At 60.1% G+C, this 57671-nt stretch carries 32 protein-coding genes and 2 pseudogenes (2 of these 34 only partly in view); 10 read left to right on the plus strand and 24 right to left on the minus strand.

Going from position 1 to position 57671, the window contains the following annotated elements:
- The 5 genes from dapA to BLIJ_RS10580 all read right to left on the minus strand — a co-directional run.
- Positions 1-825: the 5' portion of a 4-hydroxy-tetrahydrodipicolinate synthase gene (gene dapA, locus BLIJ_RS10560; RefSeq protein ID WP_012578306.1), read on the minus strand. It extends 81 nt beyond the left edge of the window; the window shows 825 of its 906 coding nt (coding positions 1-825); its start codon is at positions 823-825; the stop codon falls past the left edge of the window.
- Positions 826-979: 154 nt separating this feature from the next.
- Positions 980-1735: a 4-hydroxy-tetrahydrodipicolinate reductase gene (dapB, locus tag BLIJ_RS10565; protein WP_012578307.1), complete on the minus strand. Its 756-nt coding sequence runs from the start codon at positions 1733-1735 to the stop codon at positions 980-982.
- A gap of 304 nt (positions 1736-2039) precedes the next feature.
- Positions 2040-3359: an MFS transporter gene (locus tag BLIJ_RS10570; protein ID WP_012578308.1), complete on the minus strand. Its 1320-nt coding sequence runs from the start codon at positions 3357-3359 to the stop codon at positions 2040-2042.
- A 211-nt stretch (positions 3360-3570) separates the two neighbouring features.
- Entirely contained in the window at positions 3571-7602 is a 4032-nt protein-coding gene (locus tag BLIJ_RS10575; RefSeq protein ID WP_012578309.1) for an ATP-dependent DNA helicase, read from the minus strand.
- Positions 7599-11894 carry a PD-(D/E)XK nuclease family protein gene (locus BLIJ_RS10580; protein ID WP_012578310.1) on the minus strand — a complete coding sequence of 1432 codons (4296 nt, stop codon included), beginning with the start codon at positions 11892-11894 and terminating at the stop codon, positions 7599-7601. Before BLIJ_RS10580 ends, BLIJ_RS10575 begins: the two co-directional genes overlap by 4 nt.
- A gap of 131 nt (positions 11895-12025) precedes the next feature.
- Here BLIJ_RS10580 and BLIJ_RS10585 point away from each other — a divergent pair, with 131 nt between their 5' ends.
- The 8 genes and pseudogenes from BLIJ_RS10585 to BLIJ_RS10620 all read left to right on the plus strand — a co-directional run bounded on the left by BLIJ_RS10585 (position 12026) and on the right by BLIJ_RS10620 (position 26234).
- Positions 12026-13447, plus strand: coding sequence for a serine/threonine-protein kinase (locus tag BLIJ_RS10585; RefSeq protein ID WP_012578311.1), 1422 nt, complete (start codon positions 12026-12028; stop codon positions 13445-13447).
- 165 nt (positions 13448-13612) lie between these two features.
- Positions 13613-19601: pseudogene (locus BLIJ_RS10590) on the plus strand (Ig-like domain-containing protein).
- A 10-nt stretch (positions 19602-19611) separates the two neighbouring features.
- The gene (locus tag BLIJ_RS10595) at positions 19612-20922 is read left to right on the plus strand and encodes an AAA family ATPase (RefSeq protein WP_012578312.1); all 1311 of its coding nucleotides are present in this window, start codon (positions 19612-19614) and stop codon (positions 20920-20922) included.
- 24 nt (positions 20923-20946) lie between these two features.
- Positions 20947-22170: a DUF58 domain-containing protein gene (locus BLIJ_RS10600; RefSeq protein ID WP_012578313.1), complete on the plus strand. Its 1224-nt coding sequence runs from the start codon at positions 20947-20949 to the stop codon at positions 22168-22170.
- A complete protein-coding gene (locus BLIJ_RS10605) occupies positions 22167-24680 on the plus strand; it encodes a transglutaminase TgpA family protein (protein ID WP_012578314.1) in 2514 nt (837 codons plus the stop codon). The genes BLIJ_RS10600 and BLIJ_RS10605 overlap by 4 nt, the downstream gene beginning before the upstream one ends.
- A gap of 64 nt (positions 24681-24744) precedes the next feature.
- A pseudogene (locus BLIJ_RS15100) lies at positions 24745-24942 on the plus strand (PP2C family protein-serine/threonine phosphatase); the annotation flags it as partial.
- 26 nt (positions 24943-24968) lie between these two features.
- Positions 24969-25580 carry a variant leucine-rich repeat-containing protein gene (locus BLIJ_RS10615; protein WP_012578315.1) on the plus strand — a complete coding sequence of 204 codons (612 nt, stop codon included), beginning with the start codon at positions 24969-24971 and terminating at the stop codon, positions 25578-25580.
- A gap of 15 nt (positions 25581-25595) precedes the next feature.
- Entirely contained in the window at positions 25596-26234 is a 639-nt protein-coding gene (locus BLIJ_RS10620) for an FHA domain-containing protein (RefSeq protein ID WP_014485110.1), read from the plus strand.
- Between the two features lie 158 nt (positions 26235-26392).
- Here BLIJ_RS10620 and BLIJ_RS10625 read toward each other — a convergent pair whose 3' ends face one another.
- The 4 genes from BLIJ_RS10625 to BLIJ_RS10640 form a co-directional block, all read right to left on the minus strand.
- Positions 26393-30430 (minus strand): DNA-directed RNA polymerase subunit beta', encoded by a 4038-nt coding sequence (locus tag BLIJ_RS10625; protein ID WP_012578317.1) that lies wholly within the window; start codon positions 30428-30430, stop codon positions 26393-26395.
- A 167-nt stretch (positions 30431-30597) separates the two neighbouring features.
- Entirely contained in the window at positions 30598-34161 is a 3564-nt protein-coding gene (rpoB, locus tag BLIJ_RS10630; RefSeq protein ID WP_012578318.1) for a DNA-directed RNA polymerase subunit beta, read from the minus strand.
- Positions 34162-34397: 236 nt separating this feature from the next.
- On the minus strand, positions 34398-35120 hold the full coding sequence (locus BLIJ_RS10635) for a hypothetical protein (protein WP_014485111.1): 723 nt from the start codon (positions 35118-35120) through the stop codon (positions 34398-34400).
- A gap of 64 nt (positions 35121-35184) precedes the next feature.
- Positions 35185-36141 carry an HhH-GPD family protein gene (locus tag BLIJ_RS10640; protein ID WP_012578320.1) on the minus strand — a complete coding sequence of 319 codons (957 nt, stop codon included), beginning with the start codon at positions 36139-36141 and terminating at the stop codon, positions 35185-35187.
- Positions 36142-36161: 20 nt separating this feature from the next.
- Here BLIJ_RS10640 and BLIJ_RS10645 point away from each other — a divergent pair, with 20 nt between their 5' ends.
- Positions 36162-36824, plus strand: coding sequence for a tRNA (cytidine(34)-2'-O)-methyltransferase (locus tag BLIJ_RS10645; RefSeq protein ID WP_014485112.1), 663 nt, complete (start codon positions 36162-36164; stop codon positions 36822-36824).
- 650 nt (positions 36825-37474) lie between these two features.
- Here the strand turns inward: BLIJ_RS10645 and BLIJ_RS10655 are convergent.
- The 11 genes from BLIJ_RS10655 to BLIJ_RS10705 all read right to left on the minus strand — a co-directional run bounded on the left by BLIJ_RS10655 (position 37475) and on the right by BLIJ_RS10705 (position 50855).
- On the minus strand, positions 37475-38839 hold the full coding sequence (locus BLIJ_RS10655; protein WP_012578323.1) for a PFL family protein: 1365 nt from the start codon (positions 38837-38839) through the stop codon (positions 37475-37477).
- A 135-nt stretch (positions 38840-38974) separates the two neighbouring features.
- On the minus strand, positions 38975-39247 hold the full coding sequence (locus BLIJ_RS10660) for an ACT domain-containing protein (RefSeq protein WP_012578324.1): 273 nt from the start codon (positions 39245-39247) through the stop codon (positions 38975-38977).
- A 168-nt stretch (positions 39248-39415) separates the two neighbouring features.
- Entirely contained in the window at positions 39416-41326 is a 1911-nt protein-coding gene (locus BLIJ_RS10665; RefSeq protein WP_012578325.1) for a glycoside hydrolase family 32 protein, read from the minus strand.
- Between the two features lie 98 nt (positions 41327-41424).
- The gene (locus BLIJ_RS10670) at positions 41425-42516 is read right to left on the minus strand and encodes a LacI family DNA-binding transcriptional regulator (protein WP_012578326.1); all 1092 of its coding nucleotides are present in this window, start codon (positions 42514-42516) and stop codon (positions 41425-41427) included.
- Between the two features lie 27 nt (positions 42517-42543).
- Positions 42544-43221 carry a YesL family protein gene (locus BLIJ_RS10675; protein ID WP_012578327.1) on the minus strand — a complete coding sequence of 226 codons (678 nt, stop codon included), beginning with the start codon at positions 43219-43221 and terminating at the stop codon, positions 42544-42546.
- Positions 43222-43282: 61 nt separating this feature from the next.
- Positions 43283-44218, minus strand: coding sequence for a carbohydrate ABC transporter permease (locus BLIJ_RS10680; RefSeq protein ID WP_012578328.1), 936 nt, complete (start codon positions 44216-44218; stop codon positions 43283-43285).
- Between the two features lie 12 nt (positions 44219-44230).
- Positions 44231-45202 (minus strand): ABC transporter permease, encoded by a 972-nt coding sequence (locus tag BLIJ_RS10685; protein WP_012578329.1) that lies wholly within the window; start codon positions 45200-45202, stop codon positions 44231-44233.
- Positions 45203-45308: 106 nt separating this feature from the next.
- Positions 45309-46916, minus strand: a complete 1608-nt coding sequence (locus BLIJ_RS10690) for a type 2 periplasmic-binding domain-containing protein (protein WP_012578330.1) — start codon at positions 46914-46916, stop codon at positions 45309-45311.
- 613 nt (positions 46917-47529) lie between these two features.
- Positions 47530-48780 (minus strand): galactokinase, encoded by a 1251-nt coding sequence (gene galK, locus BLIJ_RS10695; RefSeq protein ID WP_012578331.1) that lies wholly within the window; start codon positions 48778-48780, stop codon positions 47530-47532.
- Between the two features lie 16 nt (positions 48781-48796).
- Positions 48797-50047: a galactose-1-phosphate uridylyltransferase gene (galT, locus tag BLIJ_RS10700; RefSeq protein ID WP_012578332.1), complete on the minus strand. Its 1251-nt coding sequence runs from the start codon at positions 50045-50047 to the stop codon at positions 48797-48799.
- 4 nt (positions 50048-50051) lie between these two features.
- Positions 50052-50855: a DeoR/GlpR family DNA-binding transcription regulator gene (locus tag BLIJ_RS10705; RefSeq protein WP_012578333.1), complete on the minus strand. Its 804-nt coding sequence runs from the start codon at positions 50853-50855 to the stop codon at positions 50052-50054.
- 354 nt (positions 50856-51209) lie between these two features.
- Here BLIJ_RS10705 and BLIJ_RS10710 point away from each other — a divergent pair, with 354 nt between their 5' ends.
- On the plus strand, positions 51210-52361 hold the full coding sequence (locus tag BLIJ_RS10710) for a quinone-dependent dihydroorotate dehydrogenase (protein ID WP_012578334.1): 1152 nt from the start codon (positions 51210-51212) through the stop codon (positions 52359-52361).
- 167 nt (positions 52362-52528) lie between these two features.
- Here BLIJ_RS10710 and BLIJ_RS10715 read toward each other — a convergent pair whose 3' ends face one another.
- From BLIJ_RS10715 to BLIJ_RS10730, 4 genes are all read right to left on the minus strand, one after another.
- A complete protein-coding gene (locus BLIJ_RS10715) occupies positions 52529-53911 on the minus strand; it encodes an NADH:flavin oxidoreductase/NADH oxidase (protein WP_014485114.1) in 1383 nt (460 codons plus the stop codon).
- A gap of 221 nt (positions 53912-54132) precedes the next feature.
- Complete coding sequence (locus BLIJ_RS10720; RefSeq protein ID WP_012578336.1) at positions 54133-56421, minus strand: transglycosylase domain-containing protein; 2289 nt, start codon at positions 56419-56421, stop codon at positions 54133-54135.
- Positions 56422-56524: 103 nt separating this feature from the next.
- Positions 56525-57244, minus strand: coding sequence for a Crp/Fnr family transcriptional regulator (locus BLIJ_RS10725; RefSeq protein WP_012578337.1), 720 nt, complete (start codon positions 57242-57244; stop codon positions 56525-56527).
- Positions 57245-57318: 74 nt separating this feature from the next.
- Positions 57319-57671, minus strand: the final stretch of a protein-coding gene (locus tag BLIJ_RS10730) for a lipoate--protein ligase family protein (protein ID WP_012578338.1). The gene runs 733 nt beyond the window's last position; 353 of the gene's 1086 nt are visible here — the last part of the coding sequence; its start codon lies off the right edge, out of view; its stop codon occupies positions 57319-57321.

A 57671-nucleotide genomic window follows, 5' to 3' on the forward strand; every position in this document is an offset into this window, starting at 1 on the left:
GGTGGTGGAGGGGATAACACCCTTGACCTTGAGCGCAGCCTTGGCCATGACGGCCTGATAACCGTCGCCATTCAACGCGTGGACAAGGGGGGCGAGCTGGTTGGCGAGGCGACGGGCGGTGGTGATATCGCCGCGATCGAATGCCTGGACAAGCTGCTGCATGGGGTTGGAGGCGACGTGGGCAATCACCGAAATGATGCCGACGGCACCGATGGAGAGGAACGGCAGGAACAGGCCGTCATCGCCGGAATACCAGGCGAGGCCGGTGCGCTGCTGCTTCTCCACTGCGGCTGCAAGATCGCCGGTGGCGTCCTTGACAGCCTTGACGTGTTCAAGTCCGGCCAGTCGGTCGTAGGTTTCGACCTTGACCTTCAAGCCGGTACGGCCGGGAACATCGTAGACGATGATCGGCTTTTCGGCGGATTCGTCGACGGCCTTGTAGTGGCCGACGATACCGTCCTGCGAGGGGCGGGAATAGTAAGGCATGACGACGAGCACCGCGTCGGCGCCCGCTTCCTGAGTCTGTTCGACCATACGCACGGTGTGTGCGGTGTCGTTGGAGCCGGCGCCGGAAATCACCGGAACGTCGACGACCTCCTTGACGGCCCTGACCAGCTCGACCTTCTCATCCATATGGGTGACGGGCGATTCACCGGTGGTGCCATTGACCACCAGACCATCCGCGCCATCGGCGACGAGGTATTTGGCGAGCTTCTGCGCGGCGGCGAAATCGACGCTGCCGTCGGATTTCATCGGGGTGACCATAGCCGGCAGAATGCGGCCGAAAGGTGCTGGCTCAAGAAGGTGCATGTCATGCTCGCTCATAGTGTTCACCGTACTTCCCATTGTGGACTCTTAATATATTACGTACCTTGATTGTTGCTGCATGCGTGGCATTATGACCGGAACCGGCGGCAATGCCGTGATGCGCGTCCCGGCGCGCTTCCCTGCCCGAATTGCGGGGTCGACTGCGGGTCGATTACAGGTCGAGGAAGTGGTCGAGGCCGATGGTCAGGCCGGCCGGAGCGTCGCCGGCGAGCTTGCGCACGGCAAGCAGGACGCCGGGCATGAAGCTGGTGCGATCGAAGCTGTCGGCCCGAATGGTCAGCTGCTCGCCGGCGTTGCCGAAGAGCACTTCCTCGTGGGCGTTGAGGCCGCGCAGACGCACGGCGTGCACGTGGATGCCGTCGACCACCTGGCCGCGTGAGCCGCCATCGGTCTCGGTGGCGTCCGGCACGGGGGCGAGTCCTGCGGCCTTGCGTGCTTCGGCGATGCCGTGGGCGGTGTGGATGGCGGTGCCGGAGGGGGCGTCCACCTTGGTGGGGTGGTGCAGTTCGATGACTTCGGCGGATTCGAAGTATCTCGCGGCCTTGGTGGCAAAGTAGTCGGCCAGCACGGCGGAGATCGCGAAATTAGGTGCGATGAAGACCTTCTGGGTTTCGGGCTTCGGGCCGTTGGCGATGGCGGATTTGACCTGGGTGAGTTTCTCGTCGGTCCAGCCGGTGGTGCCGACCACCACGTCCACGCCTTGGCCGATCAGGGTCAGCACGTTGTTCAGGCTGACGGACGGCACGGTGAATTCGACGACCACATCGGTGTTGTCGGTGGTGACCTGGGTCAGGTCGTCGTCGGCATCCAATGCGAGCGCCAGCTGCGTATCCTCGGCCTTGTTCACCGCTTCGACCACGTGCGAGCCCATGCGGCCCTTTGCTCCGACCACCGAAACCTTGATCATGTCTTCTTCCCTGTCTACCCGTACCTGCCCGGCAATGTACCCGGGACGTTTTCCAATCGGCAATCAGCCTATCACCGCCAAGCCCTCACGCCAATATCCCGTCCACAGAATCAAGCTCCCTCTGACGAGCCGAACCGTGAAGAAAACGCCGGAGGCGTTTTTAGGTGAGGGCGAACGACAGTGAGCAATAATTCAGTTGGCTGAAAGCCATCATTTAATTGCGTTCGAGCTGGCCGTGAAGCGGACTGAGGGAGAGACCCCGGCGAAGCCGCCAACCATCCATCGGGCGTAGCCCGATCCCGTTTCACCCACGCCGCTTGGCCAAGGCCCATCCGGCCAACGCCAATGGCACGGACGCCAGCGTGAAGATGAATGGCAGCATCATGCCCACATGAGGGTTGGAGGCGTCAAGCACAATACCGGCCACGGACGAGCCAATCGAGGTGCCGACCGTGCCTGCGGTGGTTACCCAGCTCAGTCCTTCGGTCAGGGATTCCGCCGGCACCAGATCCTTGACGATGAGGTTGCCGGTGGCGAACGTCGGCGAGACGGTCAGGCCGGAGAGAATTTCGAAGACGCCCAGCAGGATGAGATTGTCCATTGACAGCCGGAAGAACACGTAGCCGACGGTCAACAGCGACAGGAACATCACCATATGCGCCCAATGGGAGCCTTTGAGTTGGCGAGAGCCGAACACCAGCGCGCCGATGCACGAGCCGACCGCGAACATCGCCAATTGCAGACCGAGGAAGGGCTCAAGTCCCATGGATTTCATGGTGGCGGTGATGGACACGTCGAAGGACGTGAAGCTCATATTGAACACGATGAACACGGCGAGCAACGGCAGTACGCCGGTATAGAGCAATACGCTTTTGGGCTTGGCACCGCTGCGTTTGAGCTGGCGCAGGGTCAGCTGGTCGGCATCTTCGCTTGCAGCGGGGCTGCCGTCATCGTGAGCGGCCACGGTGACCTGTTCCACGATGACCGGCGGCTGGGTGGATTTCAGCGAGAAGAATATGGTGCCGCCGATGCCGCATGCCACGGTGGGCACGAACAGTTGGGATACCGGATGCACGGAGGTGGCCAGCCAAGCCGCCAGAATCGGCCCTAGAATAAAGACGATCTCGTCAATGGCGGCTTCCATGGCGTAGGCCGTGTTGAGCAGCTGTTCGCCATCTTCCACACCGCGCAACGCATAGGACCAGCGGGTTCGGACCAATGCACCGAATGAGAACTGCGTCAGACCCATGATGATGGCCAGGGCGAACAGCAGCGGAATCGGCACGCGCACCAACGCCGCGAAGGCGAAGGCGAGCATGGCCACGATCTGCACGGCGAGCGCAAGCCGGCCCACGCGGGCTTGGCCGAAACGGTCGAAGGCGCGGGCGTAGAACGGGGTGACGCAGCTCATGGCCAGCACGTAGGCGGCGCTCATGGTGCCGGCGATGGTCCAATTGTCGTAGAGATGGTTGAGCGCCAGAACGATGCCGAGACTCATCATGGAGATCGGCAATCGTGCCACCGCGCCGGACAGGCAGAACGCCTTGGCTCCGGGCAGCATGAACAGGCGCTGGTAGGGCGAGTGGGCAGCGGACGACTTCGAAACCGCGCGAGTCGTGGACACAATAACTCCTTACTGGTGCGTTGTCCGGCACGTGCGCCCGCCCACACGTGCCATCCGAGGGTAGCGGTTCCCGAGCAACGTCACGCGGTGCGTTTCAACCGCGGACCGGTACATGGCCAGTCGTCTTCATCATCGGAGATGCCTTGCGATGCATAAGGTCTCTCCGCCGGTGAAGGCCGTCCGATGGTGCACAGGTCATGAGCCTTTGGGCTCAGTCGTTGTCAGATTGTTCGGGAATGCCGGAGCTCAACTCGGTAAGGATTTCCTGTTTGGTTTTCGCACGGGCGTGAAGCTCGCGCAAGCCCTCGTCGGGCTCACTGACATAGTAGAGAGTGGCGTCGATACTGTCCAATTCCACACCTTCGACCGCTGCCAGCAGCAGTCGGTACATGTCGAGCTGGGCGAGTTTGCGGGTGATGTCGTCTGGCTTGGTGGGCCGACGACCGGTTTTCCAGTCGACCACGGTAAAGCGTACGGTGGTGCTGGACGGGTCAAGTCCACCGATGAATACCGCATCGAGTTTGCCATTGACCAGGCCCACGCCCGGCACGTCCACGACGATGGCACGCTCCGTCCACGCCGGGATGCGCTTGGCCCACGATGATTCGGCCAGTCTGCGCTGCCACGCCACCAGCTTGGACTCGGTGGCATTGTCGCTACTTATGGATGCGGCGGATACGGCGGATGCGGCGGATGCGGATTGTTGAGCCGTGGACTGTGGGACAGCGGGCTGCCGTGTGGATGGCTTGCGACATTGCCGCTCCCGTTCGGCCAAATCGGCCAACATGGCTTCCCGGGAAACGAATACCGCATCCTGACCTGTATGCGGCATACTTGATTCGGCTTCATATGCCAGTACCGCTTCATCCGGTTTACCGGCATTGATGAATTGCTCGGCCCACGCATGGAACTGCGTGCCGGCTTCGGCCGCCGGAGACGATATTCGTGGAATCGGACGGATAATGCTACGCCAGTAGAGGCGCTCCTCCCGTTCGCTCATGCCACCTACGCGGGCTTGCAGGCTTGTCACGTTCTGGCGTCCGGCGGCCAGAATGCGTTGCGCCTTGGCTTTGACTGCCTCATCAAGCGACTGGCCGCTGGCGGCATCGGCCATCAAATCGGCGTCGTCCACCAGCAATTGCGCCCGTTGCAGCAGTGGGCCGGCGTCTTGGCGCTGCTCAAGTGACGAGGAATCTGCGGCGATGACATCGATGCCACGTGACAACTGTTCATGCACCGCGTCGCTGAGGGTAGCCGGCCACGGCAATTCGACAGCGGCATCCGTCTGCGTAATCGGCGTTTGCCACGCCTCCCCCACCACGGCGTCACCGTATGCCGCGGCATGCTCTCCGATAAAGAACCCTTCGGGAGGGGCAATCGCTTCGCCTTGCGCCGAGATCAGCATGGGCTTCCCGGCATTGGCGGCTTGCAGCCGTCCCACACAGTCCTGAGCCGATATCGCATGTTCACGGGCTTGGAGCGCGTCATGCACTTCAAGCCAGAAATTGGATGGCTGAGCGGCGCGAGAGCCTTTGGGCACCACTGACGGGTCCCGCCCGGATTCGCCCGTATAGGCGCAATAGGTCATCAGGGCATCTTCCCGCGCACGGGTAAGCGCCACATACATCAATCGACGTTCGTCGGCATGCAGCCGGCGCCCATATTCCTCCGCCTGCGTCAAATACCAGCCGGATGCATCCACTTCTTCCACGCCATCGCCGAATTCGCGCATGGAGCCGAACACTTCATCATCGATAAGCTCCACATCATCCAAAGCCGCCAACGATGCGATGGGGTCGGCTTCCACATCGGCATCATGGGGGAATCGCGGCAAAATGCCGGCATCGGCGCGTATAGGCACGGGCACGGCGGTGGGGTTGGTGAGCCAGGAGTCGGCGGTCTCATGATATTCGGGTGCGGTCCAGTGACCTTGCTCGGTGCCTCCCGTATGGTGTTCGTCCAGCACGATCTTGAGATGGTCGCCCTGATTGCTGGGGAATCCGCCGGCGGTAAGCCCCACTACCGCAACGGCATCCCATTCCAACCCTTTGGACTGGTGTACGGTCATCAGTTCCACATCCACCGGAGCGTCGGGGAGACTGGCGGCTTCATCCTCCACCGAAGCCAGATGATCCACCCATGTGATGAACCCATGCAATGAGGGAGTTTGCTCAGCGGCAATCTCTTGCGTGTACGTATCCACCAAATCCACAATCGCATCCATAGGCATATGCGCCAAAGCGGGATTGGCGCGGTGCTGCGGATTATGCAGCACACCGGCCAATACGGTGTCGATGTCAAGATCCAACGCTTCTATGCCGGCGCGAATCACGTCGCCCAGTGGCCGCCCGACGGCATCATGCACCTGACTGAGCATCACCGCGGCCCGGGTTATGGCGTTGCGCCCGTGTGCGCTCAACCGTTCAAGCAGTTTTACCAGGTCGCCGCGTAGCAATACGTCTGGCAGGAATACCGCATTGGCCACCTGATCGCGGTACTCACGCACCACAGCCGCCCATTCATTCGCTGATGTATCCGGTTGGGCAAGGCCGGCCTGCACCAATGATTGGAAGCGTTGTTCCATGTTCTGTTCTTCAGCAAAACGGGCCAACATGGTCAAATCCGCTGCGGACATGGTGAATCGTGGCGTGGCCAGCAAACGCATCAGCGATCCCGTATCGGTGTGGTCGGCGGCCACGTGCAGCAACGCCATCAGATCGCGGATTTCCGGACGTTCCAACAGCGCGGAATAGCCGACCACGAATGTGGTCAATCCGGCCTGTTCCAATGCCGCCTGATATTCGGGCATATGTGATTTGGACCGAAACAGCACGGCGACCGGCGCTTTCTGTTCGCCCGGCATCTGTTCCTGTTGTTCGGCTGCGGAACGGTGCCGTGCGATGGCCGTCTTGCAGAAACGCACTACGGCGTCGATCTCCTGCCCGGCCGTGGCGAAGCCCAGTACTCCCAATGTTCCTTCGGGGGCATCAGGCATGGGGTCGAGCGATGAGACATCGACCTCACGCATCAATGAGCTGGAGGGACGCGACGGATTGGAGCGCAACGGCAGCGTGAGATTATTGGCGGCTTCGAGCACTATACGGCTGTTGCGCCTGGTGACGGACAACGGGAATGGCTTGTATCCGGCAGACAGGTGGAAATCTTGCTGGAACATACGGAATGCACCAGGGCTGGCACCACGCCATGCGTAAATCGACTGGAACGGATCACCCACCGCGTTGACGGCGGACCTCCGTGACGCATCCACATGGAACAGTGCTGCCAGCAGAGCGGCCTGCGTGGTGGAGGTGTCCTGATATTCGTCGAGCAGCACATGGCTGTACCTGCGGCGCGTGCGCTCTCCGATGGAGGGGAAGCGCTCGATAAGCTGATACGCGGCAATGGTGAAGTCGGAGAATTCGGCCATATTGCGTTCCCGCTTGGCTTGGGCATAGGCCTCCACCAGCTGGAGCAGAATATCGCGTTTGCGCGTGGTCTCCAGCAGCGCACCGCAATGATAGGTGCAACGGGCGTGCAGATGTTCGGCACGGTCATCGAGCTTGGCTTGCCAGCTGGCGTCGGTATCTTTCTTCAGTCGTCTGATCTTGGGGATTTTCGGCTCGTCCTCGGGCATGGGTTCGTCTGCGACGGCTTGTTGCAATCGATTGATGAATGCCGAATCCCATTGCCGTACTCGATTGATCGCATCATCGAAGCTGGTGCAGCCGGCACCGATCATGGCACTGCCAATGGCATCCGACAACGCCAGAACACGGTTCGCCAAACTGGAGAAGGCGCCAAAATCCTCACTGAACGCCAGATCCATGTGACTGTCGATGACTTCGGTGGCCAGTTGAAGCGCTCCGGCTGCGCTCAATGGTTGCGTGTTCTGATCGAATCCGACAAGCAATCCATATTGGCGCACGATGGTCTGGAAGAAGGCGTCATACGTGAAAATGGCCGGCTTGAGGAATGCCCGATCAGACACCGTGGCGGTCGTAGAGCCCGCCATATCACCGGCCACTGCGGCGGAGACGCGTTCCAGCAGTTCGCCTGCGGCCTTGCGTGTGAAGGTCAGGCCAAGGATGCGTTCAGGTGCCACACCTCGATTGATAAGCGCGATGATGCGTTGGGTCATCGTAAAGGTTTTGCCGGAACCGGCACCGGCAACCACCAGTACGTCAGCATTGACTGGCGCATCGATGATGGCGGCCTGTTCCGCACTGGGAGTGAACGTGCTCATGCTTGCCTCGTTTCGAAAATCGTGTCGATCTGGCCTGCACAGGCAGGGCAGACGTTCTTCATACGGCAGAATCCGATATGGGTGTCTTGCGGATGGGCCTCGATGATGGCCGACCTGCTGGCCGCCGCGGCATAGAATACGCGGGCGATCATGGTCAGCGACCATAACGTCTGCGTACCGGCGAGCGCGGCGAATTGCGCCCACGCTTCGGCACTCACACCTTCGGGAGGAGTAGCCGGATCTATGGCGGGTATGTCGAAGAAACGGTTGGGGTCTTTATACCAGTATCGTGGCGTGAACGGTTCGGCATTCAACGAACCATCAGTGAACAGCGGCGGCTGGAAGGCACCTTCCGGAGCATAGCTTCTGGCTGGTGCCGTATTCTGCCCGACATGGAACAGCGCGCTTTGGCTGATATGCGGCATTGCGGCAAGTGCCTTGGCACCGCGCGGCCCGTCTTCGGGGAATACGAGGCCAAGCTGATAGCATACGAGCTGCAAATCATTGAAAATCTGTTTGACCGTGGGCGTTCTGCCTGTTTTGTAGTCAATGAGGCGAATGCATTCGCCGCCGTCTGCGAGTACGCGGGTTTCCATACGGTCGATGCGCCCGGACAGTCTCACGGTCAGATGCTCGTCCATGCCTTCCGGCCATCCTCCGACCAGTGCTCCCATCAGACGGACCAGCGTGTTCCGATCAATCGGGTGCATGCCGGGCACGGCATTGTATGCGTCGAGTATGTCACGCACATCGAATCGTGCGGCAAACTCCCGTTCGCATTCGGCACCGGCCAATGCGCCAATGCTGAAGTTGCTGGAGTTCTTGCCAAGATACGTTTCCGGATCGGCGTCGCTGCGCACAAAGTAATCGGCGATGTTGCGCAGGGCATCCGCCGCGGACTCGTCCTTACGGGTGGCCTCATAGCGGTTCCGGGTGTCGGCTATGGCATTCGGATCAGGACGTTTGCTCTGATAGATGGCATTAAGCCGTGCCGTGACAGCCTCGATGCGGCGTTCCGTGCCGGCCGTGGAGTCCAAGCCCAGTGTGGCCAACGCCTGGGCATTGTGGGAAAGATGGTCCAGCCCTTCCTCGCTGCCTTGCTGCGCAACCGCATGGATGAGGGTTCCGAAACTGGTGGCCACGGAGCTGGGGCGAGGACCGGCGAACCGGTTCTCCAGCATCCAGCACACCGGGCACGCCCATAGGCTGTCGACCGCCGATGGAGACAGGGTGACCATGGGTGCGGCCTGCGCATCCGTCTTGCCCTTCCCTGTTTGGATACCGTCAGACTGTACACCGCCAGATGACGCGCTGTCGGATGAGGCACTGTCGGATGAGGCATCGCCAGATGACGCACCGCCAGATGATGTGCCATCCGATTGGGCCGGCGATTCCACGAACGCCCAGCTCTGCGGATTTGCGGCGCGCACACCATGCTCTGACAGGAGTGTCAACGCAACCGCGGCGTCCTTTGCGGCAGCCTGCTGCGGTTGGGCAGTGGCCAGAACCGCGCGGGCGGCGCTGACCAACCCACGTGGGTCGGCGTCCAATCCGGCCAGATCATATTCGGCGAATCCCGCATGTGCCCCTACTGTGGTGAAAGGCGCCTGTTGCCGGTTGCGCGGATAGTATTCCGGCAGATACCCGAAAAGAAAGTCCGATGGGCTCATGCTGTCGTTCCATACCGCGCTGATCATGATTCGCCGTGCACGGGTCAGCGCGACCAGGAAGCTCTTCTTCTCGCCCGACAGCACAGCCGCAAACCGCGGATCATGACCGGTTTTGTCGCTTTCTTCAAGCGCTCCCCTCAGCACGAGCTCGGCAAGGTCTTCACCACCGAACATGGTGTTGCGCCCGGCGAGGTTCGGCCACACGTCTTGCTGGACCACCGGTATCCACGCATATTCCCAGTGGCGTCCGGCCGCGCCTGCCGGCGTGGTCAATGTCACCGCGTCTTCCACCGGCCCTATTTGGGCCAAGGAATCGGCCTGCACTTCCATGCCCCGAACCTGTGCCATGAATGACGTGACGTCTCGGCTGGCGGTGGAATCATCGGCGAACTGGAACAGGCGCATTGCCGCGTCCAGCCGGTCATTGGCCGTACGCCCTTCTGCCGTGTTGAATAATGCCGCACGCTGCCAGACCGGTGCCAGACCGGTGGCGTTCCACGCAACAGACAGCGCATAGCGCGGCTGTACGCGCTGGCTTGCCGGCAGCCGCTCCAAGCCGGAAGCAACGCTGCCCACCAGATGCCACAGGTTCGCAAAAGCGCGGGCCTGAGAGTCGTTGCCGAGCACCGCGTGGATGGATGCGAGCGCAGCCTGCGCCGGCGCGGCGGCATCATCAACGGCAAGCATCACGTATAGCGCGTCAACGCCAAAGGCCAAGTCATTGTCGGAGGGCTCACCGAGTATTTCGACAGACACTGACGACGAAGTCACTGGCGACGAAACCGCTGACGTCGAAACCACTGACGAGGATGTGTCACGACCTGTTTCATGCCGTGTTTCACGGTATGTTTCACGCAATGTTTCCCATGCCGTCGTCAGAGAGGTCAGCATGGCATCATCCGTGGCGAGATGCGCCAGCGACTCCAACGACCCCATGGCCGATTCGATCGGCGCAAGCCTTGCGGGACGCCCCTGACCGGGTCTGGCCCCGGCACTCACCAACGGGCCGTCCATCAACGTGGCCACTCTAGTCCTTACATATGCCGCGCAGGAAGCCAACGTCATCTGACATTCCGCCATTCCCTCGGCACGCAATCGGGCAAGCTCCACAAGCGCGAACAACCCCTGCACGAAAGTCTCGTCCTTCAAAGGACGGGTAACCGACGAATACCGCACCGGCACACCATCTCGGCGCAGTCGTTCGCCGAACAGCCGCACGGCGGCATTGTCGTGGGCGATGACCGCCATGTCGTTCCACCGAATATGCCGGTCAAGATGCGCCCGCTTGATGCGCCAGACCACATCATCCAGCTCCTCACGTGAGGATCGGTACAGGCCGGCGGTCACTGTGCCGTCCGACTGATAATTCGCTGCATCGACTCCGCCCAGTATGGCGGTCAGCTTGCCGGGACGCTCGGCCGGAGGCAGCGGCTCGTCTTCCGGCGAGGGAATCGACAGCGAAATACGAGACGCGATCACATCAGCCATCGTCATGTGCGACTGATCAGCGCCGGTACTGCCGCCAACCAGCTGTTCTTCCTTGGCTTTCAGCCGCCCTTCCACGGCACGGCGCATCAGATATTCCGGATACGATCCACGGAAGGTCTGCACCGATTCATCCGAGTTGCCGACCAGCACCAACTTGACGCCGGCATTCCCCAACTCCTCCAAGAAGCGCATGCCGGCCAGCGTGGTGTCTTGAACATCATCCACAACCAGCAGCCGGGGCAAGCCCAACGCCTCCATACGCATAGGCCGGCCGGAATCATCCGCGTGATCGGCGGCGAATGCCTCATGCACCACACGAGCGCCTGCCACCAGCAAATACGAGGCATCCAAACGGTATTGCCCCGGATATGCCGCGCTTTGGGCTGCAATATATTCACGGCGCAACGCGAAAGCCAAACGCCATTGCACCGACAATCGCGCGTCCTCCGTCACGGCGTCCAAAAGACGTGGCTCTTCGTGAACGCCTACACCGAGCTCATCCAATCGGGCCAGCATATCGCGCAACTGGCTGATAAACGCATCTGAAATACCTCGAGTGAACCTATCCGCGCTGGTCGAGCCGCCTGCCGACGTCGGAGACGGTGAATCCGACCCTTGTTTCAAGAGGCTTGATTGTGCGGAAGCGGCCGAGCCGGGCATCTCGCCGGCACCGGCATCGCGTATGAGTTTCGCCCAGTCATCCTGGGCAAAGTAGATGCGTAGCAGATCACAGGTGCCGCAATCATCTCCCGCTACGGCATGGCGCAGATGCACGGCCATGACTTGACGCAGCAAAGCATCCTGTTCCGCACCGTTCAACAATCGAGGCGACGGCAATCCAGTTCCCTCGCGCGAAGCTGATATGGCCCGGAATGACACGGCACCCAGCGTGGTGACCGGCCTGGCCTGCACGGAAAACCCGAGCTCACGAATCACCCGATTGCCCAATGCGTCGGCGGCCACACGGCCGGATACGGCCATCACCACCTGCGCGCCACCGTAGCGGCGCAGCCCCGCCATCAACACCGATAAGGCGAATTCAGTTTTGCCGCTTCCAGGCGTGCCGACAATCAGCCTCGCCGCTCCATCACGGTCGATGCCGTCCAGCACTGTTCCAGGTTCAAGTCTCGTCATCATGGCTCCAGCCTAAACCCGACCGTCACAGAGGGAAAAATTTTACCGAACCCAACGAAGAATCGTACCCTTGACGGTATCCTGTAGAACGAATGCAGAGAGAGTGCATTTTCCAAGGAGGGAGGGAACAGATGGCCAATATTCCGATGAGGCCGCCGAAACTGCCCGGATATGATTTCGTCCAGATGTTGGGAAGCGGTGCCACCGCCACGGTGTACCTATATAACCAGCGTATGCCCGCACGCCCGGTGGCGGTAAAGGTCAGCGCCAAAACCCTTGACCCACGGGCCGCTGCCCTGTTCAACCGCGAGGCCAACTTCATGGCCAAACTGTCATCCCACCCGTACATTCTGCCGGTATATGATGCCGGCGTCACCTCCGATGGCCATGGCTACATCGTCATCGAATATGCGCCGGGCGGCACCTACAACAGCATCATGAAGGCCCGGTCCATGACCTGCGAGCAAGTACTCGACCTCGGCATCAAGCTGTCAAGCGCGCTGTTCACCGCGCATCGCAGCAATATCATCCATCACGACATCAAGCCCAGCAACATTCTCATCACCTCGAAGGGCTTGCCTGTTCTGGGTGATTTCGGTATCTCCACCGATGTGTATGACCGTACCGAAACCGGATTCTCGCCGCCGTGGGCACCGCCTGAAGTGCTTCAGCATCTGACCAATGGTTCGGAAGCCGCCGACATCTATTCACTGGCGGCCACCCTGTACGCCATGTTCGTCGGCTGCTCGCCATTCCAGCACGAATATCATCCGCGTTCGCAATCGGAACTGATTTCGCTGATCGTCAACCAGCCATTGCCTCGCCTCAACCGCCCCGATGTGCCGGCCGATGTGGAAGCGGTGCTGCGCCGGGCCCTGAACAAGGACCCCGACCAGCGGTACTACTCCGCGTTGGAGTTCGCACGTGCCATGCAGCGTGTGCAATTCGCATATTTCGGGCATGCCACTCCCGTTACCGTGGAAGGGATGCCGGCCTACCCCAAAGACATCGAGCGTCGGCGCCGGGCCACGGACCAGCGAGATCAGATCACCCATTCGTCACGGCGATGGGTCAAACCGGTGGGCATTACCGTCGGTATACTTGCGGCGATCACCGCGGCGGCACTGATATTCGCCTTCGTGGTCGTTCCCCGCATGGACAGCGCCACCGGATCAGATACCAAACAGGTGGCGACGCCCGGCACCAAGGACGATGACAACAACCGCAATAATCAGGATGACGTGATCACCGATACCGCGAACGCCCAGATTCCTTCCCCGGAGAATCTGAACGGCACCTATGCGGCGGATGGGTCATCCGTGACGTTCACCTGGACGAATCCAGACCCGCAAAGCGGTGATACCTATGCGTGGGCCATAGTGCAGGGCAGCAATACCGACCAGAGCGCGCAAACCGTCACAACGTCAGATCCCACGGTGACCGTCAACGCGCAGGAAGGCTCGCAGACCTGCATTCAGGTGTCCATTGTGCGCAAGAACCGCCAGATGTCCGTCAGCCCCGCCATCGCCTGTGCGGCCAAGCCGCAAGAGTGATCCGCTCGCCACTGCCGGGCATGCCACCTTGGCATTGCGTATCGCATCAGGCAGCGCCCGGCAGTGGCGAATTCACCAAATGGGCAACAGGAACGGCAGGTATCGGAACCGTAAAGCGTTGTCATTACACCAGCAACCAGAGAAACCAGGGTTCAGGGAGTTCAGATGGCCACATCATCCCAGTCATACGGTCGTCGTCGACGCATCAGCGCGGCTTTGCGCCGCCTTATGCCCTCCGGAGGGCATACGTGGACGGTTCCCGCAATCACGCTCCTGCTGCTTCTGGGACTTGTTGCCAGCGCGGTGATCATGAGCACCGTCACACGCCGCCATGTGCAACTGGACGATGGCACCGTATGGGTCACTTCGCTGAAGAACCAGAAGGCCGCACGATTCAACGTAAAGAACAAGGAGGCCGACGCCGGCATCTCCTCCTCCGCCCCACGATTCGACATCGCACAGCATAATGGCGACACCATCCTGACCGAAACGAACAGAGCCTCCACCATCAAGGCATCCACGGTCAGCACCGGTGTCAAGACCGACATCAAAGCCAACACCACCACTGTGGTCGGCGGGGATACCGTAGCCCTGATCAACGAGAAGACCGGCAATGTGTGGACCGGCTTGTCGGAAAACCTTGATTCCGTGACTCCCACCACTTCCGATCCGAAAATGAAGCTGGGCGAGGGCGGGCGCATCGTAGTAACCCACGATGGCAAGATCTACGGCTACCGTCCATCCGACGGTATGGTGCTGCGTCTTGACAATCCCAGCAGCGCCAAGGCCAGAACCCTCGAATCGCTGACCGACGGCAAGCAGCAGACCGTTGAAAGCTTTACCGTCATCGGGAGCACGCCGGTAATCGCAACCGGCAAAACCGTCATATTCAAGGGCGGCCGCGTCGATGTCGACACGACCGGCACCCTCACCCTTCAGGAGCCTCCCACCGATGACGTACAGTCCGATTGGGTGGCCGCGGCATCACCGAGAGGCCTTGCGCTTATCCCGTTGAAATCCAATGCCAAGGCGAATTTCATAGCCAACGGGGGGCAAGGCGAATCCGGCACGACCGGTATCGTCCAAGGGCTGCGTGTACTCGGCTTGGAGCCAGAAGGCCAGCAACTACATTCGCGCCTGCTCCCCCACGGATACCAGCGTCAAGCCGCAAACCCTCGAATCCGTCAATGCCACTTCCGAATTGGTGTTCCGCACCAACCATCGCCTTGTGGTGCTCAACGACACGGTTAACGGCAATGTGTGGAACCCTGAGGATTCCACCACAGTCATCAAAATACAGTGGAACAAAATACAGACCGAGCAGACCGGGAAAGAACAGCAGAACAACGACTCAGCCAACAACCACCACGACTTCTCCAAGACCTGTTCCGCGCAATCCGGCCAAATCAAAGCCGAGGATGATGAAATCGGCGCGCGAGCCGGTTCGGAACAGATTCTCGACGTGCTGCGCAATGACGAGCAGACCGATTGTTCCGTACTGAAAATCACCAAGGTTGGCGCACCAAACGACAAAGACGTCACCATTTCGCCGATTTACGATGGCCGGTATCTGCAACTCGATGCCTCCGCCGCATCCGCAGGCACCGTTACCTTTACTTACGATATTTCCGATGGCCGCGGCCAGACCTCTTCCGCCACGGTGACCGTAACCCTGAATGATGGCGGCAACCACGCTCCCGTACAGTTCGACACTCCTCCCGAGATCGATGTGGAGCAGGGAGCCAGTTATACCGCCAATGCGCTGAGCAGCTTCAACGATCCGGATGGAGACCCGCTCACTCTGGTCTCCGCTGTGGCCCAGAACACCGACCAGGTGCAGGTGTCCACCCGAGCCGACGGCCAACTTACGTTCAACACAGGTGCGCTGGCGTCGGGACGTGTGGGCGTCGAGGTCACCGTCTCCGACGGCACAGCGACCGGCACCGGCATGGTGTATTTCTCGGTCAAGCCCGCGAACACCTTGGCCGCGGTCATCGACCCGGTAGCGAAAACCACCGTTCCCAACACGGATACCGTCGTCAAGCTGTCCTCTTACGTGCATGGCACTTCCTTGCAGCCGGCACAACTGACTCAGGTGGATACGCCCAACGGCGCTTCGACGACCACCAATGCGGCGGATATGTCGTTGACGTTCAAGGCCACCAATCCCGGCACCTACTATGTGCCCTACACCATTACTCAAGGCTCGATTCCGGCCACCGGATTGGCTCGCGTCGAGGTGCAGCCCGCCACCGGCGAGGCCGCCAAACCGGTCGCCGCCAACGATGTCGCCCTGCTTGGCGCGGATAATACCGCCATTGTGGAGCCGCTCACCAATGACGTCGATCCGATGGGCGGCGTGCTATCCGTCACCACGGTGAGCGCACCGGCCGACTCCGGCATCAAGGTTGGTCTCGTCAGCCATAAGCGCGTGTATATCACCGCGCGTCAGGTGCCCACGAAACCCGTCGCCCTTACCTACACCGTGGCCAACGCCTCCGGAACCGCCAAGGGCACCATCGTGTTGCAGCCACCGGCTCTGACCACCTCGAATTCAGTGCCCAAGGCCAGCAATATCAATGCCCAGGTGCGTACCGGCGGCATCGTGTCCGTGGATGTGCTTGACCATGTGTCCTACTCGGATGGCACCACGGTCAAACTCAAGAACAACCTGCAATACGACAAGGAGACGTTCAAGGGCCTGGCTTTCGTCTCTGGAGACACGGTCCGCTACCAAGCATCCAGCGAGACCGGCAACTTCCCCATCACCTATACGGTTGAAGACAATCTGGGCAATGTGGCTTCCGCCAATATCACCATTACCGTGCATAAGAGCGACGCAGCGAGCAAGGCCGTGCCAACCCCGCATGACGCCGAAGCGCAGGTTGCCGCCGGGCAGAAGGTCCGCGTCCCCATCATGCTGACCGGCATAGACACGGATGGCGACGACGATCAGCTGTTGGGTCTGGGCAACAAGGCACCCACGCTGGGCCGCATATCCGAAGTCGGTTCCGACTACTTGGTCTATGAAGCGTATCCGGATTCGTCCGGCACCGACACCTTCTCCTATGCCGTGGAGGATTGGACCGGTCAGCGCGCACAGGCGCAGATCCGCGTGGGTGTATTCCAAGGATCGTCCGACTCCGGCGTATACGCCAGGGATGACGAAATCACGTTGAGGCCCAATACAGCCGCAACCGTGCCGGTCGCGCAGAACGACATCTCCGGCGACAACACCAATCTGACCGTCGACAAGCATGTCGAGGTCCAAGGTCTCGACGGGGTGAGCGTGAAAGACAATATGATCTCCTTCACCACGCCCGGCAGCGCCACCACCGCCTATATCGCCTACACGGTCAAAGACAAGGCCGGCTTGTCCGATACGGCCACCCTCACGGTAAACGTGGATCCGAATGCCGCCATCGAGCCGCCTACCGCCTACGACTATCGTGTGCCGTCCGCCGCCACCATCGATAAGAAGTCCGTGGATGTGGATGTTTCCCAGTGGATCGCCAATCCTTCCGGCACAGCCAATGAGCTCAAGGTCGGCGTGCATCCCTCCGCCAGCGCTCACGCTCACGTCAAGGGCGGCGAGCATTCGACCACCATCACCGTCGACCTGACGTCACAGGCGCGAGCCGTGCCTTACACGGTGACCAATACGAAATACAACATCACCTCCACCGCGTTCATCCAGGTACCGGCCTATGGTGTCTTTCCGCCCACGTTGCGTCCCAAGGCACCGGAATTGAAGGTCAATTCGCGCGAAACCATTGAAATCAACATCAATGACTATGTTCGCGTCGGCGCCGGCAAGGAACCGTATATCGAAAGCGCTGATTCCATCAGCGCCACCAAGGCTTCCAACTCCGATTTCTACGTGAACGACAAGACCCTGAAGTTCACTGCTGCAAAAGACTACGCAGGCCCCGCCTCCATTACCTTTACCGCTGTGGATGGCAAGCAGGGATCGGATAAGACCAAGATCATCAATTCCGCAGTGATCACTCTCCAGATCACGGTGATAGGCCGCGATGTGCCGCCGCCCACGTTCTCGTCCTCCACTATTGATGTCGAGGCGGGCGCGGCCCCCAAGACCGTTGATCTGACGGCGCTCACCCATGCACCGTCCGGCGTGTATGACGACGAGAAGCAATACACGTATTCCGGCGGAAGCTCATCGTCCGGGCGAATCACCGCTAACCTGTCCCGTTCCGGCAGCTTGCAGGTTTCCGCCACCAAGGATGCCGCTCCTGGCACCACCGCGTCCATTCCCGTGCAAATCGCATACGGCGCGGGCACCGTGAATGCCGGTGTGACCGTGCGCGTAGTGTCTTCCACCCGTCCGCTGGCACGCGTCGGCGACAAGACGCTGAAGATCAAGGCCGGTGCCAGCGATGCCGTGAACGCGCTTACCGGCGCGTACAATCCGTTCCCCGATTCCTCGCTGACCGTCATCAGCTGCAAGGCGGATGACGCCGCCAAACTCACTATCGCCGGATGCGATGCCTCCGGAAACGTCACCATCGCCGTCGCATCCGATCCGGGTGCTTCCACGAATACCGTGCTCGTCACCGTGCAAGACGGCACCAAGTCCAAGGATCGTGAAGTCACCGCATCGATTACCGTGTCCGTGATCGACAAGCCCGAGCCGCCACTGCTCTCCCCCGTAGCCGGGGAACCGCAGAACAGCGCGGTCAGCCTCACATGGACGCCCGGTGCCGCCAATGGCAGCCCGATCACCAACTACAAGGTCAGTTGGACCGGCGCCGCCACCGGAGAGAAGGATTGCGGTGCCGTCACCTCATGCCAGGTCACTGGTCTGAAGAACGGCAAAACCTATTCCTTCACCGTCGCCGCGCGAAATGACGTCGGCTGGTCCAAGCCGTCCACCGCCGTCGAAGCCACACCGGACAAGGTGCCGTCCGCTCCCACCGATGTTACGGTCACGGGTGGCAATAAAACCGCCAAGGTGACATGGAAGGCACCGAGCGGTGATTTCAGCGCCGTCGACAACTATTCGGTGACCGTCACCGGTGCAGGTGCTCCGCAGACCAAAGAAACCGGCAATACGGCCACCGAGCTGTCGTTTACGTTCAACAACAACGACATTTCCGATGGCACCGCCATCACGGCGACCGTCAAAGCCCATAACAAAATCAATTGGAGTGCCGAGTCCGCCGCATCGCCGTCAGAGAAGATCTGGGGAGACCCGGATGCGCCGAACATTGCGTTGTCGAACAACGACACCACAGTAACGGCGAAAGTCACTCTCGGCAACAACCGCAATGCCGGCTGCCGGAAGATATCCTTTGGTGGCGACGCTGGCGGCGAAGCCTCTTGCGAGTCACCGAGCTCCCGGTCGTTCTCCATCGATGAGTCGTTGCTCAACACCACAACAATCACCGTAACGGCCACCGTGGTGCCGCAGCGCGATGCTTCCGCCGGCACGGGCGAGAGCAGCTTTGTCCCGCAGTACAAGGTCCAGCCGCCCACTGACGTCTACACCACCGGATCCGGCAGTACATGCACCGTGCATTGGACCAAGCATGGGCATGCGCAGTCCTACAGCGTGACTGCCGATGGCATCGATTCCGGTACAGCTACTAACCGGAACTCACTCGACTTCCGAATGAGTCCTTGGGCCAGATGCAACACCGCATCGGTGCAACAGGTGTTCAACGGCGCTACCAGCGATGCCGCCACCGGAGGCCCGCGCAATGGCGCTCCCTACACCTATGAGAAGAAGGCTGTAATCAACAAACCGCAGGGGCTGCGCTGGTCAGACAACGCTCACGTCATTAACGTCACCGGCGGTTCGGTTGATGTCTATGGCAAGCCGGCCACTGTACAAATCATCATCAATGGTCAACCGTTCACGTGGAACTCCGGCCAGCCATTGGACGTCACCGACCTGGCCGTGGCCGCCGATGGCAACTACGCGTGGAGCGTCAAAGTCACCGGCGGGCCGGGATACTCCGGTCTCGACAACACTGCGGACGGAGACAGCGTCGCGGGCACACGCCCCTCTGGCTCCTCGGAGGGGACCGAATCGCTCAAATCCGGTACCGATGTCATCACTTTGGCCAAGAACCCCTGGATTCTTGGTTTCGGTAATACCCCAATATCGTCAACCACCATTCACAAGCAGTAGGAGAACATCCATGAGCGAGAACATCGACGACGCGACGCAGTTGTCTGACACGACCCGTCTGTCCGACAGCACGCAGCTATCCGACGCCACGCACTTGTCCGACGCCACGCACCTGGCATCCGCACCACACACCGGCACGACCCCAAGCACCGCGTCGGTGCCGCAGCCCGTTGCGCTGCCTAACCTGCCGCAGTGGCCGTCACAAGCGTCGTCAGAAAAGCCGTCTCCTACTACTGATGCCGCCTTCATCCCTGCGGGCGATGACAGCACACCTCAATCCCAACCGCAGCGTCAGTCAAGCAAAGCCGCGCAAGCAGCCGCATCGGCACTGCCCGCCAGCATCAATTCAGGACTACTGTCCCAGCCCACGGCTCAGGTCCGGGATTTCCAGCAGTCCTTCAATGCGCTGGTCGAGAATGTCTCCAAGGTGGTTATCGGCAAGACCATCCCCATCAAGCAATGCGTCACCGCACTGATGGTCGGTGGCCATATTCTGCTTGAAGACAACCCCGGCACCGGTAAGACCCAGTTGGCCCGAGGCTTGGCCAACTCCATTTCCACCGGTTTCAAGCGTATTCAGTTCACGCCCGATCTGCTGCCTTCGGATGTGGTGGGTGTGACTTTCTACGATCAGAAGCGCGGAGAATTCGAGTTCCGCGAGGGCCCGATTTTCGCCTCCATCGTGCTGGCCGATGAGATCAACCGTGCATCGCCGAAGACGCAGTCCGCACTTCTGGAGGTTATGGAAGAGCAGAAAGTCACCGTTGACGGCGTCACCCATGATGTGCCGCAGCCGTTCATCGTGATCGCAACCCAGAACCCCATCGAGCAGCTCGGTACCTATAAGCTGCCTGAGGCGCAGATGGACCGATTCCTTATCAAGACGTCGATTGGCTACCCGGGCCATGATGTGTCCGTCGATATTCTCAAGCAGGTCGATATCACCGACCGTGCGCAGACCATTTCCCCGGTGCTGAGCGGTGACGATGTCATGCGGCTGCGTCAGGTGGCCACCGAAATCCATGTGGATGATGCGATTCGTGAATACATCGTCAGGCTCGTCGAGGCGACCCGCCACAACGAGAAGATCACGGTCGGCTCCTCCATGCGTGGCGCTTTGGCACTGACCCGATGCGCCCGTATCTGGGCCGCGGCCGATGGCCGTGCCTACGTGGTGCCGGATGACGTCAAGGACCTTGCAGTGGCCGTGCTCGCACACCGTATCACGCTGACTCCGGAAGCCACCTTCGATGGCGCGACTCCGGAAAGCCTGATCGCACAGGTGCTCGAAGACGTTCCCTCCCCCACCATCGGTTCCTGATAGGGCCTGGAAAGGTATCCGACCATGGCATCTGCATCCGCCTCATTACGCCGTCGCCGGCGCGTTGAACGCATGTTCAAGCGCGCGGTAAGACGCATCAGACGGTTCTTCGCATCCTACGTCTCGCCCTTGGGCTGGGCGGTAACGGGCACAGGCATCGCATGTCTTATTGCGTTCCTGCCTCTGGACTGGCATGAGCTGCTCGTATTCGGCATCGTGGCGATGGTGATGATGCTCGCGGCAATCGCGCTTTCCCTCGGCAACATACGCTTCCACGCGTCCATCGCCGTATCCAATCATCGCGTGACCGTGGGAGACACCGTATCCGTTATCGTCGGCATCGACAACACCGGCAGAACGCCGACGACCACGGCACGCGGATATCTGCCAATCGGCGATGCGCGTGAACGATTCAACATCCCCATGCTGGCTCCCGGGCAATCCCAGCAAACCGATGTGGAGTTCCGTACCGTATCGCGCGCAATACTGCCCATCGGCCCGTTGCGCATCCGCAAGGGAGACCCGTTCGGCCTGGTGCGTCACGAAAAGGAGTTGGCCGACCGCATCACCGTATTCATCCATCCTCGTACCGTGCGTCTCGATACCCTGAATGCCGGCGTGCCCCGCGATCTGGAAGGCCAACCATCCGGCCAGATCGTGGATGATGATCTCGACTTCTACGGATTGCGCGAATACGAGCCGGGCGACGACGTGCGTAACGTCCACTGGCTGAGCTCCGCGAAAACCGGCACGTTGATGATTCGCCAATATGAGGCCACGCGCCGCACCGACACCTCGGTGACCATCAGCGTGAACCCGGATGAGTACGTCAACGGCGAGGAATTCGAGATGGCGGTGTCCATCCACTCCTCCATCGGCGTCAAATGCCTGCTGCAGGATCGCCCGCTGGTCTGTCACGCGGGCAACGCGCATGGCCAACCGCGCAACGCCATGGAGTTCCTCGACAACGCCAGTGCCATAGAGCCTGATCGTGAGGATAATCCGAATCTCGCCGAGGGCACGCTGAAGCACAGTCCTGATGCTTCGTTCTATTTTTTCACTGTTGGATCGCTGAAAGACATCGAGCAAATCAAGCGCATGACCTTGGCCTTGCCCCGATCGGCCAGCTGCGTGGTATTGCAGGCCAGCGCCGGCGCCAATCGCGGCATCAGAAGATTCGCCAATTTCACATTGGCCACCATCGGCGAACTCGATGATCTCCCGCTGATCATGGGGGTGCTCGCATGACCTTCGACCAGTCCAGTATCACCACTACCAATACCGCTGCGTACGCCGGATCGAGCGGCACATACACCGGCACTTCCTCCGGCACGTACACCGGAACCTCCACCACCACCGGCTCCTGGGCCGACTCCACACATTCGGTTATCTGGATGACCAGAGGCAATGTGCTTCGCGGCATGGGCCTCAGTCGCCAGCCGTGGGGCAAACGAATCGCCAGCCTTGTACTCATAGCGGCGATGATGTTGCTGGCGCAAGCCAATCTCATCGACGTGTACGGCGGCGTGGCCACTTGGACGATTGCCGCCGTACCGGCCACCTTGCTGGGCGCGATCATCGCTCTGGTGGGCATGTTGCCGGCGTTGCGACTGTGGTGGCAAATCGTGTTTCTGGCGTTTGCCCAATTCATCATCGGTCCGGTGGTAACGCTGAGTTCCACCACGTCCCATTACGTGATTCCCACCTTGAAGACCTTGAGTTCAGGTTGGGAAATGACGTTTGGCTCGTTCAAGTACATTATTTCCGTCGATCCGCCTCTGGGCACGCAAGACGGCGTACTGATGGCGGTATGGACCATCGGCCTGTGGCTTACGTTCCTCACCGGCGTGTTTGCCATTAATGCCAACGCATGGTTGTCTCTGGTGGGAGTGCCGCCCCTTGCGGCGGCCGTGGCCGTATGTGCTCTGCTGGGTACGGACAGCGGCTGGCAACGTGCCATCTGCGGCATTGCCTTTGCCTTGCTGCTGATTATCTGGCTGTCTTGGCGTCTTGAACTGCTGGAATGGGGGCGCTGGATATCCGCGCTGATCATCGTCGTGCTCGCTGCCGGCCTTGCTTTCGGGGGCACGTTGCTGGTGCCGCAGGACCGTTTCGTGCTGCGTGACCGCTACGATCCGCCGTTAAGCCCCTACGATTACACCAGCCCGCTCAGCGGCATGCGATCCTATATCAAGGACCACAAAAAAGACGTGTTGCTGACCGTCCATAATCTACCGGCCGGAACACCGGTCAAACTTGCGGTGATGGATCGATTCGACGGCACAGTATGGAACCTGTCCGATTCTTCCGAAGCCACGGGCTCCTCGAATTATCATCGCGTGGGCACCACGATCAAGGCGGATGAGCAGGGTAAATCCTTCACTGCGACCTTCACCGTCGATCAGGGACTGACCGACACCTGGCTGCCGCTGGCGGGAGCGGCCGCTGGCGTGAGCTTCGCCAACGATGCCGACAACGGCAATGACACGTTCTACTACAACACGGATACCGATTCCGCCATTATTCCCGCCGGCACGCGCAAGGGACTCACCTATACCGAATCCGGCATCATAGCCCACAAGCCCACCGATAAGCAGATCAGCAGTGCGGCCGCGGCCCGCATCACGCAGCCTTCAGCCCAGGATGTTCCCGATTCGGCCAGCAAACTGGCCACGTCCATTGCCGGCGGACAGTCCTCGGGCGGTGCCGCCGCCACGGCCTTGGCCGACACATTGAAAGACTCCGGATGGTTCTCACACGGTCTGGAAGGCGATTATCCTTCCGATGCGGGCCATGGCAATTACCGTATCAACAAGCTGCTGGCAGGCACGGCCATGGTGGGTGATTCCGAACAATATGCCTCCGCCATGGCACTGATGGCTCGTGAGCTGGGACTGCCCTCCCGTGTGGTCCTGGGATTCCTGCCGAAAAACGAGGATGGCGAAATCACCGATGCCCGCACGGAGAAGACTTCAGGCAATGGCACCAAAATCGAATTCACCGGCAATGATGTGACCGCTTGGGTGGAAATCAAATTGCAAGGCCTGGGATGGGTGGCGTTCTATCCGACGCCCAAGGAGACCAAGGTGCCTGATGAAAACCAGAACCTGACGCCGCCGAATCCGCAGACACTGGTCCGGCAACCACCAGTGCCGTTGACCGACCCGCTGCGCGATCAGACGCAGGCCAAAGGCCAGAGTTCGTTGGCCGGTACCGACGCCGATGATTCGCCGACCAACCTGTTCTGGGTGCGGTTCTGGCGAGTTACTCGTGCGGTAGCCATCTATGGAAGCCCCCTGTGGACTCTGCTCATCGTTTGCGGACTAATCCTGATATTTAAAGCTGCATTGCTGGCACGTGCACGACGGCACGGCAGTCCGAAAGCCCGTGTGGCAGCGGGGTGGAATGCCATACACATACTTGCCGAGCAAAGCGGCATCACAGCCAAGGGCACTCGTCGCGATCAGGCCGGCGCAATCGCCCGTCAGCTCGGCACGGACGATCAGGCACTGATTCAACTCGGTCGGGAAGCCGACTACGCCACGTTCTCGGGGCAAGACATTGCATCGGGCCAAGCCACCACATATTGGAATGGAGTCGACCGGTTGCGCAAGGCAATGCTCGCTTCTTTGCCGCGTTTCAGGAGGATACGTACACGGCTTTCGCTGAAAAGCGTGTCTATATTGGCAAATAGACACGCAGCAAAGCCGCATACAGCGCGAGTCAAGCGCAAGCATAAGAAGAGGAAAACGTCATGACCACAGGTTCCATCCGTGTCGCGATGACCAGTGACGTGGGTCTTAGGCGCAACAACAACCAAGACAGGAAGCCGTGGACGCCTTGGTGGCGGCCGCGCTCGATGCGGGCGGAACCGACAATATCACTGTGATTGTGGCCGATATGCCACTGACCGAACCCGAACATCACGCGTTCAGCGCTTTTAGACTGGACGAGGGCGAGGACATTGGCGCCATTGAAGACGCAACACTGCGAACACTACGGACCATACGTTCGGCATAACCGAGCGAACATAAGGAGGTAATCCCATGGTTGATTATGATGCTGCGGTCGCTGCCGTACAGGATCCGAACGCGGACCCGATTCTGTTGGCAAAAATCGCCTACGAGAATCCGGAATTCGGCGCAAACGTCGCCGTGAATCCGCGTTGTTATCCCGGCTTGAAGCGTTGGATCGCCGAATTCGGCGATGAGCGTGCCCGCGAAACCCTGGCACAATACGGGTTCACCGCCGACGCATTCGGCGGCCCGGTTCAGGATCAGGAGGCTCCGGAACAGGCGGCCCAGCAGGCTGCCGAGCAGCAGCCTGCAGACGCTTACGCCGCCGACCAGTACGCCGCGGCTCAGCAGACTGCCGCCGCCCAGTACAACGCCGCCCAGCCCGCCGCCGACCAGTACGCGGCCCAGCAGCCCGCAGCTCAGGCGGCATTCGAGGAGCCTGTGGCCACCAATCCTTATGGCTTCACCGCCGAACAGGCCCTGACCACCACCGACCAGATGCAAATCGCCCAGATTGCCCAGTACGCGCCTGAACTACGCGCCTGCATCGCACGTAATCCCAACACCTATCCGGCACTGATCGAATGGCTGGGCCAGCTCGGCGACCCGGCAATCAACGCCGCTCTGGCTTTTCGTCAGTGAAAGGACGGCATCATCATGGCCAAACTTCCCTACCCTCCAGCACCTGAACTGGGTTGGTATTCCGACGATCCGGTGGAAGGCACCACGGATTCCGCAGTTGGCACAGCCGAACCGCAGAACGACTATGGGCAGCCCAGCTCTGCGGAAACCGCGGCCAATACCGCTTTTGCGGCAGAGCCTGCCTCCACTGCCGCTACCGCCGCCGCTGAGCCCGCTGCCACCGCTCCGGCAGACACCACACCGCACGCCGCCGAAAACGACATCGAGGATTGGGACGGCACCGTGCTTTCCTCCTCGTTCACGTCCAAGGCACCGAAGAAGACGTACCTGCTGCATAACGATGTCACCGGCCAGACCATTGTGATCGATAAGAGCACGTTGCTGGGCCGCAAGCCTTCCATGGATGTGCCGCAAGGTGCCAAGGCGGAGCGTATCGAAGACCCGACCCGCACCACGTCCCGCAACCATGCCGCCATCAGCATCGACACCGATGGCGCGCTGTGGATCGAGGACTACGGCTCGTTGAACGGCACCTACATCATCACCAATGGCCAGGAGACCCAAGTCACCAAGGGCACAACGCTCAAGCTCAGTGCACCTTCAACGGTGCGTATTGGTGATCAGTTCTTCCAGTTCACCGAAAAACAGGCCTGAGTAATCAAGCAACGAGCGGCTGCCTGCTCTTGTTCAACAGGAAAATCACAATGGCAAATATACGGATGGCCCGGAACTGATATAGTTCCGGGCCATCTTATTGCGATTAACGCAAGATCTGAGTCCTAGAAAGGACATCCTTTCTAGGACCCTCTCGCTTACTCCTCGATGTCAGGCTGACCGCCCTGATCGGAGTAGAAATCATCCGGGTTGAAGTCGTCGCCGAGCTTCAGATCGCCGAACTCGAGATTCGAGAAGTTCAGGTCGGACAGGTCGGCGTCGGAGAAGGTCGCGTCACCGAGATCGCCATCGCCGCCCAGACCGAAGTTCGGGTAGATGGTGTCGCGGATGGCCTTGTCGGGCTCGACCACGGCGTTGCGGTAGCGGGCGAGGCCCGTACCGGCCGGGATGAGCTTACCGATGATGACGTTCTCCTTGAGGCCCTTGAGGTCGTCGACCTTCTCGGAGAGCGCGGCTTCGGTGAGCACGCGGGTGGTCTCCTGGAAGGATGCGGCGGACAGCCAGGAGTCGGTGGCCAGCGACGCCTTGGTGATGCCCATGAGCGCCGGACGACCGACGGCCGGACGGCCACCGTTCTTGACGATGTTGCGGTTGATCTCGCGGAAGCGGGCGTTGTCCACCAGCTCACCCGGCAGCAGGTCGGTGTCGCCGGAGTCGATGATGGTCACGCGACGGGTCATCTGATGCACGATGACCTCGATGTGCTTGTCGTGGATATCCACGCCCTGGGAGCGGTACACGGTGTGCACCTCCTCCACGATGTTGACCTGGGCGGCGCGCTTGCCGAGGATGGTGAGGATCTTCTTGGGATCCACGGAACCTTCGACCAGCTGGGTGCCGACCTTGATGTGGTCGCCGTCGGCGACCTTCAGCGGCACGCGCTTGGAGACCTGGTAGGTGATCGGCTTGATCACGCCGTCTTCCTTCGGCGCGCCGGAATCGGCGTCCGGGGTCAGGATGATCTGGCGACCGCGATCGTTCTCCACGATCTTGATGCTGCCGGCGAACTCGGTGATCGGCGCCTCGCCCTTCGGGGTACGCGCCTCGAAAAGCTCGGTGACACGGGGAAGACCCTGGGTGATATCGGATGCCGCGGCCACACCGCCGGAGTGGAAGGAGCGCAGCGTCAGCTGGGTACCAGGCTCACCGATGGACTGGGCGGCGACGATACCGACGGTCTCGCCGACATCGACCAGCTTGTTGGTGGCCAGGGACCAGCCGTAGCACTTGGCGCACACGCCGCGCTTGGACTCGCAGGTCAGCACGGAACGGCACTTGACTTCCTCGACACCGTGGGCCACGAGGTCGTTGAGCACGTCCATGGACAGGGCGTCGTCGCGCTTGTACAGCACGGTCTGTCCGTCGGCCGGGTCGATGACGTCGGCGGCGAGCAGACGGGAGTACGGGCCACCGTCGGCGGCCTTGACGAGCACCAGGTTGCCGTCGTTGTCGCGCTCGGCGACACGGATGGGCAGACCGGCCTTGGTGCCGCAGTCCTCTTCGCGCACGATGACGTCCTGGGAGACGTCGACCAGACGACGGGTCAGGTAACCGGATTCTGCGGTACGCAGTGCGGTATCGGCCAGACCCTTACGTGCACCGTGCTGGGAGATGAAGTACTCCAGCACGGACAGGCCGTCGCGGTAGTTGGACTTCACAGGACGAGGAATGATCTCACCCTTCGGGTTAGCCACGAGGCCTCGCATACCTGCGATCTGGTTGATCTGCATCATGTTGCCTCGTGCACCGGACTGCACGATGATGGCCAGGTTGGAGGTCGGGTCGAACTTCTCCTCGACTTCCTTGGACACCTCGGCGGTGCACTCGGTCCACAGGTCGATGAGTTCCTGACGACGAGCTTCCTCGGTCAACAGACCCATCTCGTAGTTGGCGTTGACCTTGTCGGCCTTGGCCTCGTACTCGGCGATCTTCTCGTCGCGCTCGGGCGGCTCGTTCACGTCGGAGAACGCGAAGGACACGCCGGACCACGGTGCGCGGGTGAAGCCAAGATCCTTCAGGGCATCCAGCGTGGCGGCCACCTGCTGGGTGGAGTAACGCATGGCGATGTCATCGACAATCTTGGACAGACGGCCCTTGGCCACCTGCTCGTTGACGAACGGGTAGTCGGTCGGCAGAGTCTCGTTGAACAGGATGCGGCCGTAGGAGGTGGCGAACAGCACGGTGCCGTCGTGGAAGCGCTCTTCCTTGACGACCTCGTCCTCACCTTCGCGCGGGTCGAGCACCTTGACCTCGCCGGGCTCCCAGTTCTTCGGCAGTACGAAGCTCTCGGGCAGGCGGATGAGCACCTTGGCCTGCATGTCGATCTCGTGGCGGTCGAGGGCCATTTCGGCCTCTTCCAGCGAGGAGAACACGCGGCCCTGGCCCTTGGCGCCTTCCAGCACGGTGGACAGGTAGTACAGACCGAGGATCATGTCCTGGGACGGCATGGTCACGGTGTGACCGTCAGCCGGCTTCAGGATGTTGTCGGAAGCCATCATCAGCGAGCGGGCCTCGGCCTGGGCTTCGGCGGACAGGGGCAGGTGGACTGCCATCTGGTCACCATCGAAGTCGGCGTTGAAGGCGGCGCAGGCCAGCGGCGGCAGGTGGATGGCCTTGCCTTCCACCAGGATCGGCTCGAATGCCTGAATACCCAGACGGTGCAGCGTAGGTGCACGGTTGAGCAGCACGGGGTGCTCGGAGATGACCTCCTCGAGCACGCCCCACACTTCGGCGTCGCCGCGGTCCACGAGACGCTTGGCGGACTTCATGTTCTGCGCGTAGTTCAGGTCCACGAGGCGCTTGATGACGAACGGCTTGAACAGCTCGAGGGCCATCGGCTTCGGCAGACCACACTGGTGCATGCGCAGGGACGGGCCGACCACGATCACGGAACGGCCGGAGTAGTCGACTCGCTTACCGAGCAGGTTCTGACGGAAACGACCTTGCTTACCCTTGAGCATGTCGGACAGGGACTTCAGCGGACGGTTGGAGGCACCGGTGACCGGGCGACCACGACGGCCGTTATCGAACAGGGAGTCGACGGCTTCCTGAAGCATGCGCTTCTCGTTGTTGAGCATGATTTCAGGGGCGCCGAGCTCGATCAGTCGCTTCAGACGGTTGTTACGGTTGATCACACGGCGGTACAGGTCGTTGAGGTCGGAGGTGGCGAAGCGGCCACCGTCGAGCTGAACCATCGGGCGCAGGTCCGGCGGGATGACCGGGATCACGTCGAGCACCATGGCCTCCGGCTTGTTGCCGGTGGTCAGGAAGGCGTTGACGACCTTGAGACGCTTCAGGGCCTTGGTCTTACGCTGTTCGGAAGCGTCCTTGATCTCCTCGCGCAGTTCCTTGGAGATGGTCTCCAGGTCAAGGGACTGCAGGCGCTTCTTGATGGCTTCGGCGCCCATGCAGCCGTCGAAGTAATCGCCGTAGCGGTCCTGCATCTCGCGCCACAGGTCCACGTCGTCGACCATGTCGCCGGGCTTGAGCTTCTTGAACTTGTCGAAGACGGCGTCCACACGGGCGATCTGGTCGTTGTAGCGGGTGCGGATGGCGGCCATATCGCGCTCGGCACCGTTACGCAGCTTGGTGCGGGCCGGGCCCTTGGCCTCGCCGGCCTCCTCAAGGGCAGCGAGATCCTCTTCGACCTTCTTGGCGCGGGCTTCGATGTCGGAGTCACGGCGCTGCTCAAGGCGTTTGATCTCGGAATCGAACTCGTCCTGCAGGCCGGGCAGATCGTTGTGGCGCTCGTCCTCGTTCACCTCGGTGACCATGTAGGAGGCGAAGTAGATCACGCGCTCCAGATCCTTCGGGGTGACGTTCAGCAGGTAGCCGAGGCGGGAAGGCACACCCTTGAAGAACCAGATGTGCGTCACCGGGGCGGCGAGCTCGATGTGGCCCATGCGCTCACGGCGCACGCGGCTGCGGGTCACTTCGACACCGCATCGCTCGCAGACGATGCCCTTGAAACGCACGCGCTTGTACTTGCCGCAGGCGCACTCCCAGTCACGGGTCGGGCCGAAGATCTGTTCGCCGAACAGACCGTCCTTCTCAGGCTTCAGCGTACGGTAGTTGATGGTTTCAGGCTTCTTGACCTCACCGTGGCTCCAACCACGGATGTCATCGGCGGTGGCAAGGCCGATGCGAATCTTGTCAAATGCGTTGACGTCCAGCACTTGTTAATCCGTTTCTGTTCTTGAGACCTTCCCGAGCTCCCCTTGTCAGGGGAGCTGTCAGCCAAGGCTGACTGAGGGGTAGTGCAAACCGGAAAGGTCTCTGTACGTTATCTATTTCACGTTGGCGGGGCTACACGCGGCGTATTGACCGCATGCAGCCCGAGGGATCACTGGTATTCGGGCTCTTCGGCCTTCTGGTCTTCCTTGGCGGCCGCGTCGGGGCGGGCGCCAATGTTGAAGCCGAGGTCGTCAGCGGAGCTGGCCGGATCGTCATCCTCATCCTTCATGTCGATGGCCACGCCTTCGGCGTTGAGCACTTCGACGTTCAGGGACAGGGACTGCATTTCCTTCAGGAGCACCTTGAACGACTCAGGGATGCCGGCCGGAGGCAGGTTATCGCCCTTGACGATGGCACCGTAGACGCGCACGCGGCCGTCGACGTCATCGGACTTGGTGGTCATCATCTCGTGCAGCGTGTAGGCGGCACCGTAGGCCTCAAGGGCCCACACCTCCATCTCGCCGAAGCGCTGGCCACCGAACTGGGCCTTACCACCGAGCGGCTGCTGGGTGATCATGGAGTACGGGCCGGTGGAACGAGCGTGAATCTTGTCGTCGACCAGGTGGTGCAGCTTCAACATGTACATGTAGCCAACGGAAATCGGCTTGGTGTACGGCTCACCGGTACGGCCATCGAACAGGGTGGCCTTGCCGTCGGGGCCGACCAGACGGTCGCCGTCACGGTTCGGCAGCGTGGTGGACAGCAGGCCCTTCAGGACCTCGGGCTTGACACCGTCGAACACCGGGGTGGCGACCGGGGTGTTCGGCTCGGCCTTCTCGGCACCGGACGGAACCAGCTTCTTCCACTCGGCTTCCATGTTCGGGTCAAGGGAGATATCCCAACCGGAGTGGGCGATCCAGCCAAGGTGCAGTTCGAGCACCTGACCGAGGTTCATTCGGGAAGGCACACCCAGCGGGTTCAACATGATGTCGACCGGAGTACCGTCAGCCAGGAACGGCATGTCCTCTTCCGGCAGGATGCGGGAGATGCAGCCCTTGTTGCCGTGGCGGCCGGAGAGCTTGTCGCCCACCGTGATCTTACGGTGCTGGGCGATGTAGACGCGGATCATCTGGTTGACGCCGTTGGGCAGCTCGTCACCGTCCTCCTCGGCATCCTCGCGGGTGATCTCCTTGACGCCGATGACGGTACCGGTCTCGCCGTGAGGCACACGCAGGGAGGTGTCGCGCACCTCGCGGGACTTCTCGCCGAAGATGGCGCGCAGCAGGCGCTCCTCCGGGGTCAGCTCGGTCTCACCCTTCGGGGTGACCTTACCGACCAGGATGTCGCCGGCCTCGACCTCGGCGCCGATGCGGATGATGCCGCGCTCGTCGAGGTTGGCCACAGCGTCCTCGCCGACGTTCGGCAGATCGCGGGTGATCTCTTCGGCGCCCAGCTTGGTTTCGCGGGCGTCGATCTCGTACTCCTCGATGTGGATGGAGGAGAGGGTGTCGTCCTGCACGAGGCGCTGGGAGATGATCACAGCATCCTCGTAGTTGTAGCCGTTCCAAGGCATGAAGGCGATGAGCAGGTTCTTGCCCAGGGCCAGGTCGCCCTTCTGGATGGCAGGACCATCGGCCAGCACCGAGCCGGCTTCCACACGCTCGCCATCATGAATGATCGGACGCTGGTTGTAGCAGGTGGTCTGGTTGGAGCGCTGGAACTTGGCCAGCTTGTAGGAGCTGGTGGTGCCGTCGTCGTTCATCACGCGGATCAGGTCGGCGGACACGTAGGTGACCACACCGTCCTTCTCGGACTTGATGACGTCGCCGGAGTCGTTGGCGGCGCGCCATTCGGAGCCGGTGCCCACCAGCGGGCGCTCGGATTCGATCAGCGGCACGGCCTGACGCTGCATGTTGGTACCCATCAGTGCACGGTGGCCCTCATCATGCTCCAGGAACGGGATCAGGGAGGCACCGAGGGAGACCATCTGACGCGGGGAGACGTCCATGTAATCCACGGAGCTCACCGGCACATCGACCGCCTCTTCCTCGCCGACTCGGGCAAGGGCGGACTTGGAGACGAAGTTGCCGTTCTCGTCGAGCTCCTGGTTGGCCTGGGCGATGACGTGGTCAAGATCGCGGTCAGCGGTCATGTACTCGACCTCGTCGGTCACATGGCCGTTGACGACCTTGCGGTACGGGGTCTCGATGAAGCCGAACGGGTTGACGCGGCCGAAGGTTGCTAGGGAGCCGATCAGACCGATGTTCGGGCCTTCAGGAGACTCGATCGGGCACATACGGCCGAAGTGGGACGGGTGCACGTCGCGCACTTCCATGGAGGCGCGGTCGCGGGACAGACCGCCGGGGCCCAGTGCGGAAAGACGACGCTTGTTCGTCACACCGGACAGCGGGTTGTTCTGATCCATGAACTGGGAGAGCTGGGAAGTGCCGAAGAACTCCTTGATGGTGGCGTTCACCGGGCGGATGTTGATCAGGGACTGCGGGGTGATGGCCTCGGCGTCCTGAGTGGTCATACGCTCGCGCACCACGCGCTCCATACGGCTCAGACCGGTACGCAGCTGGTTCTGGATCAGCTCGCCGACTTGGCGGATACGACGGTTGCCGAAGTGATCGATATCGTCGACGTCCACGCGCAGGTCAACATCTTCGCCGTTGCGCTTGCCCGGGAAGGTCGCCGCACCGTCGTGCAGGGCCACCAGATACTTGATCGTGGCGATGATGTCTTCCTGGTGGAGGGAACGGTCGTTGAAATCGGCCTCGACACCCAGCTTGCGGTTGATCTTGTAGCGGCCGACGCGGGCCAGATCGTAGCGCTTGGTGTTGAAGTAGAAGGAGTCCAGCAGGTTCTTGCCGGCCTCGGGGGTCGGGGTGTCGGCCGGACGAATCTTGCGGTAGAGGTCGACGAGGGCCTCGTCCTGGGTCTCGAGGGTTTCCTTCTCCAGGGCGTCGAGCACCAGCGGGTAATCCTTGAAGGCCTGGGCGATCTCGGACTTGGTCATGCCGATGGCCATGAGGAACACGATGGCGGACTGCTTGCGCTTGCGGTCCACGCGCACCTGCGGCTGGTCCTTCTTGTCGATCTCGAACTCGAGCCATGCACCGCGGCTCGGGATGATCTTCGCGCCGAAGACTTCCTTATCGGAGGTGCGATCCTGCTGGCGGTCGAAGTAGACGCCCGGGGAACGCACGAGCTGGGAGACGATGACTCGCTCGGTGCCGCCGATGATGAAGGTACCGTGCGGGGTCTGCAGCGGGAAGTCGCCCATGAACACGGTCTGGGACTTGATCTCGCCGGTGTCGCCGTTCTCGAATTCGGCGTTCACGTACAGCGGTGCGGAGTAGGTGTAATCCTTCTCCTTGCACTCCTGCACGGTGTGGCGCGGCTCCTCGAAGTACGGGTCCGAGAAGGTCAGGGACATGGTCTGTGCAAAGTTCTCGATCGGGGAGATCTCGTTGAAGACCTCGTCGAGGCCGGAGGTGTGGGCCACGGTGTTAGTACCGTTCTTTTCGTCCTCCTCGACGCGCGCCTTCCAGCGGTCAGAGCCGATCAGCCAATCGAAGCTGTCGGTCTGTACGCCCAGCAGGTAGGGCACATCGATGGGTTCCTTGATGGAACCGAAGTTCACGCGATCCGACGCCTTGTGCAGATCAATGTCATGCTGGTCGGCGCGTGCGATGATGGTGGTGGTGTTCGTCGTAGACTCAGTAGCCAATGGACGTTCCTTATCGCTCGCTAATATGTGGTAATTCCCCTGGGAGCGCCGGCATGGCCACCATATGCCTATGCGGACGCTTCATTGTCGACGGCATGCCCGCAATATGACACACCTCATGCAAAGTCAAAAGAATACTGATATGCGAGGACATTTTTAGCTCCCGCTGACGAGGGAGCTGTCGAGCGGAGCGAGACTGAGGGAGAGACCCAGCGTCCAAACACCAACCGCAGGTCCTACCCCACCGTAAACGTCACCGGATCGCTCTTCACCTTCGGATGATCCTTCAAACTCAACTGCGCCACGTACGTTCCCGCATTGACCTTGGCCCAACCCGACTCATCCGTGCATTCGGTGAGCGTGGCGTTCGCATTGGTATTCCACGTGACCTTCTGAACGTCCTTATCACCCTTAGCCATCAGCAGCAGACGCGAATCCGCCGGACACACATCGGACTTGTAAATCGTTTCCTGACCGGAAGTAATGGTAAGCACACGGCCGGAATCGGACCCGTCCACCAAACAGTTGCCTGACCCCTCGTGCACGATGGTCGCGGTGAAATCAAGCGATCCTCCTACCGGCACGGATTGGGAGGCCACGGAAAGCTGCAATGTCACATCACTGGCCGAGCAATCCTTGACGTTGCTGACTTTCTTCGGCGCCGGCGTGGCGTCGCGGGAAATCGCATACACCTCGTCATGGTGAATCATCGTGTTCACGGCACCGATACCCCGGCCAAGGCTGTACACGCAGAATACAATCAGCGCGATTATCAGCAGCAACACCGTACCGGCCACGATACGCCGACGACGATAGATGGCCTGCTGCTTTTTGCTGATCTTGCGCTTGCGCGGCTTGCCGGAACGGTCGTTTCGGGCGGGCCCGCCGGATGGCCCATTGGCCCCGGTACCGGCTCCGCGTGCCGTTCTCGCGCCTGATGTGTTCCTCTGCACTGCCATAACCCTTCCAGTCTACGGTCACCACACCCATACACGCTTGGGGAGCCCGCCATTTTTCACAATGTCAGTTGGGTAGTCGCAGGCCGCCGTCCAGAATCTCGATCAGGCCGTCATCGTCAAGGCTGGCGATGCAGGCGGCAAGCTGAATCTGGTCCTTCCAAAGCTTGTCGGCATCTTCCCTGGGCAACGTGACTCCAGCGGGAAGCTCGCGCAGCGCGGCGAGCACCAGACCGCGCACCTGACGATCAGTGCCTTGGAATCGCTGCCGCGGGCGGGTGCGGCGCTCCCCCAGTCCGGGGCGGCCGGCTTTGAGAAATGCACAATCATCCGCAATCGGGCAAATCTCGCATAACGGCGTCTTGGCTGTGCAAACCACCGCGCCCAATTCCATCACCGACTGATTCCACGTGACCGATGGAGGTTCGCTGCGCTGCAGGAAAGTGTGTTCGCCGGATCGATATGCATGGTCCGTGCAATCGGCACCGTCCCCACAAACCCTGTCTTGGGGCAACATGCGGTTGGCGAGCGCGCGTTCGGCCGGGCTCGCCGCTCCCCCGCGAGATTCGGTGCCGAGGAATACGCGGCTCAGCACGCGGCGAATATTCGTATCGATCACCGCAATGCGCTCACCGAATGCAAAGCTCAGCACGGCGGAGGCGGTGTAGTCGCCGATACCGGGCAGAGCGACGAGCTCGTCGTAGGTGCGAGGCAGCTCATCGCCATATTCTTCCGCCACCACGCGGGCGCATTCCCGCAATCGCAGCGCACGGCGAGGATAGCCAAGCCGGCCCCATGCGGTGATCACATCGGCTTTAGGTGCTGCGGCAAGAGCACGGGCGTCAGGCCAGCGTGCCATCCAATCGTTCCAATACGGCACCACACGACTCATCTGCGTCTGCTGGCTCATCACCTCACTGACCAGCACGCCCCACGGCGTGGCCCGTCCGAAGCGCCATGGCAAGTCACGCGCATTGGCCTCCCACCATGCGCCGAGCCGTAAAGAAATTGCTGTGTCGTTCATCGTTCTTATTCTTAGCAGCTATGACGAACGAGGCAGAACAGAATTCGCAGAACGCGCAGAATCCCGAAACAAAAGTCGAGACGATGTTCGAGTACGGGTACCGTAAATCGAATTACGGACCGGACGAACTCGTAACCGACGCGCATGGCAACCCCATCTCCGTGGTGGACGCGATGCTCTCGGCTGAAAAGGCCGCCACCACCGAAACCGTAACACCGCACCTGTGCTACTACTCACCGCGTATTCCCGGCAACACCGGCTCGGCCATCCGCCTGTGCGCGGTGACCGGCACCATCCTGCATTTGGTGGAGCCGTTGGGTTTCAACCTGCGCGACACCAAGCTGCGCCGAGCAGGCCTCGACTACCACGACATGGCCCACGTGGTGCTGCATCCGAATTTCGACAACCTGGTGGAGTCCATGCCCAATTCGCGCATCATCGCGTTCACCGCACATGCCACCAAGCTGTACACCGAAGTGGAATACAAGCCGACCGACATCCTGCTGTTCGGCCCCGAACCCGGCGACATCCCCGACCCGATGGACATCATGGAAGGCCCGCATGTGGCCGAACAGGTGCGACTGCCCATGCGCCCGTCCTTGCGTTCCCTGAACCTCACCAATTGCGCGTCCATCGCCATCTACGAAGCCTGGCGCCAACTGAATTTCAAGGGCGGAGCGTGAGGAAAAGGCCCGGTGGGCCTTCGAGTAGCGACGACGAACGAACACCGACAGGCGTGAGAGAGGAAACCCTGAGCCTCGCGCAGCGAGACCACAATTGCAGGACGGAGCGTGAGGAGAAGGCCCGGTGGGCCTTCGAGTAGCGACGACGAACGAACACCGACAGGCGTGAGAGAGGAAACATCAAGCCTCGCAGCACGACCATCATTGTGGAGATGAACGCAAAAATGGGTCTATCGGCACTTCGAGGGGCTGATTTGGCATCCGCCGGAGGTCTACTGCCGCTTCAAGGGGCTGTCAAAGGACGAAGACCCCGAGTATAGGCGTTGAAATATCAACGCCTATACTCGGGGTCTTCGCATATATCAGCCCCTCGAAGCGGCAGTAGACCTTCAGAAAAGTCGGAATCAGCCCCTTGAAACGGGAATAGACCTCTCGAAAGGTCATCCAAATCGATATCCGCCTTCGGAGGGGGTGCATTCGGGCTTTTGCAGAATGCGTTCTGCTTTCAAAGGGATACCTACGCAGAAACCCCGAGTATGAATGTTGAAATATCAACGCTCGTACTCGGGGTTTCTTGATTGAGGTACCTCTCTGAAAGCAGATACCTATCTGCGCAAATGTACCTCTCTGAAAGCAGATACCCTACCGAATCAGTTCTTGAAGCTGTGAATCGGCGCAGGGATTCGGCCGCCACGGGTCACGAAAGCCTCGCAGCTGGTCTGGTTCACCGGAATGATCGGCGCATAGCCCATCAGGCCGCCGAAGTTGGCCATCTCCCCTACGCCTTTGCCTTCCACCGGAATCACGCGCACGGCGGTGGTCTTCTGGTTGACCATGCCGATGGCGGCTTCGTCGGCGATCAGGCCGGAGATGGTGGAAGCAGAGGTATCGCCCGGAATGGCGATCATGTCGAGGCCCACCGAGCATACGCAGGTCATGGCCTCAAGCTTCTCGAGGGTCAGGCAACCGGAAGAAGCCGCGTCGATCATGTTCTTGTCTTCGGAGACCGGGATGAACGCGCCGGACAAGCCGCCCACGTAGGAGGACGCCATAATGCCGCCCTTCTTCACCTGGTCGTTGAGCATGGCGAGCGCCGCGGTAGTGCCCGGTGCGCCAACCTGTTCGAGGCCGATCTTCTCCAGCACTTCACCCACGGAGTCGCCCACGGCCGGGGTCGGGGCGAGCGACAGGTCGATGATGCCGAACGGGATGCCGAGGCGGCGGGAAGCCTCCTGAGCCACAAGCTGACCCACGCGCGTGATCTTGAACGCGGTGCGCTTGATGGTCTCGCACAGGAATTCGAAGTCCTTGCCCTTGGCCGCATCGAGCGCGCGGGAGACCACGCCGGGGCCGGAGACGCCGACGTTGATGACCGCGTCGCCTTCGGTGACGCCGTGGAAGCCGCCGGCCATGAACGGGTTGTCGTCAGGCACGTTGCAGAAGGCCACGAACTTGACGCAGCCGTAGGAGTCGTTGTCGGCGGTGCGCTCGGCAACGTCCTTGATGATGTGGCCGAGCAGTTCGACCGCGTTCATGTCGATGCCGGTCTTGGTGGAGCCGACGTTCACGGACGAGCAGACGATGTCGGTCTCGGAAAGGGCTTGCGGCAGGGAGCGGATGAGCAACTCCTCGGCCGGGGTCATGGACTTGGAGACGAGTGCGGAGTAGCCGCCGATCAGGTCGACGCCGACTTCCTTGGCTGCCTTGTCAAGCGCGTGGGCGATCTTGACGAAGTCCTCGCTCGTCTTGCAGGAGCTGGCACCGACCAGCGAGATCGGGGTGACGGTGATGCGCTTGTTGACGATCGGGATGCCGTAGTCGCGTTCGATGGCCTTGCCGGTGGAAACGAGGTCCTTGGCATAGGTAGTGATCTTGCGGTAGATGTTGTCGCAGGTCTTGTCGACATCGTCCGAGGCGCAGTCGAGCAACGAGATGCCCATGGTGATGGTGCGGACGTCGAGCTTCTCCTGCTCGATCATCTGATTGGTCTCGTGGACCTCCATGATGTTCAGCATGGTTTGTTCCTTACAGGATATTTGAAGACTAGTTTGGCGGTCACCCTCATCAGAGGGATAAGGATGGCTCCGTCAGCGGAAAGCCCACCGGGCTTTCCACCTCCTCGCGTGAGGCGGCCTGCTGAGCCGGTCGCCTCAAATACGGTGCATCTTGGTGAAGATTTCCTCACGCTGGCAGCGGATGCGCACGCCGATGTCGTCGCCGAGGTCCTCAAGGTTGCCGACCATCGCGCCGAAGTCCTTGTCCGCGTTGGCGTAGTCGACAATCATCATCATGTTGAAGTAACCGTCGATGATGGTCTGGGAAATGTCAAGCACGTTGACCTGATGTTCGGAAAGGTATGTGCAGACGCGTGCGATGATGCCGACAGTATCCTGACCGACGACGGTGATGATTGCCTTGTTCATGGAACTCCCTAAACGTGAGGTGTGAATATCCAGTTACCGTCTTGGCGAATTGCCGGACGTGCCCTCAAGTATAGGGAAGGCACGTGCCAAAACACGTGCCTTTCGTCTGTTTTGCCTTACATACTGAGATGACTGCCGGTTACCACCTACCGCTGCAGCAGCTGTATGTCACCGCCAGATGCCGTCAAGCACACGCACATCCACGCAATCGACCTTGCCGTCAGCAACAAAACGGAACTCGCCATCGCCGTCCGCACCTTGGAACAGCATACTGCCGGCCGCTTCGCCGTTGTTAAGGAAGACTTCCACCACATTACGGTCGAAGAAGATTTCGACGCGACGCACATCGGCGATGCCGCTATCGAAATCGATGTCGTCCACGACTGTTCCCTTCGTGACCAGTCGGGTCACGCCGTCGCGACGCTGCAGCTGCAATTCCATCGAATTACCATTGGCGGAATTGGTACCAGTCGCGATGAGCATTGTGAAATCGTCATCGTCAGCCAGATGCATGTCCGTGTAATACGCGTTGTTCGGCACAATAAAGAAGGTCCCGTTTTCGTCTGCATGCGCTTCCAAACGATCGCCTAGCAGCTGCTCGTACACTTCCTTGACAGGACGGCTGGTCAAGCGGCCGTCACGCACGTGCAGTTCACGTGGCAGCGACATCATGCCGTTAGCGATGCACGGCTTTTCCACACGCATCGCGGGAAAGTCGGTATACCAGCCGAACACGATACGACGCCCGTCGTCGGCAGCAAAGCTTTGTGTCGCGTAGTAGCCGGTACCGAAATCGCACCAATCGCTGTTCCCTACCTGCAAACGTGGGCCATCGGCGGTGTCCTTGAGATCACCAACATACCAACGCACCTGCTGGAAACGACCTTGCTTGTCACGGTAGTGCATCAAAGCTCCGATGGCGACCGTCTTGCCGTCGAGCTGGAACAGGTCAGGACATTCGTAGGTACGTGACAGCTGGTGGCCGAAGTCGGCGAGCACCGGTCCTTCATACTGCCACGTCACGTTGCGCTTGAGCGGTTTCTTCGCGGAGAAGAGCGCCATGGCAGGCACCGTATCCATATTGGGCTTGTCGGTGCCGGGCATGCCTTGCGGACCGCACGTAAACCAGCCGTCTGTACCCTGTACGCTGATGCCAGGCGCCGCGGAGGACACAGCATCAGTATCGAATTCGGCGACCGGCAGATTCGTGGCGGTCACCATGTAAGCGCGTTCCGGATCGATCGCCTCGCCGCCCATGCCGGTTTCCACCTTCGGATCACGGAAATCGAAGCCAAAACCATCGTTAACGCGCAACGCGACTGGAGATTCGACACTCACATGCACGCCATCCTCACACAAGCAGGTGGTCTGGTATTCAGTAACAGACGATTCGTCTCCGCGAGTCTCCAGGTGCCGGGTTAGATACAGGCGAATAGCGGCCGCATCATCACCCTTGCAGGGATTGTCACACGCATCCACCGTCACCGCGGATCCGGAGAACGCGCCGCCAACGATGCGTTCGTCGATATGCAGCTCCGGCTGCGGTTCGAGGAAGATTGGCAGATGCGTCCAATGCACCAGATCGCGGCTCACTGCATGGCCCCAGTGCATATTGTCCCAGCCAAAACCATACGGATTGAATTGGTAGAACAGATGGTAGCGTCCTTGGAAACGACACAGGCCGTTAGGATCATTCATCCAGCGAGCGAATGGCTCGAAATGCGCCGCAGGGCGAGCGAAACGATCATAGATCTGATCCAGCGTCGGCTGCGTATCCCATTCATTGTCATATGGATTCATGCTGATGAAACGCACGCCTTCATCAAGAAGATTCTCACACTCGGACAAGTAGGCGAACCGCACGGTCAGTTGGCGCGCTCTCACCGTGAGACACACGTTTGTCGGCACCGGAATCAAGAAACGGTGGCGACGCTCGGCCACCGGCATGACATGGCTGGCGATTTGATGGCCGTCCCCGTCTGTAATGGTGACGGCAGCGTCATCGCCGCATCTTTCGGCGAACAATTCCAGCAAGCGGTAGCCGCCGGTTTCGATGGCAACGGAATAGTTGTCAGGCATAATAATTTCCTCCACAGCGCCACATGATCAGATATCACGTGGCTACGCATTGAAAAACTGATAATCGGAAAACTAAATATGAAAAAGGGGAACACCCGTCACAACACGATGGAATCGCGTTCGATGATGCGGCAGCGCAATGCTGTTTTGCTGCCATCACGTTGCCTCTGCACCGCCATGCCACGATCGGACTCAAGATCAGCTACGGCCTTGTCGCCGTCAAGTATGGCGACAAGTTGCCGAACCGCTTCAAAACCCATCTCATAATGGGGCAGTTCCAGCGTAGTCAGTGATGGTTTGATCACATTAGTGATGAACGGCTGGTTATCGATGCTGATCACCGACACGTCAGCGCCGATGCGCACTCTGCGTTCGCGTGCGGCTTCGTAGATGAAAGTGGCGCGCACATCGTTGAAACAAAAGATGCCGTCCGGCTTGATTTCGTCGAACACCCGCGCCGCCTCAGCAGCAGCGTTGGTCGTCTCCAATACATTGACGACCAAAGCGTCATCGAATGGAATGCCCGCTTCCGCAAGCGCACGTCGGTAACCAGTCAGACGTTGACCTTGCGCGACGATGGGAGTTGCGGAACCGTAGTAGACAATGCGTCTGCATCCAGCTTTGATCAGACAGTCGGTGGCGTCATACCCCGCCAGTTCATCATCGGGGTAGACTGAGGGAACTCGCCCCGCTGCATCCTCACTGTCCACCACCACGGTCGGGCTGCCTTCCAAGACTTCGGGAATGTCCACTTTGCGGTGGAACATCATGGCGTATAGGAAGCCATCCACGTTGTATCGGAGCAGGGCGGATATTTCTTGGTTCTCGAGTTCAGCGTCATTATTGGTGTTCGTGGTAAGCAGTATGTATCCGAGCTTGCTCGCAGCATCCTGCGCACCTTCGAGTACCTTGCTCGCGTACGGGGTCGTGGCGATCTCATCGGTGACGAATCCCAGAGTATTGGATTTGCTGGTACGTAGGGTGCGCGCCACAGAATTGGGCTTGTACCCCATGTTCTTGGCAGTCGCACGGATTTTCTGCGCAACCGCCTTGCTGACGCGATTGTGATCCTTGTTGTTCATAACCAAAGACACAGTGCATACGGAAACACCCGCTTCCTTAGCTATGTCTTTGATGGATACCAATCGTTTGGACCTGTTCACTCGTTGACTTACTGACGACTGCACCATTTTATCACCCCCCTTTTTGCGAACATGTCACGATGTCTGGTTTCGGGCGTGGCCCGCGCTCTGTTCCATGCGGTCATGAATGTCCATTCCAGGCAGACGGCCGAATGAATAAATAATCCAGGCTGTGCAGAACATCGGCAGCGACAAGCCGAACACCATGAGAATTCCAGGCCATTGCACCCATACAAGCACGGTAAGAATCAGCAGTCCAACCTGCAGAAGGCTGCACAACGGGCGTGCCACAATCATCGCCAACGTCGTGCGGACAATCCAGACGGAACGTTCCGCGTAATTCGCGCGCACTACCCAAACCAAGCAGGTGAACATCACGAGAACCGCAATGAGCAGCAGAAGCACACCGGAAATCGCAATATCAAAACTGTTGCGGGCATGTCTGCTCATCATACAGCAATCGATGATGATTACAGCCCAGAGAACGATCAACGGCCAACCGAAAAGATTCGCACGTTTGAATTCGCTTTTCCAAAAGCCATGGAATGTTTTCCATACTTCCTTAGCACATATGGAACGGTCCTCGGAAAGTAACCACATGCGGAACGTGGAGTACGTAGCTGCGAGTGAGGGGAGAAATCCCAGCACGACGGCTCCCATCAGAGTGTGCGCGAGTATGGCCACGTTGACCACGAAAATCGTGACTAGCAGACGGCAGAACCGCTCGTAGGCCACAGAGAAGCGGGCAAGCATAGCGAATCCTTTCTATCGGCTGGCTTTTAGATTGGTTGTCTCTTGTCGGATTGCGTTTGACTCAACCCTTGACCGCACCGAGCATCACGCCCTTGTTGAAGTACTTCTGCAAGAACGGATAGAGCACAAGCAGAGGCAGGGTAGAGACGATGATGATGCCGAACTTGATCTGATCGGCGGCCTGCTGCTGCGCAGCCGCGTTGACATTGGTTCCAGTACCCTGCGCCACCAGTAGCAACTGCTGCAACACCACCTGCAATGGCTGCTTCTTGTCGTCGGTGATGTAGATAAGGCCCGTCATGAAGTCGTTCCAGTGGCCGACAAAGTAGTACAGACCAATTACAGCCAGAATCGCGGAGCTTAACGGCAGCACAATCTTGAAGAAGTAGCCAAAGTAGCTCAGCCCGTCGATCTGGGCCGCGTCGAAGAGCTCTTCGGGGATAGAGGTTTCGAAGAAGGAGCGGGCCACGATCACGTTGTACACGGAAACCGCGCCAGGCAGGATGAACACCCACATGCTGTTGTTGATGCCGAGGCTCTTGTACAGCAGGTAGTTCGGAATCAGGCCGCCAGCGATGAACATGGTCACGGTGAACAGGAACATGATCACGCGTCGCGGCTTGAACTCGCGACGGGATAGCGCGAAGGCGCAGGGAATGGTCACTGCCATGTTGACCGCGGTGCCGACCACCGAATAGATGATGGTGTTGAGATAGCCCTGCCAGATGCGCTGGTTGGCGAACACCTTAGCATAGCCAACGAAGGTCACACCCTTGGGTAGCAGCAGCACTTCACCGCCGGCCACGGCGTTCGGATTTGAAAATGATGCGATGACCACGAACCACAGCGGGTAGAGCACCGCCACAATGGTCAGGAGCAGCAGCACATTGATGATGCCTGACACCGCCAGGTCACCCGGCTTCTGCTTCTGGCGCACGTGCTTGTTCCAGGGAATGTCGTTCTTGTTCTGGGTAACAGCCTCAATTGTTGCAGACATGATAAAACCCTTCTAGAAAATGCTCGTATCGGAAACGCGCTTGGCGATTGCATTCGCGGTGATCAAGAAGATGAAGTTGACCAAGGTGTTGAACAGGCCGATTGCCGTCGAATACGAGTATTGGCCATTGATAATACCGATTTTGTAGGTGTATGTGGCGATGACTTCGGTGGCCGGCATGTTCAGCGAGTTCTGCATCAGATAGATCTTGTCGAAGCCCACGTTGAGCACGGAACCCATGTTCATGATGAGCAGGATCGCACATGTCGGCATGATCGCAGGAATATCGACGTAGCGAATCAACTGCAGACGGCCTGCACCGTCGATCTTCGCCGCCTCGTACAGCGATGTGTTCACACCGGCGAGCGCAGCCAGGTAGATGATGGAGTTCCAACCAACATGCTGCCAGACTTCGGAGATCCAATAGACCGCGGTGATGGCGCTGGTGGAGCCCATCAGTGATTCATCACCGAAGAAGCGACCGAGAATGCCGGTACCAGGAGTCAGGAAGATGTTGAGCATGGAGACGATGACCACCACGGAGATGAAGTGGGGCATGTAGGTGATCGTTTGCACGAAACCCTTAATTTTCTTAGAACCGATCTGATTGATCAGCAGGGCCAGAATAATCGGAAAGATGAAGCCCATGACCAGTGTCCAAAGGGAAATGCGGATGGTGTTGGTCATGATCTCGCCAAACAGCGGGTTGTGGAAGAATTCCAGGAAGTATTTGAAACCGACGAATTTGCCGCCGGTCAGGCCTTTGGTCGGATCGAACTCGCGGAAGGCGAGCTGGATGCCCCACATCGGCACGTAGGAGAACAGTCCCACGAAGAACAATGCCGGAGCGGAAAGAATCCACAACTGCCAGTAGCGACGTAAATGGTCGGCGATGCGATCGAGCAGACCTGGTTTCTTGCGGTCGGGAGCCGCTTCCATCGCCACGGTCCGTGCAGCAACGCCTTGCGATGTTTGTGCACTCATGTTGGTCTCCAATTTAGGATGATTGCTAGGGAACAAAAATGCGGGGTCCGGCGGCAGTCACGGGAGAGAAACGAACCCGTGCGATGGACCCCGCGGTATTACTTGGCTACTTGGTGTACTTGTCGTACCACTTCTGCCAAATCTTGATGTTGGCGTCGAGGCCGAGGGTCGGTTCGGACACCTTCTTCACGTAGGCATCCCATTCCTTGTCGATGCCGCCCTTCTGGACCCACTTCGCGATCTGGTTGTTCGCGTAGTTGGAGATGGCGGTGTTGTTGTTTTGCAGGGTGTTGGAGTCCTCGGTATTCGGGCGCACGTAAATCGGTACGACATCCTTGACGCCGTCGACGCGGTTGCGCGCCTCACGAATGGCCAAGTCGGACGCAGTGACCTGGTCGGCGTTGGTGTCGTTGACCATCTTCACGTCGTCGCGAATCCAGCCACCGAAGCGGTCCTGCAGGGCGACGGCGCGGGTATCAGGATATTCGGCGTAAGCTTTAGCCTTGTCGATGGTGTACTGGTGGTCGCCGTCATCGGAGACGATATCTGGAATAGAGCCGAAGAATCCAGCCACGGAAAGCTTCTCGCCGTACATGGCGTCGATCACCTTGTAGATGGCGTCCTGGTTGGCTGCGTTCGGGTTGACGGTCAGGCCGGAACCGGAGTAGGCCCAGCGGCAGGCGTCCTGGGAATAATCCCACTTGACCTGGGAGTCGGGCGTGGAGGCGTCCTTCTTCAGCGGCGGCAGGGTGACGTACTGGTCGCCAAGCGCGTTGCCGTATTCGGCGTAGTTGGACCAACCAAAGGAGACGCCGGTCAGCGCGGTCTTGCCGTCACTGACGGTCTGCGAAGTGTATTGCGAGGCGTCGCGGGTGAGCACATCCTTCGGGATAAGGCCCTTGGCCATGAGTCCGTGCAGGTAGGAGACGACGTCCTTGAGCGCGTCGGAGGTGTAATAGCTCTTAACCTTGCCGTTGTCCACATAATAGCCCTGTTCGGAAGCGCCGCCGCCCATGAAGGAGGTGACCACGCCTTCGGAGTTCATCAGCGCCAGAGGGCTCCACAGGCCGAAACCGAGGCTGCGGATATTCATCGGCACCTCATCAGCCTTGCCGTTGCCGTTCGGATCCTGGGTCTTGAATGCATCGAGCACGTTCTCGAGCTCGTCCCAAGTGGTCGGCATCTGGAGTCCCAGCTTGTCCAGCCAGGTCTTGTTGATGAACATGTGAGTGCCGGAAACCTCGTAACCCTTGCCGCGGTCGGAGGGCAGCATGGCGATCTTGGTGCCATCGGTAACGTACTTCGCGGCGCCCGGCTGGGCCTTGAGGAACTTCTTGACGTTCGGCATCTTGTCCAGATGCGGCTTGAGATCCTCGAAATAGGTGCTGTACTTGGCCGCATCCACCATGCTGAACAAGCTCAAGCCAATGTCCGGGAATTCACCGGCGGCCATCTTGGCGCTCTTCTGCTGGCCCCAAGCGTTGTCGGAGACTTCCTGCCACTTGATGGTGCAATCGCAGGCGGCTTCCAGATCCTTGGTGTATTGGGTGTCCTGCATCGGATGGTCGGTCACGTTGCGACGAACCAGAATGTTGACGATTGGCTTGCCGTTCTCGTCTGTGGTGGCCTGCTTGTTGCCGCAGGCGGCAAACGTCGTGGCCATAGTCGCGACTGCAGCTATTGATGCCAACAGGCGAACACTTCTTCGTGCCATGATTAGGCTCCTTCTTCCTTGATGTTTCCTCATCGCACCGATACGAGAAGCACCGGCGAAATTTCCGCCGCCCACTTACTTTGTGGCTATTGCTTTGCGGTGGTTAACACTATAAGACGTTAATCGATTAATGTCAAATGTTAATCGTTTATCTCAATAGTTAACACTCTCATTGACCAGTCCACCCAGCGCCGCAAACGTAAACTTCGGCTCCATACTGCCGTTCTCGCAGAACACCGGAATCACCCACATCGCGACACGCCGTTACTCGTATAACGTATCTTTTTCCATCAAATGCACGTACAACCCGTCCGTTGTACGCACAAAAGAGTAGCCGAACATGACGGCCACCAAGTCGGCCGCTACTTACAAAAGGTGCTCCCCTCCTTCAGGAGGAAGAAGAAGCGCACGGATACGATCAGACAGCACCAAACCAAACAGTAGCCGCACCTGGGAGCCAGGATGAAGCATTCGGCATCGTGCCTGCTGGCCATCGTCGTGGGATACGCTGTGCACCATCTGGCCCACAAGTAAATCATGCAAAAACGCGCGTTGGCGCACGTCCATGAAAAAGGACGTGCGCCAACGCGCGTTTTTGCATCAGCTTCCGAGATCAGGCCTCGCGGCTCGCGGAAGCCGCAGCGAACGCCGGCAAGGCGCGAGGTGCGTTGAAACCTTCCTTTTCGAAGCGGTCAGCAATCTTCTGTGCAATCTCGTGGCCCTGGCCCTTGTCGACCAGGGCGATGATGGAGCCGCCGAAGCCGCCGCCGGTCATACGCGCACCGTAGGCGCCGTTCTTGCGGGCCACGTCTACGGCGATGTCCAGCTCGGGGACGGTGACCTCGTAGTCGGCGGCCAGCGAATCGTGGGAAGCGTTGAACAGACGGCCCGCAGCCTTGATGTCGCCCTGAGCGAAGGCACGCACGAAGGAACGCACGCGCTCGATTTCGGTGACGACGTGGCGCACGCGCTTCTTCATGGTCTCGTCAGGCAGGGCGTCAAGCGTTTCCTTGAGGGCCTGGAACTGGTCATCGGCCTTGGAGATGCCGTCGGCGGTCACACGCAGGTTGGCCACACCGAGAATCTTGGCGGCTTCCTCGCAGGTGGCGCGACGCTGAGCGTACTGGCCATCGTTGAGCTGGTGCGGAGCCTGGGTATCGACCACAAGCAGCTCGAGGTTGTACTTGTCGAGGTCGAACTCCTGCTGGGAGACGTTCTCCAGCGGGGTCAGCTCCGGACGGCAGTCAAGCAGCAGCGCGTGGCCTTCGGTGCAACGCATGGAAGCGTTCTGGTCAAGACCGCCGGTGGAGGCGCCGGCCATCTCGTTCTCGGACTTGATGGCGGCGTTGATGAGGGTCACACGGCCGGCGTCGGAATCACCGTAGCCAAGGCCGTACACGTCGTCCAGAGCCAGAGCGGTGGAGCAGGTCATGGCGGCGGAGGAGCTCAGGCCGGAGCCCAGCGGCACGCAGGAGACGAAGGCGGCATCAAAGCCCTTGACCTTGTCGAAACCAGCCTGACGCAGCGCCCAGGCCACACCGGTCGGGTAGGCGGACCAGCCGTCCACGCCACGGGCCTTGAGGCCATCGAGATCAGCTTCGGCGACCTTGTCGGGAGCCACGCCGGAGACGACGCGAACCTTGGTGTCTTCGCGCGGCTTCAGGGCGATGAAGGTGCGATGCGGCAGAGCGATCGGCAGGCACAGGCCGGCGTTGTAATCGGTGTGCTCACCGATCAGGTTCACACGGCCCGGAGCAGCCCACACGCCCTCGGGCGCAGCGCCGTAGGTGTCGACGAACAGCTTGGTGGCTTGCGAGACGCCTTCCTCATGGGTCAGCGGCTCAATGAATTCAACAGCAGTCATTGGTGTTTTCTTTCTATCAGTCGGCGATGTCGATGGAGCCGAGCTCATGGAAGCGCTTGGCGATGAGTTCCGGCGTGGTGTCGGAGATCCAGGCGGCCATGCCGGATTCGGAGCCGGCGAGGTACTTGATCTTGTTGGCGGCGCGGCGGAAGGAGAAGAACTGCAGGTTCAGGCGGTAGTTCTCGCGGCGGGCGTCGTGGATCGGGGCCTGGTGCCAGGCAGCGATGTACGGCAGATCCATGCCCTTGCCGTCGCCCTTGTCGAAGAAGGCGTTGCCGCGCTTCAGGAGGTGCGAGTACATGGAGGCAAGGTCCCAACGCTCTTCGTCGTTGAGCTGGTCGAGGGTGAGCACGTCGCGCACCGGAGCCACGTGGACCTCGAGGGGCCAACGGGCGGCGGCCGGCACGTAGGCGACCCAGCTGTGGTTGCGCATCACGATGCGTTCGCCGGCTTCGAGCTCGGAGTTCATGATGTCCTTAAGCAGGTTGCCGCCGGTCTTCTCGTGGTAGGCCTCGGTGTGCTGGAGTTCCTTCTCCATCTTCGGGGCGATGAACGGGTAGCAGTAGACCTGGCCATGCGGGTGGGCGAGGGAGACGCCGATTTCCTGGCCGTGGTTCTCGAACGGGAAGATCTGCTCGATGCCTTCCATCTTGGAGATTTCGGCGGTACGGAAGGCCCAAGCCTCAACCACGGTGCGCAGGCGGGAGACCGGCAAATCGGCCGGCAGGCCTTCCTCGTTCGGGTCGAAGCAGATGACTTCGCAGCGGCCGGCGGCGAGCTTCTTCTCCCACAGCGGGTTGCCGTCAACGTAGGTCACGTCCTCGGAGACACCGGGCACGCGCACCATCGAGGGGAAGCGGTTCTCGAACACCACGACGTTGTAGTCGGTGTCCGGCACTTCGCCGTCCTGGTACGGGTCACCGGGCTTGCGGGCGGCCAGCGGGTTGCCCTTGGCGGTGGCTCCGGGACCGGCGGTGATCGGGCGGTTCATACGGGCGGTGGCCATCGGGATCCAGTCGCCGGTCAGCGGGTCGCGGCGCATCTGCGGGGCGGCGTACGGCACTTCGTTGCCGTCGGCGTCCAGGTGCGGGGCGAAACGGTAGTCCAGCGGGCGCGGGTCCTTGAGCTCGCGGGTCTTGGCACCGGAGACGAACTCGGGGTCGTCGTCCAGGTAGAAAAAGTCACGACCGTCGGCAAGCGTCGTCGGCGTGATGCGGATGTGCTCCTTCGCATACTCCCCGGGGGTGTAGTTGGCGAAATCAGCCATAGGTTTACTCACTTTCCTCAATGGTCTCGCTCTGGTGGGCCAGCACGAGTTCCTTTACCAAATCCTTGGTTTTGGCGGCGGAGTCGGGGTCGAGCCCGTCGTCAGTAATGACCGTGTCCACTTGGTCGAAGCGCGCAAACAGCGACAGCGATGTGCAGCTCCACTTGGTGTGATCGGTCAAAACTATGGTGCGATCGGCGATGTCCATCATCGCCATATCGGTTGCGGCTTCCAGCGAATTCGGCATCAGGAAGCCACGGGGAATCGACACCGAGTGGGTGCCGAGGAATACGGTGTTGACACGCAGCGAGGCGACGACCTTGTCCGCGATCGGGCCGACAAGCGAGTTCGATCGGGTGATCACGCCACCGGTGACGATCACCTCCACATCCTTGGATTCGAGGGCCTGGACCAGCTCGGCCACGGGAATCGAATTGGTGAGGATGGTGATGCCGCTGGACTGCTGCGATTCGAGCAGATGCTGGGCGAAGACATAGGCCGTGGTGCCGCCGCCGATGGCGATTACGTCGCCGGGAGCCACATATTGGATGGCTTCCTGGGCGATGGCGCCCTTCAGGCCGATATCCATCTGGGACTTGACAGAGAACAGGGGTTCGCTGAGCAAAGTACTGGTAGTCACCGCGCCGCCGTGGACGCGCTTCAGCAGTCCCTTGTCGGCAAGTTCGGCGATATCGCGGCGGATGGTCATCGCTGACACACCCAGTTCCTTCGATAGCGCCGTAATGCGCACTGCCCCGCGTGTGCGCAACCTGCTCAAGATGAGGTGCTGACGTTGTGACGAAATCATGTGAACATTATCGCACACAAAAGCTCACAAACCAAACCGGCTTGAGCGTTTTGGGGACAATTTCTCGAAAATTCCGGGCAATTCAGGTGTTCATTTCCGCAAAACCACGCAAAATCGCACATTGCGCGAACCGATATTCTCACAGCGGCCACCAGCGCGATAGCTCACGACCGACGACTCTCCCGCGCGCGTTGCTCAGCGGAGAGTCACGCCTGATACCTGGTGCGTCCCAATTCATGTATCTTCTGCCGAGCCTACGTCTGCGTGTGCCTCGACACGCGGTAGCCCCTTCCCCAATTCGCCTAGGTAGGGATCGCCTAGCCGCACCGGCCCAAGCGTGAGACAATAGGCGGTATGACTTACGTTTCTGAAAGCTTCTGGCACGACGCCGTCAACAAAGCCACCACCGATCTGTTCACCTTCGGCTACAAGCACATCATCAAACCGAACTTCGTGTTCAACCACCGCCCCGATGAGGCACACGATCAGATGATCGAGTTCTGCCATGTCGTCAAGAACGTCCCGCCGCTGCTGCTCGCCGAGCAGCTTATGCTCGACTACACCGACCCCATTCTGGAAACGAATGTGATGGGCGTCGATTTCACCAACCCGTTCGGCCTGTCCGCCGGCCTCGACAAGAACTGCGACATGCCCGTGGTGCTGGACCACGCCGGCTTCGGCTTCGAAACCGTAGGCTCCACCACCTCGCGTCCCTGCTCGGGCAACGCCAAGCCGTGGTTCCACCGTCTGCCTGAATACGATTCGATGATGGTGCACGTCGGCCTCGCCAACATCGGTTCGGACAAGGTCATCGAGCGCGCCGAGAAGGCTTGGACTCAGGCCCGCCAGATGCAGCTGTCCGTGTCGATCGCCCGCACCAACGACGACCAGTGCGGCGATTTGGACGAAGGCATTGAGGATTACTGCATTTCGATGCGCCGCGCCGTCGGCCGCACCGCGATGGTGGAGGTCAACGTCTCCTGCCCGAACACGCACGTCGGCGAACCGTTCACCACGACTCCGGAAGCGCTCGACCGTCTGTTTACGGCGCTCGACAAGATCGACCGCCCGCAGCCCACGCTGGTCAAGATGCCGTTGAACAAGCCGTGGGGCGAGTACAAGGAGCTGCTCGATGTGCTGGCCGAGCACAATGTGCAGGGGCTGTCCATCGCCAATCTGCAGAAGGACCGCACCGGCCTCGAGATTCCGCGCGATTGGGAGGGCGGCCTGTCCGGCGGCCCGTGCACCAACGCCAGCACCGAGCTGATTCGCAAGGTGTATAAAGAGTATGGCGACCGGTTCGCTATCGCCGGCATCGGTGGCGTCTTTACCCCCGAGCAAGCCTATGCGAAGATTCGTTCCGGCTCCAGCTTGGTCATGTTCATCAGCTCGCTGATGTACCGAGGCCCGCAGCAGATTACCGTGTTGAAGCGCGGTCTGGCCCAGCTGCTGCGCCGTGACGGATTCGAGCACGTCTCCGATGCCGTCGGCGTAGACGTGGAGTGAACTCACATATTGCCCTATTACCCATGGGGCGGTAAAACCCTCATGGGGCGGTGATTGTCCCATGGGGCGGTTAGCCAAATTTCACATTCCGCAGAATACCGCCGTTTTGGGTTACCGCCCCATGAGGGTTTTACCGCCCCATGGGAAAGTTACCGCCCCATGAGGATTTAGTACGCACCGGCCACGTATTGCGGGGCGTAGGGGACCTCTGTGGACGGTATGCCCAGCTTGTTGGCCGCACGCAACGGCCAGTACGGATCGCGCAATGCGGCGCGGCCAATTTCCACGGCATCGGCTTCGCCATGGGCCAGAATCTTGGCCGCCTGCTTCGGCTTGGTGATAAGACCCACCGCGGTCACCGGAATATCGGCCTTGGACTTGACCTGCTCGGCGAACGGCACCTGATAGTTCGGCTTGACCGGAATCGACACTCCCGACATGATGCCGCCAGTGGACACGTCCATCACATCGACGCCATGCTCCTTCAGCACCTTGGATAGTGCGATGCTCTGGTCCAAATCCCAACCGCCAGCGGCCCAATCCGTGGCCGAAATGCGCACCAGAACCGGCACGCCCTCAGGGACGGCCCCACGCACGGCATCCACGACCTCGACCAGGAATCGAGAGCGACCGGTCAAATCGCCACCATATTCGTCATCACGCTCATTGCTCAGCGGGTCAAGGAACTGAGAAATCAGATAGCCATGCGCGGCATGAATTTGAATCGCTTGGAAGCCGGCGGCCGACGCCCGGCCCGCCGCCGCGGCGAACGCGCCGACCAGACCATGAATCTCATCCACGGACAGCGCGCGCGGCGTACGCAGCCCGCCGAATGCGATTTCAGACGGTGCCATGGTGGGCCAGCCGCCCGCCTCCTCCGGCACACTCTGACCGTCGTAGCCAACGGCAAAACAACCAGTCGAAGCCTTACGCCCCGCATGGTTGAGTTGGATGGCAGGCACCGCACCCGCCTCGCGAATACCGTCCACGATCCAGCGCCAAGCATCAATCTGCCCGTCTTCCCACAGGCCCAGATCGCACGGCGTGATACGCCCCTCAGGAGCCACGGCGGTGGATTCGACGATCACCATGCCGAATCCGCCGAATGCGCGAGACACGTAATGCTGGTAGTGGAACGGCGTGGGCCTACCGTCGCGGGCGAACGACGAATACGTGCACATCGGAGGCAACCAAATACGATTACGCACGGTCACCTCGCGCAGCGTCATTGGCGCAAACAGCCCAGGACGGTCCTTGCTGGCTTTCTTATCTGCCTTGCCCACAGCTTCCCTTCCCTCATAATCCTCATAATCCTCATAATCATCGAACGATTCGCTCGTCTTGCCCGTGCCGGCCCGCTTCTTGGACCGTGCGTCGGATTTTGACTTCTTCTTACCGTGCTTACGGTTCTTCGATGCATCATCGTGCTTGGTCTTCGGCTGCTTGGACTGATCGCCGTCCGAAGACGAAGCCATCGTCACCGCTTTGAGATCCGGCACGTCGAATCCACGAAAATCAAAATTCTCATGCGTCAGATCGTCGTTGCTCATCGTTCCCCTTTCCAATGCGCGTTCATGGCGAATATTCGATGAACGCGCTGGCGTTGTCATTAAGTATTGTAAAACGGGCGTCACCTGAAACAGGTAACGCCCGCAAACTACGTAATCTGGGTATCGCAGTCGGCCATGTTACGTAGACTCAGCCGGCCTGCAATCACCAAATGTCAAACGCCAATCACCAATCACTGGCCATCATTCACAACTGCTCTGAATCAGTGCCCCTGGGTTTGGGTGTTGTTTTGCCCAGTGTTCTGCGACTGAGACTGATTGTTGTTGCTCTGCGATTGGCTGTTGCCATTCGTAGTGGTCTGCGGCGCGCTGAACGTTCGTCCGCCAATGCCCAGATACTTGCCAGTCGTGGTGTACTTCGAGACGGGCTGGCCGTAATCGTTGTCAATCGGTATTTTCTTCTTGGAAATGTAGCTATTGAAGAAGTTGGTAACGGCCGGAGCTGCGATTGTCGAACCATCCCAATAGCTGTTGTACCGGCCGTTGATGGCAATGTTGGAAATACGGTTGGTGTACGGGTTCTGTGCGTCGCCGACCACAGCGAACGCCGCGATCTGATTAGGAATGAACGATCCACCGGACACCGCGAGATCCTCACTGGTACCGGTCTTACCAAACGACTTACGCCCGTCAGCCAATCTGAATGACCAACCGGCACCATCCGGCCGCACCGTACCTTGGTTCAGGGTATAAGCGAGTGTTTGGATGATGTCCTTATCCACCGCCTGATGGCAGTTCGCGGACGGGACCTTGAACTCCTTGCCGTCCCTGCCGGTCACCTTGTTGATGGCGATCGGGTTGCACTGCACGCCGTTCGAGGCGTATACGGCGAAGATGCTCGCCATGGTCAGCGGGGACACGTTCACCGAGCCGATCATCATGGACGGCGTGTACACCGGGGTCTTGTCGATGGTCTCGCCGGTGGCGGCGTCATGGTATCCCAGTTCGGTCGCGGTGTCCGCCACCTTGCACAGTTTGAGGATGGCGCCCATGGAGGCCTGGGTGGTGTTGTGCGATCGCACCAGACCGAGGAACGGGCTTTCCGGGTTCACCGTGCCGGCGCCCATGGCGTTCGACACGTTCCACGAATCGGCGCCGCCCTTGTAGTTGTCGCAGGCGAAGTCGGTCGTGGGGTACGTCGTGGTGGTCTGCAGGTTGTCGTTGATCGAATGGCCCGCCTCCATCCATGCGATGAGGTTGATGGGCTTCCAGGACGAGCCGATGGTCCAACCGGAGCCGCCGCCGTCCACCAGATCGACGGCGTAGTTCTGGCTCGTCTTGGTCGGGTCGTTCGCGGCCGCCGGGGTGGCGTCATAGTGGCGGTTCAGGCCGAAGCCCAGCACCTCGCCGGTCCCCGGTTTGACCGCGGCCATGGCGATCTCCATGCCGCTGGGATCATCGGGCGGAATGGTGCGGCGCGCGGTGTCCATCATCATGGAGTTCGCCTCCACATCCAATGTGGTGACGATCTTCAGGCCGCCCTCCTGCAGCAGTTTGTTGCGTTCGGCGCGGGTCTTGCCGAATTCCTCGGAGTTCTGGATGCGGCGCACCACGAAGTCGCAGAAGTACGCATAGTCGCCGGTGTCCTGGCAGCCGACGTTCACGGACTGCACCTTCAGCGTGTCCTTCAGCGGCGTGTTCACGGCCTCGGTGTACTGGTCCTGGGTGATGTACCCTTCCTGCAGCATCAGCTTGAGCACGATGTTGCGCTGGTTTTCGCTTTCCTTCTGGTTCTCCTCGACCAGCGGATCGTACTGGCTCGGGTTCTTGGTGATGGCCGCGATGGTGGCGGACTGCACCACGTTCAGGTCGGCGGCGGACACGCTGAAGTAGCGCTGGGCCGCGGTCTCCACGCCGTACAGGTTGTTGCCGAACTGGGCGATGTTCAGATAGCCCTGCAGGATCTCGGCCTTGGAATACTTCTTCTCCATCTGCACGGAGATCAGCATCTCGCGGATCTTGCGGGCGACGGTGTCTTCGGTGGCATGGTACTGGGCGATCGGGTCGTCGTCCTCGATCGCCTGCATGAGCAGCACGTTCTTGACGTACTGCTGGGTCAGCGACGAACCACCCTGCTGGGAGCCTTTGACGAGGTAGGTCTGCACAAACGCACGCATCACGCCTTGCACGTCGACGCCGGCGTGAGTCCAGAATCGACGGTCTTCGCGCGCCACCACTGCCTGCTGCATGGTTTTGGAAATCTTCTTCAGCGGCACGACGATACGGTTTTGGTTGTAGAACGTCGCGATAACGGTGGAACCGTCTCGCGCGTACATCGTCGACTTCTGAGGCAGACTGGTCACATCGAAGTCCACATTTTCTACCTTGAGCGACGGAATCACCGCTTTGGCGGCTTTATTGGCACCGACCACACCCGGTACAAACAACACACTGGCCGCCACGCCGCCGCAGACGGCAAGCATGATATAGGCCAAGAGGAGAACAAGCACACGTTGGAGAGTGAGGGACTTCTTTTTGGGCATGGGCCCCATTCTAAATGGGGTGCCCTACCAACCGGGCTTACGGTCAGCTCCCGTGAACATATCATCACAAGAACCGCACTAGCGTAACATCGGCTGGAAGTCAGCCGAACGGTCAGCGCCGCGAGCGTCGAATCAGCATACCTGGCTGGAAGATGATGATCGATCGGCCGTCACGTGCGATCCATCCGCGGTTGGAAAAGTCCATCAACGCCTTGTTCACGGTCTCACGACTGGAGCCCACCAGTTGGGCCAGCTCCTCCTGAGTCAGGTCATGCGGCACTTTGAGACCCTGTTCCACCGGCTCGCCGAAACGTGAGCCCAAGTTGAGCAATATCTTGGCCAGACGCGCCGGCACATCCATGAATACCAAGTCGGAGATGCGTTCGTTGTTGCCGCGCTGGCGGTTGGCCATGACCTGCAACATGTCGATGGCCACACGCGGATGCTCATCAAGCCATGCGAACAGGGCATCATGCTCCAGCCAGACCACGCGCGTTCCATGGCTCATGGCCACTGCTGACGCGGTGCGCGGGCCACCATGGGGGTCGAATACCGGAATCTCGCCAAGCACTTCGCCCGGCGCGTGGATGGACAGCAGTTGCACGCGGTCATCGGAAGAAGTGCGAATCAGCTTGACGCGCCCCTGCTCCAGTAAATACATGCGCTGATCGGTATCGCCTTCGGAGAAGATATAGTCGCCCTTATCGAACGCCGCACGCTTCAAATGCGGCAACAGCTCCTCGGCTTCGGCTGGCGATACCTGCTTGAACAATGCCGTATGCAGCAGGATGTTCTCCTCGTCAGCAAAAGCGTTTGGCGTTTCCAAGCTCATCGCACCATCCTTATCGATCGTCCCGTGCCTGACCTCGACTGTCATATTGTAACGCGCCCGTTCGGCGCGGACGCTCATGCGGAGAACCAGTCGATGAGGTGTTCGACGATCCGCGCCCGGCTGAGACCCGTCTGGCTTTTCATCGGGTCCACGCGTTTGACCGCTGATTTCACCGCTTTGTCTGACATCTTCTCGTGACTGGTGTTGAGCACACGGCTCATCTTGGCCGCATCGATGTCATATGCCATGGTCACATGGTGCAGCACCGCGCCGCCTGAGCCTACGGGGAAGCGCCGCTGCGCCGCTCCCCCGATCTTGCCGTACTGCGAGGCGATATCATTGAGGCCCGTGAACCGCACATCCAAACCAAGTTCGCGCAGCGCTTCGACCAGCCACCAGTCACAGAGCCGGTAGGATTCTTCGATGC

The sequence above is a fragment of the Bifidobacterium longum subsp. infantis ATCC 15697 = JCM 1222 = DSM 20088 genome (genome assembly GCF_000269965.1).
In the GTDB taxonomy this organism is placed as follows: Bacteria; Actinomycetota; Actinomycetes; order Actinomycetales; family Bifidobacteriaceae; genus Bifidobacterium; species Bifidobacterium infantis.

Excerpts from the sequence above, each read along its gene's own strand:
- BLIJ_RS10720 (WP_012578336.1), bottom strand. The coding sequence starts at position 56,421 with ATGGGGCCCATGCCCAAAAAGAAGTCCCTCACTCTCCAACGTGTGCTT.
- BLIJ_RS10600 (WP_012578313.1), top strand. The coding sequence starts at position 20,947 with ATGGCATCTGCATCCGCCTCATTACGCCGTCGCCGGCGCGTTGAACGC.
- BLIJ_RS10605 (WP_012578314.1), top strand. The coding sequence starts at position 22,167 with ATGACCTTCGACCAGTCCAGTATCACCACTACCAATACCGCTGCGTAC.
- BLIJ_RS10665 (WP_012578325.1), bottom strand. The coding sequence starts at position 41,326 with ATGCCTGACAACTATTCCGTTGCCATCGAAACCGGCGGCTACCGCTTG.
- BLIJ_RS10690 (WP_012578330.1), bottom strand. The coding sequence starts at position 46,916 with ATGGCACGAAGAAGTGTTCGCCTGTTGGCATCAATAGCTGCAGTCGCG.
- galK (WP_012578331.1), bottom strand. The coding sequence starts at position 48,780 with ATGACTGCTGTTGAATTCATTGAGCCGCTGACCCATGAGGAAGGCGTC.
- BLIJ_RS10725 (WP_012578337.1), bottom strand. The coding sequence starts at position 57,244 with ATGAGCTTGGAAACGCCAAACGCTTTTGCTGACGAGGAGAACATCCTG.
- BLIJ_RS10615 (WP_012578315.1), top strand. The coding sequence starts at position 24,969 with ATGGTTGATTATGATGCTGCGGTCGCTGCCGTACAGGATCCGAACGCG.
- BLIJ_RS10710 (WP_012578334.1), top strand. The coding sequence starts at position 51,210 with ATGACTTACGTTTCTGAAAGCTTCTGGCACGACGCCGTCAACAAAGCC.
- BLIJ_RS10705 (WP_012578333.1), bottom strand. The coding sequence starts at position 50,855 with ATGATTTCGTCACAACGTCAGCACCTCATCTTGAGCAGGTTGCGCACA.
- BLIJ_RS10585 (WP_012578311.1), top strand. The coding sequence starts at position 12,026 with ATGGCCAATATTCCGATGAGGCCGCCGAAACTGCCCGGATATGATTTC.
- galT (WP_012578332.1), bottom strand. The coding sequence starts at position 50,047 with ATGGCTGATTTCGCCAACTACACCCCCGGGGAGTATGCGAAGGAGCAC.
- BLIJ_RS10655 (WP_012578323.1), bottom strand. The coding sequence starts at position 38,839 with ATGCTGAACATCATGGAGGTCCACGAGACCAATCAGATGATCGAGCAG.
- BLIJ_RS10715 (WP_014485114.1), bottom strand. The coding sequence starts at position 53,911 with ATGAGCAACGACGATCTGACGCATGAGAATTTTGATTTTCGTGGATTC.
- BLIJ_RS10680 (WP_012578328.1), bottom strand. The coding sequence starts at position 44,218 with ATGTCTGCAACAATTGAGGCTGTTACCCAGAACAAGAACGACATTCCC.
- BLIJ_RS10595 (WP_012578312.1), top strand. The coding sequence starts at position 19,612 with ATGAGCGAGAACATCGACGACGCGACGCAGTTGTCTGACACGACCCGT.
- BLIJ_RS10675 (WP_012578327.1), bottom strand. The coding sequence starts at position 43,221 with ATGCTTGCCCGCTTCTCTGTGGCCTACGAGCGGTTCTGCCGTCTGCTA.
- BLIJ_RS10620 (WP_014485110.1), top strand. The coding sequence starts at position 25,596 with ATGGCCAAACTTCCCTACCCTCCAGCACCTGAACTGGGTTGGTATTCC.
- BLIJ_RS10685 (WP_012578329.1), bottom strand. The coding sequence starts at position 45,202 with ATGAGTGCACAAACATCGCAAGGCGTTGCTGCACGGACCGTGGCGATG.
- dapB (WP_012578307.1), bottom strand. The coding sequence starts at position 1,735 with ATGATCAAGGTTTCGGTGGTCGGAGCAAAGGGCCGCATGGGCTCGCAC.
- BLIJ_RS10645 (WP_014485112.1), top strand. The coding sequence starts at position 36,162 with ATGACGAACGAGGCAGAACAGAATTCGCAGAACGCGCAGAATCCCGAA.
- BLIJ_RS10635 (WP_014485111.1), bottom strand. The coding sequence starts at position 35,120 with ATGGCAGTGCAGAGGAACACATCAGGCGCGAGAACGGCACGCGGAGCC.
- BLIJ_RS10670 (WP_012578326.1), bottom strand. The coding sequence starts at position 42,516 with ATGGTGCAGTCGTCAGTAAGTCAACGAGTGAACAGGTCCAAACGATTG.
- BLIJ_RS10640 (WP_012578320.1), bottom strand. The coding sequence starts at position 36,141 with ATGAACGACACAGCAATTTCTTTACGGCTCGGCGCATGGTGGGAGGCC.
- BLIJ_RS10575 (WP_012578309.1), bottom strand. The coding sequence starts at position 7,602 with ATGAGCACGTTCACTCCCAGTGCGGAACAGGCCGCCATCATCGATGCG.
- BLIJ_RS10660 (WP_012578324.1), bottom strand. The coding sequence starts at position 39,247 with ATGAACAAGGCAATCATCACCGTCGTCGGTCAGGATACTGTCGGCATC.
- BLIJ_RS10580 (WP_012578310.1), bottom strand. The coding sequence starts at position 11,894 with ATGACGAGACTTGAACCTGGAACAGTGCTGGACGGCATCGACCGTGAT.